Genomic DNA, 52,874 nt, shown 5'->3' on the forward strand with positions numbered 1-52,874 from the left:
TTCCATATGTTTAATTAAATGCTTGAGTCGAAAAGGGGGAGTAAAGAAATAAATCAAACTCTTTAGAAAAAAGAGGAAAATTCCCCCTGAATCTTCAAGAACTTTAAGGAAACTTTTTCCTAAGAACCTTAAGATGTTCATTCTAATATAGCCCCTCTTGAACTTGATTATACTAAACTATAATATTTTTTCAATACTCCTTCTACTTTTTTCTTCAAAGGTTTCCATCTCTTCTTACGTTCCTCAAGTTCCCTTTCTGAAACTTTGAGTTCAAGCTTTCTCTGGGGTATGTCTATTTCTATCAAATCTCCTTCTTTAACCAAAGCAATAGGGCCTCCCTCTGCAGCCTCAGGAGACACATGTCCTATACAAGCCCCTTGGGTGCCTCCACTAAATCTTCCGTCGGTAATAAGGGCTACAGAACCACCCAAACCCATTCCTACTATGGCTGAAGTAGGAGAAAGCATCTCTCTCATCCCAGGCCCACCCTTAGGGCCTTCATACCTTATGACTACAACGTCACCTTTCTTAATCTTTCCGGCTAAGATAGCCTGATAGGCCTCTTCTTCAGAGTCAAAAACCCTTGCAGGACCAACATGTTTTAACATCTCAGGCAAAACAGCACTGGTCTTAACCACCGCTCCCTCAGGGGCTAAATTTCCATAAAGAATAGCGATACCTCCCTCTTTATGGTAGGGATTTTCTACCGGTCTTATAACCTCCCTGTCTAACACCTCTACATCTTTTAAAAGTTGTTTTAATGTTTTTCCTGAAACTGTCTTTACATCCAGGTGAATAAGGTTCAACTTAGAAAGCTCCTTTAAAACCGCTGGTATTCCTCCAGCAAAATGCAAATCTACCACGCTATGATAACCGGCAGGAATAAGCTTAGCAAGTACTGGAGTTTTTTTAGAAATCTCATCAAACACCTTTAAATCTAAATCTACTTTGGCTTCTTTGGCTATAGCCATAAGATGTAAGACTGTGTTGGTAGAACACCCAAGTGCCATATCAACGGCTATAGCGTTTTCAAAAGACTTTCTGTTGATGATCTTTCTTGGGGCAAGTCCCTTTTCTACAAGTTCTACGATTTTTTTCCCTGTTTCTTTGGCTAAACGGATACGGTCAGCAAAAACAGCAGGAATAGTTCCATTTCCTGGGAGAGCTATTCCTATAGCCTCAGATAAACAATTCATCGAGTTAGCAGTAAACATCCCCGCACAGGAACCGCAGGTAGGACAAGCACAACTCTCAAGTTCTTTTAGCTCGTCTTCTGTCATGGCTTTTTTCTGAACCTTTCCTATGGCTTCAAACACAGAAATAAGGTTCACCCTCTGTTTTTTATAAACTCCTGTAAGCATGGGGCCACCTGCTATCAAGATAGAAGGAATGTTTACCCTAAAAGCTGCCATCATCATGCCAGGAGTGATTTTATCACAGCTTGTAACCAGTACCAGACCATCAAAGGCATGGGCATGGGCCATGATTTCTATAGAGTCTGCGATGATATCTCTACTCGGAAGAGAATAGCGCATTCCTTCATGGTTCATGGCAATCCCATCGCAAACCCCTATAACCCCAAACTCAACAGGCACCCCTCCTGCTTCTCTTACCCCAGCTTTAACCGCTTCTACGATTTGTCTTAAATGTATATGCCCTGGGATGATCTCGTTAAAAGAATTAGCGATTCCTATGAGAGGCTTGTTTAGTTCGTTGTCTGTAAACCCTAACGCTTTTAGTAAAGACCTATGGGGAGCCCTCTCTATACCTTTTTTAATCCGATCGCTTCTCATGTTGTCCTCCACTATTAGTGGTATCTTTGTTATTTTATTGAAATTAAACCTTGCTGTCAAGAAAAAATGTATTAAATTTAAAAAAAACTTTTTAGTAGGGGGATCTTTTATGATTAAAGATGCGGTGGAACAAGCCTTAGCTAAAGTAAGACCTATGTTGCAGGCTGATGGTGGAGACGTAGAGCTTGTAGAGGTTACTCCAGAAGGGGTGGTAAAGGTTAGGTTAAAAGGTGCTTGTGGTTCTTGCCCCATGTCTACCATGACCCTAAAAATGGGTATCGAAAGATACTTAAAAAAAGAGGTCCCTGAGGTAACAGAAGTAGTAGCCGTTTAATTGATTTTAAATTTTTAAAAAATAGTCTAAAAGGGGTATAAAGGTATGGCCAGGGTTACGATAGAAGATTGTCTAAAAAAAGTACCAGGCAGGTTTAGATTGGTACACTTAGCCATAGAAAGAGTTAAACAATTAAAAGAAGGGGCTGAACCTCTTGTACAGGCAGACAACAAAGAGATTGTGTTAGCTCTTAGAGAAATTGCCGCGGGATTAGTTACTTTTGAAAACATAAAACAGCTTGGTAAAAAAGAAAAAACCTCCTCTCCTTACGAACTAACCGAGATCTTAAAGCAAAAAAGTTCTTCTAAATAAAGGAAAGAATGTCTTACAAAGATTTTTATGAAATTTTAGGGGTTCCAAGAAACGCCTCTCAAGAAGAAATAAAAAGAGCTTATAGAAGACTTGCGCTCAAATATCATCCTGATAAAAACCCAGGTAATAAAGAGGCTGAGGAAAAATTTAAGGAAATTTCTGAAGCCTATCAAGTGCTTTCTGACCCTGAAAAAAGAGCTATCTATGATACTTACGGTTATTCAGGGCTTACTTCTTCTGGTCATAGAAGGTTTGAAGATATAGGAGATATTTTCAAAACCTTTTCTGACATTTTTGAAGAATTTTTTGGGTTTACCTTTGAAGAAAAAAGTCATACCAGACCACGAGATGGAGCTGACCTTTCATATGAAGTAGCAGTAGACTTAGAGGACCTTTTTACAGATAAAGAAATTACGCTTGACATAGAAAAATTGGACCTATGTGAAGATTGTGGGGGATTAGGCTATAATCCTGATAAAGGTTTAAAGATTTGTGAAACCTGTAATGGTAAAGGGAAAATTGTCTACACCGAAGGATTTTTTAGAATTGCTTATGCTTGTCCAGACTGCAGAGGTAGAGGTTCTACTTATGTAGAAATCTGTAAGACATGCAACGGCTCGGGCAGGGCTTGGAAGAAAAAACAGATAAAGCTAGTTATTCCTGCTGGGGTAGAAGATGGGACTATTTTACGGATCCCCGGAGAAGGAGAAGCCGGGCTTTATGGAGGTAGGCCAGGAGACCTATACATCAGAGTAAAAGTCAAACCACATTCCCTCTTTTACAGAGAAAAATCTAATCTTATAGGAAATTTAAAGATAAACTTTGTTTCTGCAATTTTAGGAGATGAAGTTAAAGTACCCTTTTTTAAAGAAACCCTATCTGTAAAAATACCCCCAGGGTCTCAACCAGGGGATGAACTTGTTATAGAAAATAAAGGACTTCCTGACCCTAAAACCAAGAAAAGAGGAGACCTTATCCTAAGATTACAGGTAGAGCTTCCCCATAACGTTAGCGAAGAAACAAAAAAACTTTTACAAAAGATAGCTGAAAAAGAAAAAATCGACGGTTCAACCAACAGATTAGAACCATATCAACAGGAGAAAAAAAAGAAAAAAGAAAGTTTTTGGAAAAAGTTTATTTTTGGAAGTAGGTAATGGCTGATTTTACCCATTTAGACTCCCAAGGCAATCTTTTTATGGTAGATGTAGGAGGAAAACCTGCGACTGAGAGAATAGCCATCGCTAAGGCTGAGGTAGTCTTTCCTGAAGAAATCTACCCTAAGATAATATCTCAAGATATCCCTAAGGGAGATTTCTTAGCCTGTGCTAAGGTTGCAGGAATTTTAGGGGCTAAAAAGACTTCTGAGCTTATTCCTCTTTGTCATCCTTTGCCCATCTCTAAGGTAGACCTTAATTTTAGGTTTATTCCTGAAAGGTATGTGCTTGAAATCGAGGGTATGGTAAAGACTGTAGGGCAAACCGGGGTAGAGATGGAGGCCTTAACTGCAGTAAGCATTGCTGCTCTTACCGTTTATGATATGTGTAAAGCCCTTGATAAGCGTATCAAAATCACCAACATCAGGTTGGTTTATAAAACTGGTGGAAAAAGTGGTGAAGTAGTATTAGAAGAACAACCTGGAAAGGAGGATTTCTGATGGATAAGGAAAAATTAGCCATGTTTAAAGAACTTTTGCTAAAACGTCGAGAAGAAATTCTAAAGGATGTTTTAGAAACCAAAAAAGAGTTGGTGGAAGAGTATGAACCTTTAGCAGACGCCATCGACCAGGCCACACGTGAAAGTAATCTGGCTTTTGAGTTAAGACTAAGAGACAGAGAACAAAAACTGTTAAAGAAGATTGACAAAGCCCTAAAAAAAATAGAAGACGGAACCTACGGAATATGTGAAGCCTGCGGAGATGAAATAGACGAAAAAAGGCTTCTTGCAAGACCTGAGGCCACCCTTTGTATCGAATGTAAAAAAGCCCAAGAAAGGATGGAAAAAATCAGAGGAGAATAAATAAACCAGCACTTTTGTGAGAAGACAAGACAGGTTTATCGAGCTTCTTGAGGTTAACCAAAATAACCTCAAAGGGTTTAGTTTAAAACTTCCTTTCTATAGTTTAACAGCAGTTACCGGTGTTTCTGGGGCTGGAAAATCGAGTTTAGTTTTTGACACCCTTTTTGCCGAAGGCCAGAGACGTTATATAGAAACCTTTTCTTCGTATGTAAGACAGTTTTTCGAAAAACTCCCCAGACCTAAGGTTAAAGCTATCTTAAACATCCCCCCAGCTTTAGCCTTTCCTCAAGGAAATAGCATCAAAACTTCACGTTCTACGGTAGCTACCCTTACTGAAATTAGTCACTTTACCAAGATGCTTTATTATTACAACGGGGTCCCTTTTTGTCCTAACTGTAAAAAATACCTTCTACCTCAAACCCCACAGTCTATAGCCAAAGAGATTATCGAAAAATTTTATCAGGTACCACTCTACCTCATAGTTCCTCAAAAACCGCAAGAAAGCTTTGAGCACCTCAAAGAAGGTCTACTTGCTGCAGGATTTTCAAGGGTCTTTTTAGATGGGAAGGTATGTGAAATAGACGAGATAGAAAAAGTCCCTGAAGAAATAGAATTAGTCATACATAGACTTAAGCCTACGGAAAAAGACCTCTTTGATCTTATATCCTCTTTAGAACTCGGTTTTAAACTTTCTCCCTGGATCAAAGTTAGAACTATTTATGGAGAAGAGGCATATTATACCCAAGAAAAAAACTGTCCTCAGTGTGGACTTAAAATACCCGAAAAAACCCCCAATTTATTCTCGTTTAACAGCTCGTTAGGGGCTTGCCCTGAGTGCAAAGGTTTTGGCAACCTGTTGGTGGTAGATTTTGAGGCCTTGGTAAAATATCCAGAAAAACCTGCAACCAAAGGGGCTATCCCTATCCTTGATTTTCCTTTTTTGTTTGAGGTAAAACTGGACCTGATAGAGTTTTTAAGGACTAAAAACATAAACTTAAACCTTCCCTTTAAAGACCTCCCTGAAGAAATTAAGCAAAAAATCTTTTGGGGCGAAGGGGATTGGTACGGACTTAAAGAGCTTATAGACTGGCTCGAAAGTAAACGTTATAAACCCCATATAAGGATCCTTCTTTCAAAGCTAAGAAGAGAAGTAAGCTGTCCTGTCTGTAAAGGAACCAGGTTTAACCCTCAAGCTTTGATGTTTTATGTCAACGGGTTAAACATCGGAGAATTTTACAGTTTAGAAATCAAAGAAGCGGTTAAGTTTATTCAAAACTTTTTAGAACAAAAACCTCAGCCTGCGGAAGAGAGGCTGGCTAAAGAAATATTAAAACGTCTTTCCTATCTTGAAGAAGTAGGTCTTTCTTACCTTACCCTTAGCCGAGCAAGTAAAACCCTTTCTGGGGGAGAAACCAGCAGATGTCTTCTGACAAGAGCACTTTCCTCTAACTTAGTAGAAACCCTTTACTTGATAGATGAGCCAACTACTGGACTTCATCCCAGAGATACCCAAAAAGTGTTAAAACTTCTTGAAAGATTGGTTTCTCAAAAAAACACTGTGGTGGTAGTAGAACACGATCCAGAGATCATTACTCAAGCGGACCTTTTGATAGACTTAGGTCCAGAGGGAGGGGAAAAAGGAGGTCATCTATTATTTTTTGGACCTCCAAAAAATATTTTTAACACAAATACTCCTACAGCTGAAGCTTTAACCGAGATAAGCCAAAAAAGAACCTATTCTTTAACCCACTTTCAACCCTCAGGTTTTATCAGATTTTATGGAGCTAAGAAAAACAACCTAAAAGGATTCTCTTTTTCTCTTCCGCTAAAAGCGATTACCTGCATAGTAGGGGTATCAGGGTCTGGTAAGTCTACCCTTTTAGAAGATATAATTTATCAAGGCCTGGTCGACGCAAAGAATAAACATCCTTTAAAAACCTGTGAAAAGATCGAGGGAGTCAACCGGATCGACCAGGTGTTATACCTTACTCAGGAACCACTGGCTCGGTCCCCTCGCTCGGTAGTAGCAACCTATTTAGACATCATGGTATATTTAAGGAAGCTTCTTGCAAGTACTAATACCGCAAAAAGTTTGGGATATACTGAAACTTGGTTTTCTTTTAACTCAGAACATGCCCAGTGTCCTGCATGCAAAGGTCTTGGTTTTGAGATAATAGAGATGCAATTTTTATCAGACCTAACCATCCCCTGTGAGGTTTGTAAGGGGACCCGATTTAGGGAAGAGATTTTAGAAGTCAGATGGAGAGGGAAAAACATCGCTGAAATGTTAGACCTTACCGTAGAACAGGCTTTAGAGTTCTTCTCAGGACATACACCTCTCAAAAAAACCCTCACCCTCTTAAAAAATCTTGGGATAGGATATCTCAAACTGGGGCAACCCCTTTCTACTCTTTCGGGAGGAGAAGCCCAAAGACTAAAAATAGCGGAATTACTCTCGAAAATAAAAGGAGAAAAATGTCTAATCCTTCTTGATGAACCCACGGTGGGCCTTCATCTAAAAGATATAGAAAAACTGATTTCTTCTTTAAACTACTTAAAAAGCTTAGGGCACACGGTGGTAATAGTAGAACATCATCCCGAAGTTATCTTAAACTCTGATTGGATACTGGAGCTTGGTCCTGGGGGCGGAGAAGAGGGAGGAGAACTTCTTTTCCAAGGGCCCTTTTCTGAGTTTATCAAAAATCCAGAAGTACAGACTCAAACCTCTGTTTATCTAACAGAATATCTCGATGGCCTAAACCTTAAAGATAAAGCCGAAGCCCCCAAAAACTATCGCTACGACGAAGATCTTATAAAACTCAGAGGGATTAGGCATCATAACTTAAAAAACATAGACTTAAACCTACCAAGGAAACAGTTGATAGTAATCACCGGGGTTTCTGGTTCTGGAAAATCTACCCTTGCGTTTGATGTGGTGTTTGCGGAAGGGCAAAGAAGATTTTTAGAAACTTTACCCACTTATTTGAAACAGTTTTTTAAGCTTTATGAAGAGATAGATTATGATCTCATTTCAGGGATACCGCCTACGGTAGCGTTAGAACAGCGGTCAGGAGAACTTTCTCCCAAATCTACGGTAGGGACTATTACCGAGATCCTTCCTTATCTTAGGCTTCTTTATTCTAAGGTTAGCAAGGCCTACTGTCCTAAATGTGAAAGGGAGCTAAAACCTCATGAACCAAAGGAGTTGTTTGACTTAGCTTTAGAGTTTTTAAAAAAAGAAAAAGCTTCAAACATTACCCTTCTTGCTCCTTTGGTAAAACACAGAAAAGGAATCTACAAAAATCTGTTTGATAAACTGCTTGCCAACCTATATCATAAGGTCAGAATAAACGGAGAATTCTACCACATTCCTCCTATCCCTGCTCTTTCAAGGTTTAAAGAATATACGATTGAGGTGGTGTTAGCTCAAGAAATAGATTGGCAAGAAGAGTGGTTTGAAAAGATTTTTTACAAAGGGCTTGAACTTGGAAAAGGAGAGGTTTTGATAAAAACCGATAAAAGGGAAGTACTTTTTAGTCAAAAAAGAACCTGCTCTTTATGTGGAATAAGTCTTCCTGAACCAGACCCGTTGCTTTTTGCCTTTAATTCAAAGGTAGGAGCTTGTCCTAATTGTGGAGGACTTGGTAGACTTGAAGAAAAACCATGCCCTGATTGTAACGGTTCAAGATATCGTAAAGAGGTTTTTTCTTATAAAATTAACGGAATTTCTTTGCCTGAATTGTCTAACTTAAGTCTCTACGAAGTAAAAAAATTTTTAGAGGGACTTAAGTTTGAAGGTATACAACAAAAAATAGCCGAAGAACTAATTTCTGAAACTCTCTCAAGACTTAATTATTTAATAGACTTAGGTGTAGGATATCTTACCTTAGGTAGGTCTGCAGACACCCTATCTTCAGGAGAAGCCAAAAGGGTAAGAATTTCAGCAGAAATAGGTAGCAATCTCACAGGGGTAGCCTATATCCTCGATGAACCTACCATCGGGCTTCATCCTAAGGATACACAAAAATTAATAGAGGTGTTAAAAAAACTCAGGGATAAAGGAAATACCTTGATAGTAGTTGAACATGACGAAGATACGATTTTGGCAAGCGACTTTATAGTAGACTTGGGACCAGGAGGAGGAAAAAGAGGAGGACAGGTACTTTTTAGCGGACCTTCTAAAGAATTTTTAAGATCTTCCTCACCTACAGCTGAAGTAATTAAAGATCCAAACAGAAAAACCCTGAAAAGTTTTAAGCGCAATCCTAAGGAATTCTTATTACTTAAAGAGGCTTCCCTAAGAAACCTTAAAAATATCAACGTTTCTTTTCCCTTAAACGCTCTTACGGTAGTAGTAGGAGTTTCAGGCTCAGGGAAGTCTACTTTATTAGAGGAATGCCTTTACGAAAATCTAAAAAGACTATTAGAAAAAGAAAAAAATGTTCTTTACGGGGTAAAAAGTATAGAAAACTGGGAAAAAATCAAAAGGGTATATTTAGTAGACCACCAACCTATAGGAAACACCCCAAAATCTACCCCTGCTACCTATGTAGGAGTTTTTACCGACATCAGAAAGGCCTTTGCCAACACTTTATTGGCTAAACAGAGAGGTTACAAAGAAGGCAGATTTTCCTTTAATACCAAAGAAGGACAGTGCCCTTATTGCAATGGACAGGGATATGAAAAGATAGAGATTAAATTTTTACCTGCAGTTTATCAAAAATGTGAATACTGTGGAGGTAAACGGTATAATCCAGAAACCTTGGAAGTTTTGTTAAAAAATAAAAACATCGCAGAGGTCCTTGAGATGGACTTTGCTGAAGCTGTAGAATTTTTCAGCAACTACCCCTCGATCCAACATAAGCTTAAAATCCTTTGCGATATTGGCCTTGACTATCTAACCTTAGGACAGCCAAGTCCAACCTTGTCTGGAGGAGAAGCTCAGAGGATAAAGCTTGCCAAAGAGTTTATCAAGTCTTCTCAACCTGGGAACCTTTATCTTCTTGATGAGCCTACCACAGGACTTCACATAAAAGACGTAGAAAAATTAGCAGAACTCTTACAAGGTTTAATCCAGAAAGGCCATACAGTAATCGTGATAGAACATAACCTTGAACTTATCAAATGGGCAGACTGGGTAGTAGAACTCGGACCTGAAGGAGGAGAAAAAGGAGGAGAAATCCTTTTTCAAGGTCCGATAGAAGATTTCTTAAAAGCTTCTACCCCTACCTCTAAAATCCTTAAAAAATATCTTAAGTTGACCTAAATCAAGGTTTTTTTATTTAGGTCAGTTTATATTTTAACTAAACTTATAAAAAATAAAAAGGAGGGCATATATCGATGAAAGCCTCTAAGATTATAGAAATAGACGAGGAACTCTGCAATGGATGTGGTCAGTGTGTAATTGCCTGCCACGAAGGGGCGATAGCTATCGTCAATGGCAAGGCTAAGCTTGTAGCAGAAGAGGTATGTGACGGGCTTGGGGCTTGCATAGGTGAATGTCCTACCGGTGCTATAAAACTTATAGAAAAACCTCAAACTTCCTCTTTCTTACCTTGTGGATGTCCCTCTCATCAAATTAAAGAGTTTATTCCTAAAAACCAACCTACTGGTGCAACCGAAATACCTTCTTCCCTTTCTCATTGGCCGGTTAAACTTAGATTAGTCCCGCCTTCTGCTAAATTTTTAAAGGGAGCTAATCTATTGATTTGTGCAGACTGTGTAGCTGTAGCTTATCCCCACCTTCATACCCATCTTCTTCCTGGCAAGAAAATCCTAACGGGATGTCCTAAGTTTGACCCACCTGAGTTATACTGGGAAAATTTATCTGAGATTTTACATCAAGCCCAACCGAATGGTTTAGAAATAGCCATCATGGAAGTGCCTTGTTGCAAAAATTTGGTTAAACTGCTCTTAGACGTAAGAAAAACTTTAAGCCAAAAACTTCCCTTTAAGGTCTACACCATTAGTATAGACGGAAGGCTTAAAGATATAGAGGAGGTTTAAAGGATGAAACAAGATATGGTTATGCCCTATGGAATTTCATCTGTAGCTTACGAGATTATTACCTGCTTTGGTCCAAAAGGATGTCCTAACGCTATAAACCGTCCTCTCGAGCTTATAAAAACCCTTGAAAATGTACTTAAAAACTCTCAACTGGATGATTTTATAAAAAACAAACTAAAAGGGCAACCTTTAAAACCCCATCACCGGTTTAAAGTCTCCATTTCAGACTGTCCGAACGGGTGTTCCCAGCTTTATATCGCTGACTTTGGAATCCATAGTTTTGTTAAAATAAAACACGATGATAGTTTGTGCACTCTATGTGACAATTGTGTAATTTCTTGTGAGGAAGGGGCGATTAAAAAAGTCGATCAAAAAATTGTAATAGACAATAAAAAATGTATAGGATGTGGTGGATGTATAAAAGCTTGTCCTGAAGGAGCTATAAAAGAAACCTATAGAGGTTATAAAATCTACGTCGGAGGGAAACTGGGGAGACATCCAAGACTGGCTTCCTTTTTAACCAAGGCTTCACCTGAAGAAGTTCCGGTTTACTTGAAAAACTTGATAGAGTTTTACCAAAACCACAACGAAAAAGGAGAAAGGGTGGGGGCTATGATAGAAAAGATGGGATGGCAAAAGGTAAAAAAACTTTTAAACCAAAAATCCTAAACCTAATTTTTTATAAACCAACTGCCTTTTTTAAAAGTTTAACTTCTTCTTCAGAAAGAGGAACTATTTCTGATGGTTTGAGTTCTCCTAATTCAACAGGACCTATCGCTATCCTTTTTAAACCTACAACCTTATAGCCTAAGCTTCCAAACATTCTTTTTATCAAATGATATCTCCCTTCCCTAACCTCTATCTTTATCCACCTTTTAGTCTCATCTAAAAAAGAAGCTGTACACGGTAAGGTCTTGCCGTCAGAAAGCTCAACCCCTTGTTCTATCTTTTTCAGGTCTAATTCAGTTATTTCTTTATCCAGCCAAACCTGATAGGTCTTAACAAGCTTCCATTTAGGATGCATCATCCTATGGGCAAGAACACCATCATCAGTAAAGATTAGCAGTCCTTCCGCATCCTTATCAAGTCTTCCCACAGGAAAAATCCTGTTTAATCCTGGCAGATCCTTAGGAAGAAAATCCATTACCGTAAGGTCCTTGTCTGACTTAGAGGTAACACACCCTCTGGGTTTATAGAATTTATAATAAAAACCTTCTACCTTACCCCTAACTTCTTTTCCGTCGATCTGAACCACATCCTTTTCAAGGTTAACCTTTACCCCTGGGTCTGTTACCTTTATACCGTTAATCGTAACCCTACCCCTTTTGATTAAAAGAGCTACCTCTTTTCTTGAACCAATCCCAAGTTTAGAAAGAAATTTATCTAAGCGCATCCTTTCACCTATTTACATTCAGCCCAAGACTTACCAAAGGCAAAATTAACCTTAATAGGTACTTTCAGAACATAATCAAGGCCTAAAAAACTGAAAGGAGCTTCCATCACCGAAGGAGCTATATCCTTTATCACCTCTACTTCTTCTTCTGGCACCTCAAGAAGAAGTTCGTCGTGAATTTGTAAAAGAAGACGGGACTTTAGCTTTTTCTGTTTAATTTGCCTATAAAGGGCTACCATAGCTACCTTGATAAGGTCTGCGGCAGAGCCTTGTATCGGGGTATTTACTGCCATGCGAAACCCTAAGTCTCTTACAGTTTTATCAGAACTAAATACTTCAGGAATATAACGTTTTCTCCCGGCTAAGGTCTTAACATACCCATGGTTTTTAACAAATTCTATCGTTTCTTCTATGTATTTTTTAACACCAGGATACCGCTGGAAATACCTTGTTATGATCTCTTCTGCCTCTTTTACCGAAATTCTAAGCTCTTTACTTAAGCCGTAAGGACTCATCCCATAGGCAATCCCAAAGTTTATAGCCTTGCTAACCCTTCTCATTTCAGGGGTTACTTTATCAGGAGTTACCCCAAATACCTCACAGGCTGTAAAGGTATGGATGTCCTGCCCTTCATTAAAGGCCTTTATAAGATTTTCGTCTTCAGAAAAATGAGCTAAAATCCTGAGTTCTATTTGTGAGTAGTCTAAACTACAAAGCCACCAGCCTTCTTCTGCTATAAATACTCTGCGAATTTCTAAACCTTCCTCTCCTTTTATGGGAATGTTTTGCAGGTTTGGGTTTTGCGAACTAATCCTACCTGTGGCTGTTCCTGTTTGGTTAAACTCTGTGTGGATACGAGAAGTAAGGGGTCTGACATACCTTAAAAAAGGCTCAAGGTAGGTGCTCAATATTTTCTGAGTAGTACGATATTGCAAAAGAAGCCTGGCAAAGGGATGTAAAGGAGCTAGTTCTTCAAGCACCTCTGCGTCGGTAGAAGGAGCCGAACTTTTAGGAGTCCTTTTTATAGAAGGGAGGTTCAGTTTATTAAAGAGGATTTCACCTACCTCTCTTGAAGAACGAGGATTAAATCTTTTCCCTGCCAGCTTAAAAAGTTCTTCTTCAATTTTTTTTATTTTGTCTCGATATTGTTGTACTAAAGTTTTTACATAAACCAAATCAATCTTTATCCCAACTTCTTCCATCTCGTTTAAAACCATACTTAAAGGTGCCTCTACCTTAAACAACCAAGAAGAAAGCCCCTCTTCTTCTAACCTTGCTAAAAGCTCTTTACCTAACCTTCTTAAACTGACTACCTTTATCCCTGATAATTCTTCAGAAACCCTGTTTATTCCGTTAAGATTTAGGTCTAAGTATTCCTGAAATAAAAAGTTTAAATCATAAACCTTTAATCCGGGATTTAAAAGATAAGCTGCTAACTTTACGTCTAAGGGATGAGAAAATGAAATCTTATAGTTTTTAAGCCAGTTTTTGTAGTCATAAACCACATAAATACCTTGTTCCTCAGCCAATCTTTTACACTCTTCTAAAGTCAACCTATAGACCTCTTCTTCAGAAAAAGAAACCAAAAAATCCGAAGGCTGCAAATTACCAAAAAGGCCTTTATTTAGATTTTCAGGCAAAACAGCTATTACCGAGTCTTTTTTTACCGTATTAAATAAATCTGGATGGGCTTTTCTTATCTTTGGTGGTTTTGGTAAAGTTTCTTGGGGTAAAGAAAGCTCTGAAAGAAGTTTTCTAAACTCAAGTTCTTTAAAAAGGGCTTTAAGTGTAGGATAGTCAGGGTCTTTTCTTCGATAGAATTCAAGGTCCTCTGAAGGGAGAGGGGCTTCCAGATTGAGCTTAATAAGATCAAGGTTTTTAAACACCTGTTCTTGATATTTTCTCAAATTTTCTCTTATTTTTTTAGAAGAAATTAGAGAAAGATTGTCATAAATCCCTGTCAAGGTCTTAAATTTTATGAGCAACTCTTTAGCGGTTTTTTCTCCTATCCCTGGGACTCCGGGTATGTTATCGCTTTTATCACCTACCAAAGCTCTAAATTCAGGGAAAAGCTCTGGGGAAAATCCATATTTTTGAATAAAACCTTCTTTATCTAAAAAGACTTCTCTTACCGGGTCATAAATCCTTACTCTATCAGAAACAAGAGTATATAAGTCTTTATCCCCAGCCACTATGATAGCCTTATGAGAAGTTTCTGTTGATGGAGACAAGATAAATCTTTTGACAAAACTTGCTATCAAGTCGTCCGCTTCATATCCAGGAGCTGAAACCAAAGGAATCCCTAAAGCAGAAATGATTTTTTTTATGTAAGGTATTTGGATCTTTAGATCGTCTGGCATTTGAGGCCTGGTAGCCTTATATCCTTCGTAAGCCTTATGTCTAAATGTAGGCTCTTTTTCATCCATAAACCAGACTATATACTCAGGGTCCCATTCTTTTAAAATTTTAAGTACCATCTGAGTGACACCGAAAACAGCTTTGGTAGGTAGCCCTTTAGAAGTAGCTAAATATCCAGGAATAGCAAAATAAGCTCTATAGATAAAAGAGGCCCCATCTATAAGAATTATTTCTTTTTTGTCTACCATGTAGCCTTCACCTCCTAGTTAGGTACCTTAAAATTTAATCTATTTTATCAAAAATAAAACTTAAAAAACAGAACGCACTTCTTTAGTTTGGCTATTTATTTTTTTATGGTATATTTAATTAAAAAATTTCATCCAAGGGAAAAAAATGAAAGTTAAAAACTGGATGATTACTGATGTGGTGGTTGCCTTTCCTGACGATACAGTAGAAAAGGCTATTCAGCTGATGAAAAAACACTCTATCAGGCACCTTCCTATAGTAGACAGAGACAGAGAAAAGTTGATAGGGTTGGTGACTGAAAGTGAGTTGAGAGCCTATCTTAATCCAGAAAAGCTAAAACTTTCTCTTAAAGAGGTTATGATCTTAAACCCAATTACCGTAGACCCCGATACTTACATAGACGAGGCAGCTAAGCTTATTTATAAGTATAAAATCGGTGGGCTGCCTGTGGTTAGCCAAGGTAAATTAGTAGGTATCATAACCGTTACTGACATTTTAGAATCTTTTATAGAACTTATGGGGATTTTAAGGGCCTCTTCTCGTTTAGACGTTATTCCTAAAAATGGTAACTTAGATGATGTGTTAGAGACCATCAGAAAAAACGGAGGCAAAGTTATTTCGATAGGAATGGATGTTAACTTTGAAGGAGAAAGGGTTTATTTTATAAGATTAGAAAAAATATCCTTAGATAAGATAGCTTCTGAGCTTGAAGTAGCAGGTCATAAAATAATATCCATTATCGATTAGGAGGTCTCCAATGGAAGGAGAATTCAAAGTTAAGAAAACCATAGAAGATATTAATAAAAGGATTGAAAAAGGAGAAGCTGTAGTTCTTACAGCTGAAGAGTTTGTAAGTTTAGTTAAAGAGGTAGGGCCTGTTACAGCGGCTAAAGAGGTAGATGTAGTCACCACCGGGACCTTTTCTCCGATGTGTTCTTCTGGAGCTTTTATAAACTTCGGCCATCCCTCTCCCACGATAAAAGCCTATAGGATTTGGTTAAACGATGTGCCAGCCTATGGGGGACTTGCGGCTGTAGACCTTTACATCGGGGCTACTGAACCTAGAGAAGACGACCCTCTTAACAAAGTTTTTCCGGGGCAGTTTTTATACGGTGGTGGACATGTTATCCACGACTTAGTTGCCGGAAAAAAAATTCATCTAAGGGCCTTAGGTTATGGGACCCATTGTTATCCTAGAAAATCTTTTGAAAAAGAGTTCACTATTCATGAGTTAGTAGATGCCATTCTTTGCAACCCAAGGAATGCTTATCAAAACTATAATTGTGCCATCAATCTTTCAGATAAAATACTTTATACCTACATGGGTGTGTTAAAACCTAACCTTGGTAATGCCAACTATGCAACTGCAGGATGTCTTTCTCCCTTGTTAAAAGATCCTTATCTAAAAACCATAGGGATAGGGACAAGGATTTTCTTAGGAGGAGCCAAAGGGTATGTGATTTGGGCTGGGACCCAGCATAAAACCGAAGTTAAAAGAACACCTAAAGGGGCACCTATACAACCTGCAGCTACCCTTATGGTTATCGGAAATCTCAAAGAAATGTCCCCAGAATGGTTGGTAGGAACAAGTCATATAGGCTATGGATGTTCTTTGGCAGTAGGATTAGGTATACCTATTCCTATCCTGAATGAACAGGTGGCTGAATGGGCAGGACTCTCTGACGAAGACCTTTTTACCCAGGTAATAGACTACTCCTATGACTATCCTAACGGAATAAAAAGAAACTACGGGATCGTAAGTTATGCAGAACTGAAAAGTGGAAAAATAACCGTCTTAGGAAAAGAGGTCCCTACCTTTCCTATTTCAAGCCTTCCTAAAGCCAGAAAAATAGCTGAAATCCTTAAAAACTGGATTAAACAGGGAGAGATGTTGTTAACAGAACCAGTTAGCCCCTTATCTGGGGCTAAACTTTTTCCGATGAGATAAAGTCTAAAAAGGAGGATTTTCGATGGAAACTATTTTAACGGTTTTACAGTTAATAGTAGCCATATTGATAATTTTGATTGTTTTGATAAACGTAACCAAAGGTTCAGAATACGGTGCGGTGTTTAGAGGGGCTGAGGCCATCTTTGGTGGTGCAGGCCCCACTAGCTTTTTAAACAAAGTAACGATGATTTTGGTGTTGGTATTTTTTTTAAACTCTATCTTACTCACCAAAATCCACACCAGCAAAAATAAAACAGAAATTCCTGTCGTCCCTACCCCTCAAACTCAAACACCCTCTCCTTCTTCTATTCCTACCCCAACTACCCCTCAAAATATTCCGGTGCCTCCTCAAATTCCTTCTTCTACCTCAGAAAAACCTAAAAACTAATTTTAAAAATGAAAAATTTAGTAATACTTGGTGTTACAGGTTCTATAGGAAATTCTACGCTTAAGGTGGTTCAAGCCTATCCTGAAAGGTTTAGAATTTTAGGAGCCTCTTGTCGTAGCAAAATTGAGGCCTTAACGAAAATTGCCAGCTCCTTTAAAATTCCTTATTTGGTGGTAGAAGATTTTTCTTCAGCTGAAAAGTTAAAAAAGTCTCTTGATTATAAAGCTGAGGTCTTGGTCGGAGAAGAAGGGCTTAAAACCTTAGTCCAATTAGATGAGGCTCACATAATAGTCATAGGAATTTCTGGGATAAAAGCCCTTTTACCCACCTATTATGCTTTAAAGGCAGGCAAACGAGTAGCCATAGCTAACAAAGAAAGTTTGATCGTAGCTGGGGAGATTTTAAAGGAAGTGGCTAAAGAAGCTAAAGCCGAGCTTTTGCCGGTTGACAGCGAACATTCTTCGATTTTTCAGCTTTTACAGAAAGAAAAAAAAGAACAGGTTAAGAGAATTATCCTTACAGCCTCAGGTGGGCCTTTTTATCGTCTACCTTTAGAGGAGTTTGTTAAAATTACCCCAGAGATGGCGGTGAAACACCCGAACTGGAAGATGGGAGCCAAAATATCGGTAGATTCTGCTACCCTTATGAATAAGGGTTTTGAAGTTCTTGAAGCTAAGGTCCTTTTTGACTTTCCCTTGGAAAAGATAGAGGTACTTATCCATCCTCAAAGTTTAGTTCATGGTTTGGTTGAGTTGATAGACGGAAGTATTTTAATGCACCTTAGCTTTCCTGACATGCAACTGCCTATTTCTTATGCCTTAAACTATCCTGAAAGGATTGAACTTCAGGTACCTAAGGTTCAACTGGAGAAAATTGGCAGTTTAGTTTTTGAGGCTCCTGACCTTGAGAAATTCCCCTGCCTTAAGCTTGCTTATGAAGCAGGACAAAAAGGAGGGGTTTATCCTCTTATCCTTGAGGCAGCTGATGAGGTGGTGGTAGAGGCTTTCTTGCAAAAAAGAATTACCTTTGATAAAATTCCTTATTTTCTTGCAAAAACCCTAGATGGGTTTAAAATACCAGAAAGGCCTTCAGGGGGGGAAGATTTATCTTTTCTTTTAACCTTACATAAAGAAGTTTGTCTTTATACAGAAAAGCTGATAAAAGGGAATAAAACATGCTAACAGTAATTATAGCTTTATTAGTAATCGGTGTACTTATTTTTGTTCATGAGTTAGGTCATTTTATAGCAGCTAAGCTTATGGGGGTCAAAGTAGAGATTTTTTCATTAGGCTTTGGGCCCAAAATTATCGGTTTTAAAGCAGGAGAGACTGAATACAGGGTGTCTGCCTTTCCTTTAGGTGGATACGTTAAACTTTATGGGGAACATCCTGAAACGTTGCCTTCGGTAGTCGAAAAAGACAAAGCTTTTGCCTTTAAAAAGCCTTGGCAAAAAGCGTTTATCGTGGTTGCAGGCCCTTTGGCTAATTTTATCCTCCCTGTCCTTCTATTTTGGTTTCTTTTTTGGGCCTCTGGTTCTTATCTTCTTTCTACCAAAATAGGAGAGGTTTTACCTGGTTCTCCAGCTGAAAAAGCGGGTCTTGCTCCTGGAGATGAAATCATAGAAGTAAACGGCAAAAAGGTCAAGTCTTTTGACCAGCTTATTCTTTATCTAAAAAGTCAAGAAAACGTAAAAGAAGTTTCTCTAAAGATAAAAAGAAACTCTCAAGAGTTAGAGGTAAAAATCATCCCTGAGATGAAAGAAGGATACAACATCTTTGGGAAAAAAACCCAGGTACCCTTTATCGGGGTCAAGTCAACCCAAGAGGTAGTTCATCAAAAGCACGGTTTTGGTGAATCCTTTGTTCTTGCTGTAGAAAAGGTGGTAGACATAACTGTCCTTACCTTTGTAGCTATCTTTAAGCTCTTTACAGGAGAATTGCCTTTTTCTACGTTAGGAGGTCCTATTACCATCGGGAAAATGGCAGGAGATACAGCTAAACTAGGGATTTATCCTCTTATTTCTTTTACTGGGCTTCTTTCGATCAACTTAGGGATTATAAACCTTCTCCCTTTACCTATGCTTGACGGAGGCCATTTAGTCATTTTTGGTATAGAGGCCATCAGAGGAAAACCTTTATCCCTAAAAACCCAAGAGCTTATCCTTAAAATAGGACTTTTTATCATCATTGCTCTAAGTATAGCTGTGTTTTACAACGACATCCTTAAACTTCTTAGCGGATGGAAACTCCCTTAGTTTTAGCTATAGAAACAGCAGGGAAGTCTGGAGGTATAGCCCTTATAAAAGATAAGTTGTTAGGGGCTGTTACCTTAAGATCCTCTCAGTCTTATTCTCAGATAATCTTTCAGTGTTTAACTTTTTTTGAAAAAAACTTAGGATTAGACCTAAAGTCCATAGACTACTATGCCATAGACCTTGGTCCAGGCAGTTTTACTGGACTAAGAGTTGGGCTTTCGGTGCTAAAGGGATTAAGTTTAGCCTTCCCTAAACCTGTGATACCTTTTGTTAGCCTTGAAGTGCTTGCGGTAGAAACCTTTCCAACAAACTTACCTGTGGTATCTCTGATAGATGCCTATAGCCAAGAAGTTTTTTTAGGTGTCTATAGATGGGAGGAAAATAACCTAAAAACAAAGATTTCTCCTGTTTGCGTCTCAGTCAGAAATATACCTGATTTGATAAAAGAACCTACCTGGTTTGTTGGTGAAACCTTAGAAAAATGGGAAACCTATCTGAAAGAGAGGTTAGGTCCTAATTTTTTAAAATGGCCTTTTACGATAGGTCTTACCTTGGAAAATGTGGCCAAACTGGTTTATTTAAAGCTAAAAAATAACGAATTTGAACTAAAATCTGCAGAAGATTTACTTCCTTTGTATTTAAAGGCATCTGAAGCAGAAAGAAAACGAGGCGATAAAAAATGATCCTTTTCTTGTTAAAAAGATTTCTGGTGTTCTTGATAACCCTTTTTGGGATTACTGTCATTAGTTTTTCAGTCATTCATTTAGCCCCAGGAGGCCCTTTAAGTCCTATCACTGATTTCAATCCTAAGATTACCCCAGAATATCGAGAAAGATTGGTCAAAATGTATGGTCTTGACAAACCACTTTATGTTCAATATTGGGAATGGCTAAAAAAAGCCGCCAAGTTTGATTTTGGGCGTTCTTTTTCCCCAGACCAAAGACCAGTATGGGATAAAATCAAAGAAAGACTTCCGGTTACTTTACTTTTAAATCTCCTTTCTTTAATTTTAATCTTTATGATTTCTGTACCGTTAGGGGTTTTGGGGGCTGTAAAAGCTGGAAGTTGGGTTGATCGAATATTAACCATAGTGGTATTTTTGGGTTATGCTATGCCCAGTTTTTGGCTGGCTATCATTCTTATGATGATTTTCGGGGTAAAACTTCAATGGCTTCCTATTTCTGGGCTACATTCCACCTTAGGTTATGAAGAGATGAACTTCTTTGAAAAATTATGGGACTGGACCAAACACCTGATTTGTCCCCTTTTTGTGGCTACCTTCGGAGGGATTGCAGGTATCTCAAGATATGTGAGAAATTCTATGGTAGAAGTACTAAAGGCTGACTATATTCTTTTTGCCAGGGCTAAAGGAATTTCAGAAAAAGAAGTAATCTATAAACATGCCCTAAGAAACGCCCTTTTACCCCTTATTACCATCTTAGGTCTTTCTTTACCTGGGCTGGTAGGAGGGAGTGTTATCTTTGAAACCATTTTTGGTATACCTGGAGTAGGGCAGCTAATGTGGCAAGCGGTGATGGCAAGGGATTACCCTGTTATCATGGCCAACCTTTTCCTGGTAGCTGTGCTTACTTTGATAGGGAACTTTTTAGCAGACATAGGATATGCTCTGGCAGACCCAAGAATAAGGCTTGGAGATAAACATTAATAATGTCTTTAATAAAAGAGTTGTTAAAACATCGTTTAGCAACGGCTTCTTTAATAATCATTTTATTTTTAGCTATTTTGGCTGTTTTTGCTCCTTATATAGCCCCTTATGACCCTTTGGAAATAAACGTAGACAACATACTTCAACCACCTTCCTTAGCCCATCCCTTAGGAACTGACCTTTTAGGAAGAGACGTGTTGAGTCGGATGATCTATGCCTCTCGGATCTCACTTGAGGTAAGCTTGGTGGCAGTAGGATTATCTCTGATGATAGGGGTGGTCTTAGGAGCGATAGCCGGCTACTTTGGAGGGTTGATTGACCTTATTATTTGTAGGTTTATTGACATCATGCTTTGTTTCCCCACCATATTTTTGGTTTTAGCTATGGTAGCTTATTTAGAACCATCTATCGTTACCATTATGGTGGTAATAGGTGCTACCAGCTGGATGGGATTAGCTCGTTTAGTAAGAGCTGAAATTTTATCCTTAAAAGAAAGAGACTTTGTGTTGATAGCTAAAACCTATGGGGCATCATCCTTAAGGATTTTATTTAAACATCTCATACCTAATGCCCTACCACCTATTTTGGTCTCTGCTTCCTTAGGACTTGGACAAGCCATTTTGATAGAATCTGCCCTTTCCTTTCTTGGAATAGGGGTACAGCCTCCCATCCCTTCCTGGGGGAATATGTTGATAGACGGTAAAGAGACCTTAGAAGTAGCCTGGTGGCTTTCCTTTTACCCAGGGATGGCTATTTTGATAACAGTTCTTGCGTTTACCATACTTGGAGAAACTCTACAGGAAATTTTAAATCCTAAAAGGAAAGAAAGATGAAAAGAAAAGAACATAGATGGTGCCGAGGGCGGGACTCGAACCCGCACGGACCGACGTCCACTAGCCCCTCAAGCCAGCGCGTCTACCAATTCCGCCACCTCGGCGTATTGAGTGATAATATATTATCCTTTTTTGGTTTGTCAAGACGGATTAAACCCTTTGTTTAAGTAATTTTTTATATGATTTAAGTTAACCCTTTAACTTTTTGAGACTTACACTTTCGAAAAAGTTTAGGAGGACCTTTTATGGAATTTTTAAAAGATTTTGTGCAATATTTTTTACTTTTTTTTGAAAAAAGTAGTTATTTAGGTGTATTTTTTTTGATGACCCTTGAGTCTACTTTAATTCCTATCCCAAGTGAAATAATCATCCCTCCTGCTGCTTACCTTGCCTATCAGGGTAAACTTTCCCTTTTGGGTGTTATCCTGGCAGGTACGTTAGGCAGTTGGGTTGGAGCTCTTATTAATTATTTTTTAGCCCTTAAGTTTGGCCGTCCGATGTTTTTAAGGTTTGTCAGACGATACGGAAAGTATATACTTCTAACCGAATATTCCTTTCAAAAAATGGAAAAATTCTGGGATCAACACGGGCATATCAGTACCTTTATAGGAAGACTTCTTCCAGGACTTAGACATGTCATTTCTATCCCTGCAGGGTTTGCCAGGATGGGGCTTTTTCTGTTTTCTTTCTATACCCTATTGGGTGCGCTATTATGGTGTAGCTTCCTTGGGTTTTGTGGATATTTTTTTGGAAAAAACGAGGTCCTTCTTAAAACTTACTTAGAACGTGGCTCTATAGGAATAGTAATCTTTTGTGGGGTGATTTTGGGGGTTTATGTCTGGTTTAAACTAAAAAGAAAATAGACTTTTTAATTACTTTGAGCTTGAATAACTTTTACGTCCTTAGAAGGTGAAAAATGGAAAAAGCTGTCTTTAATGGCTTTATTGTATTGTAGGTTGTTAAAAATTATCCTTAAAGTTTCTCCTGAAGCCATGTTTAAAATAACTTCTTTAACCTCTCCAGACTTAGGGTTTACCACCAAAGAAATCCTTCTTACCTTTTGGTCGTTGTTAGCGGGTAAAAAATTTAGCTTCCAAAAATCGTTATCTAAGGTCTGAAAACTTTCAACCTTAAGGTCTGTCTTCACATTTCCCCTTCCAGTCATAAAACCCAGAGCTAATTTAGAGCCAAAGGTTGTACCTGAAGGATACACCAAGGCTTGTTTTTCTTCTGGATAGTAAAAGTATATACTTTTTCCAGAAGATATGATAAAAAGTTTTTGGGGCTTGTAGTATTCCCAACGAAATTTGCCAGGTTTTTTAATCCAGAGTCTACCTGAAGACACCTCCTTATGGCCTTGAGAAATATAGGCTTCCTGGGTAAATTCTGCTTCAAGCGTCTGTATTTTTTGATAAAAATCTTGGATATGGTCTATAACCTCGTCTACAGTTTGGGCCTTAAGACTAAAGGGATTTACGAGGACCAATAACAGGGCGAGGACGAACACCATCGCTTGGGCCAACAATACCTTCCTCCTCCATCCGTTCTACCAACCTTGCAGCTCGGTTGTAACCTATCCTAAGCTTCCTTTGAAGCATCGATACAGAAATTTTACCATACTGATAGGCAATTTTCAAGGCAGCTTCATATAGTTTGTCATCTTCGTAATCGCTTTCCTCTTCAAGAGAAATAGGTTCTTCGTCTTCTATCTCCTCTAAGTTGGCTAAATACTCAGGTTCTCCGATAGATTTAAGGTAATCTACCAAAAGTTTCACCTCTTCTTCTGAAACATAAGGGCCATGGATCCTTTGTAGATAAGATGATCCAGGAGGCATAAAAAGCATATCTCCTGCCCCTAAAAGCCTTTCCGCTCCCTGGGTATCAAGTATAGTTCTTGAGTCTACTTTAGAGGTAACTTGAAAGGAGATCCTGGCAGGGAAGTTAACCTTGATTAACCCAGTAATCACATCAACCGAGGGTCTTTGGGTAGCTACCAAGAGATGTATCCCTGCTGCCCTTGCCATCTGAGCCAGTCTAGTAAGTAAGGTTTCTACCTCTTTAGAAGATACCACCATAAGGTCTGCCAACTCATCGATAATCATCACTAAATAAGGCAGTTTTTCGTCAAACTGTTCGTTATAAGACTCAAGGTTTCTTGCCCCTACCTCCTCAAAAAGGCTATACCGTCTTTCCATCTCTCCTACCAACCATCTTAAAGCCTTAGTAGCCATCTTAGGTTCTAATACCACAGGATGTAATAAATAGGGAATTCCATCGTAAACGGAAAGTTCGATCCTTTTAGGATCAATCATCAAAAATCTTACCTCTTCCGGGGTGGCTTTATAGATAAGGCTTAAAATTACGCTGTGTAAAAAGATGCTTTTTCCAGAACCGGTGCTTCCGGCTATCAAAAGATGAGGCATCTTTTTAAGGTCAGCTACCACAGGAGCTCCTGAAATGTCCTTACCTAAGGCGATGGTAAGAGGAGACTTAGAACGGATAAAAGCTTCGCTCTGTAAAATATCCTTAAGATATACCCACTCTCTTTTAGGGTTTGAAATTTCGATACCTATCACACTTTTACCTGGGATAGGGGCAACGATCCTTACACTTTTAGCAGAAAGCCCCAACGCTAAGTCATCTACCAAGCTCTGGATTTTACTGATTTTAATACCTGGAGCTGGTCTAAACTCAAATACAGTAATCACAGGGCCTGGAGAAATACCTACTACCTCACCTTCTATACCAAACTCTTTAAGTTTTGAGATCAAAACCAAAGCACGTTCTTTTAACTCCTCAGGCCTTATCCGGTAAGAAGAAAGGGGAGGATCTTTAAGTAAATCTACCGGAGGAGGTAATGTTTTTTCAAATTCCTTTATCTGTGGTTCTTCCTGAGCCCCCTTTTTAGAAATCTTCTCTTTAGTATTATTTTTTGAGTTTAAAGGTTTAATTTCAAAAGACAGAGGTTCCTCAACCGGTTGAGAAGATATCTTGGTTGAGGAAATCTTTTCAAATTTTCCTTCAAGTTTTTCTTCTGTTTTTTTTATGTCTTTTTTATAGCTAAATTTGGTTAAGATAGATTTGAAAGTTTTTGGATTAAAGCCTAATCCTACCAAAAAAGAAACAAAAAGAAAGACAAACATTATCATCAAAAAAACAAAATCTCCTACCAAAAGTCTAAAATAACCATTTAATTCCCCTATAAAACCTCCGTTTAAAGGAAAACGTCCAAAAAGTAAAAGATTTTTAGTTTCTAAAAGATTAAAAGTATAGCCTACTAACATGCAAAGAGATAAAATCAGAAAAGAAAAACTAAAACCTAACCTTTTGATAGACCCTCCCATTAGTTTTAAGAAAAAGCCTAAAATAAAAAAGACAGGAATTAAAAGACTTACTATACCAAAAACAAAATAAAAGAAAGAAGCCGTATAAGCCCCTAAAAGTCCACCCAAATTGTTAATTTCAGTTGCTCCAGAAACACCTATTCCTGGGTCATAAGGATTATAAGAATAGATGGAAACTAACAGAAAAATAGAAAAAATAAAAAATAAAAAATAACTGAAAAAGACTCGTTTATAGGCCAACTTTCTACAATTTGGGTAATTTTTAATTAAAAATTTAAACCCGTTTTTATTAAAGTGAAACTTGACAAATTTTTATTAAAAATTATAACATAACTTCTGATAAAAACACTATCACATTTAGTTTTAGAACGTTAAGTTTTAGAATGTTATGAAATATCGCCTTGCTGGATATATCGTTCACAATTTTTTATCTTCCAAATCCAAGTTCATATTATTTTTTATAGGATTATCTATATTTTTAGCCCTTTTAGTAGGTTGGATTTCAGCCCGTTGCACCTACCATCAGGTTTTAGAAGTAGCTACCTTGCATGTAAAGAAAGACCTAAATATGTTTGAAGTTTTATTAAACCTAAAATATCCTGGAGAATGGCAGATATTAAACGGTAGGTTGTATAAAGGGAAGGTTTTGATCAACGACAACTTTGAGATAGTAGACTTTTTTGAAAAAGCAACAGGAAACACCGCTACTGTGTTTTTAGGCGATACAAGGGTTACTACTACCATAAGAAATGAATTAGGCACCCGTATCATAGGAACTAAGGTAAGCCCTCCTGTTGCACAAAGGGTTTTACAACAGGGAAAAGAGTATTATGGTATCGCAGACATATTAGGAGAAAAATACATCACTGCCTACAAACCTATAAAAGATCCCTCTGGTAAAATTATCGGGATTCTCTATACCGGTATCTCACTTAAAAAGTTTACCCCTATTCAACAAAAATTCTATCAAAATATAATTATTCCTTATATAGGCTTGGTACTTCTGTTTATCTTGAATGGATTTTTAATCTTTTTCTGGGCTCGGGCTGTTAATCTTTCTATCATAGACCCTCTTACTAAAGTTTACAACAGAAGATATATAATTCACAAGATTAAACAAGAAGCTTTGAAAAAACAAACTCAAAAGGATTATGAATTTTCTGCACTCTTGATAGATGTTGATGATTTCAAAAAGGTAAATGACACCTACGGACACGCTGAAGGAGATAGGGTTTTAAAAGAAATAACTGAAATAATAAAGCAAAGAATAAGAAATCAGGATATCCTTGGGAGATGGGGAGGAGAAGAATTTATCCTTGTTTGTCCAGAGACGCCTTTAGAAAAAGCACAAATATTAGCTGATCATCTAAGAAAGTTAATCGAAAAACATAACTTTGGTGAAAAAAAACTTAAGATTACCGCTTCCTTTGGGGTTACTTCTTGGAAAGACGAAGACACCTTAGATAGCTTTTTAAACAGACTTGATAAAGCCTTATATCAGGGTAAAATCAAAGGTAAAAACTGTGTGGTGATCTTTTAGTTCTATAAAAGTTCCTTTTACAGCACCTGATTAGAGGGTTTTAAAATGCATGCATACAAAGTCTTGTGGATAGATGTAACTCAAAAAACTTGGAAAGTCAAAAATTATCCGATCCCACCTTACTTAGGTCCTGTAGATATAGGAATACGAATACACTTAGAAGAAGTAGAAAGCTTTAAGGAAGAGGTTTTTTCAGGAACTAACGTACTCTTTTTAGGAACCGGACCTTTTGCTGGAGGGAAAATTTTTGGTACACACAGGTTGGTAGCGGTATTTAGAAGTCCAGAAAGTCTTGGCTTACATGTATCAGAAATGGGTGGGGTAGGCTATAAGTTTGTAAGGTCTGGGGTTAATGGATTTGCCATTTTTGGTAAAAGTCCTGAACCAGTCGTTATTTTTGTAGAAGGAAGCTCTGAAGGGATAAACCTAAGGTTTGAAACGATAGGGAAAGAAAAACTCAAAGAAATTTACCACAACTACCACGGATATAAAGGAACTTATGCCCTCACCAAATATCTTTTAGATAATTACTCAGACTTTTTTATTAAAAACAAAGCAAGGGCTGTAGTGGTAGGGGAAGGAGCTTTTTCTACTAAGTTTGGGTCTTTGGTATCGATAGACATAAACCCTGAAAAAAAAGAGCTTATCCAAGGGAGTGAAGATTTTGCAGGAAGGGCAGGCCCAGGGTCAGTTTTAGCTCAAGCCCATGGGGTGGTTGGGCTGGTGGTAGGTGGAGAGGCCAGTCCCCAGGTTCCTGAGGTTTTCTCAGATGTTAAAAGATTTGCCAAGTTTTTTCAAGAAGTTACTTCCAGAGATTATACTTCAGCAGTAAATTCAGCTACCTTAAAATATAGATTTGACCCTAAAATAGGAGCAGGAGGCACCTTTGGGTCTAACTATCCTTATTACAAAGAATGGTTGCCTACTTTCTGCTTTAACAGCATCTATCTTAAAAGGGAGTTTCGAAAAAAATTAGCTGACCTTATCCTTTCTTATTATTGGAAACCCTTTAAAGAGCTTACCTTTGAACAAGCGAAAACCTGGAAAACCTGTGGAGAGCCCTGTCCGGTGGCGTGTAAAAAAGTTTGGAAGGGTAAAAAGGTAGACTACGAACCTTTTCAAGGGATTGGGCCTTTAATAGGGGTTTTTAACTTAGACTTAGCCTCAAAGATCGTAGACCTGATAGACCAGAAAGGGCTTGATGCTATAGGAACAGGCCATGTGGTAATGTTTTTACTTGAAGCTGTACAAAAAGAACTTTTAACCTGCGAAGAGTTAGGAATTTCAGAGCCTCCCTGTTTGGATCCCTTTAAACTAAATCCTAAGGCCTGGGAAGTTAATGGGAAATTAGCTATCGAGATTATAGAAGGATTAGTTAGTAAGAAAAACAAAATCTTATCGCTTATCGCAGAAAAAGGTCTAAGACAGGCGATTAACTACTTAGAAAATCTCTATGAAGACAGAATTACCTCTGTAGGTCTTTCTTTTAGGGATTTAGCTCTTTATCAACCTTACGGAGAAGGTGGTTATATGACCCCTAATTTTTATTGGACCAAAGGATTTCTTATTCCTATTTTTGTAACAGGGAAGTACTGGACAGATTACTGTTTAGCCTTCACTTCTCCAGAAGAGTTTGCTAAACAGGTCTATCAAAGAGCTATCAAAGAACTTAGTCTTTCCAACGCAGCTTTTTGCCGTTTCCACAGAGGTTGGGCCGAAAACCTCATTCCATCTCTTTACCAACAATTAGGAATATCTGAATATGAAGAAAAAATAAAAGAGGTTTACCGGAACATAGGAATTTATAACCTTAAGGCTAAAGCCTTACCACAACCATTAGAAAGTGAAAAAGCCATAGACATCTTCTGTACCTTAGCAGAAGAGTTAAGCCTTTCTAAATGGTACACTAAGTTTACTAAAAATAAAAAAAGAGCGTACTTAGAATGGTTTGAAAGGTTTTATCTTACCTATCTTTCTTTAGTAGGCATTTCATAAAAACGTCAAAAAAGCAAGAAATCAAAAGAATTTTATCAAAAAATTTTTGTCAAATTTAAATTATTTAATCTATTATAAAAAAAAATCTGAAAAACTAAAGTTGACTTTTTTCGCAAAAAACTATAATCTTTTTTAATTAAAGATAATACAAAGAGGAGGTATGCGTATGTTTAACCTCAAAGACCTTAGTAGAAGAGATTTTTTAAAGATATGTACCATAGTTACTGCTACGATGGGGCTTCCTGTTTCTATGGTAGAAAAAGTAGAAGCAGCCCTGAAAAAGGGTCCTAAACCTACGGTAGTATGGTTGCACTTTATGGAGTGTACCGGATGTACCGAATCGCTTCTCAGGTCTTCACATCCACCTTTAGGAAGGTTTTTGCTTGAAATGGTTAACCTTGAGTATCATGAGACCTTGATGCCAGCTGCTGGTAAACAGGCAGAAGAGGTGCTTCATGAAACCATCAAAACCTACAAAGGAGAATACATCTGTGTGGTAGAAGGAGCTGTTTCAACCAAAGACGGTGGTATTTACTGTAAGGTTGGTGGAAGACCTGCAATAGAAATTTTAAAAGAAGTGGCAAAGGATGCTAAGCTGGTTATCAACATGGGTACCTGTGCTGCCTTTGGAGGAGTACAAGCAGCTAAACCCAATCCTACAGGTGCAGTAGGTGTGCCTCAGGTTATCGGAAATGAAAAGGTGATCAACATCCCTGGTTGTCCTCCTAACCCCTACAATTTCTTTGCTACCATCAGTTATATCCTTACTTTTGGGAAACTTCCTGAATTAGACAAACTTAGAAGGCCAAAATTTGCTTATGGTAGGCTTATCCATGACCACTGCGAAAGAAGGCCCCACTTTGATGAAGGTCGTTTTGCTGAAGCCTTTGGTGACGAAGGACACAAACAGGGTTATTGTCTCTACAAAGTAGGATGCAGAGGGCCTATTACCTATGCTAACTGTGGTGTGATCAAATTCTGTGATGTGGGTGCCTGGCCAGTAGGAGCTGGTCATGGATGTATGGGATGTGTTGAACCAGACTTTTGGGATGAAATGTCTCCATTCTACAAACCTATTATGGAATAATAACAAAAATTATAAAAAAGATTACAAAGGAGGTTAACGTATGGCTAAAAGAATTACCATAGACCCCATAACCAGGATAGAGGGACATTTAAGGATAGATGTAGAGGTGGATGGAGGTAAGGTAGTAAATGCTTGGTCTTCTGGGCAGATGTGGAGAGGTATTGAAATCATCCTCAAAGGAAGAGACCCAAGGGACGCCTGGGCCTTTACTCAGAGGTTCTGTGGTGTGTGTACAACCGTTCATGCTATGGCCTCTGTTAGGTCAGTAGAAAACGCCTTAGGAATGGAAATTCCTTTAAATGCTCAGTATGTAAGAAACATCATCCTTTGTGCCCATGCTTTGCATGACCACATGGTCCATTTTTACCATCTATCAGCCCTTGACTGGGTAGATATAGTATCTGCTTTAAAAGCAGACCCCAAAAAAACTGCTGAGCTTGCTCAGAGCATTTCTTCTTGGGAAGGAAACTCTGTTACTTATTTTAAAAAGGTAAAAGAGACCCTTCAAAAATTTGTAGAAAAGGGACAAATTGGACCTTTTACCAACGGATACTGGGGACATCCACAGATGAAACTTTCTCCTGAGGTAAACTTACTTGCTGTAGCTCATTACTTAACTGCCTTAGACTATCAGTTTGACGCTAACAAAGTGGTTGCTATCTTTGGAGGTAAAACCCCTCATATCCAAACGTTGGTAGTAGGTGGAGTAGCTTTAGCCATCAATCCTGACAACTTAGCTACCCTTAACGCTGAAAGGCTAGATTACGCCCGTGAATTACTCATGAAAGTAAAACATTTTATCCAAGAGGTTTATCTTAACGACGTGATTGCTGTAGGATGTCTATACAAAGACTGGTTTAAGATCGGAAGAGGAGTAGATAACTACTTAGCGGTACCAGACCTTCCTCTTGACACCAAAGGAACGGTATTTGACCTTCCTGGTGGAACCATCTTTAACGGAGACTTGTCTACTTATACCCCGATCAAAAGCTTTAACGATCCTTATTTTAGAGACAACGTTACCGAAAGTGTAGCTCATTCCTGGTACAAAGATACTGGACCAAGACATCCCTGGCAGGGCGAAACCGTTCCTAATTATACTGACTTCAATCCTAACGGAAAATACAGTTGGTCTAAGGCTCCTCGTTTTAAGGGTGAACCTATGCAGGTTGGACCATTGGCTCAAGTATTGGTGGGTATCGCTACCAAACATGAATTAACGATGAAGTGGGTCAACTATGCGGTAGAAAAAGCTAAAGCTTTAGGTGTCAACTTGACGGTGGATGACCTTCACTCCACGATGGGAAGACATTTAGCCAGAGCCATCAGAGCAGCCATGCTTGCTGACCTTGCCCTCAAACATCTAAACCTTCTTGAGAAAAACATCGCTAAAGGTGACTATGCTATCTGGAATAAAGTTGAATTTCCTGCCAAAGAGATTAAGGGTGTTGGTTTTCATGAAGCCCCAAGAGGAACGCTTTCTCACTGGGTGGTTATAGAAAAAGGTAAAATCAAAAACTATCAAGCAGTTGTTCCATCTACCTGGAACATGAGCCCAAGATGTGAAAAAGGAAAACGTGGTCCTTATGAAGAGAGCTTGATCAATAACCCCGTGGTTGACCCTGAAAAACCACTTGAGGTGTTAAGAACCATCCATTCCTTTGACCCATGCATAGCCTGTGCTGTCCATCTATTAGATGCCAAAGGTAAGGAAATCAAAAGAGTAAAAGTACTCTAAGTTTTCAATTTTTAACCAATAAAAAAGGGAGCCTTTAAAGGCTCCCTTTTTTTATTTCTTGGATTACAAAAAGGAATTTTTACAATATTTTTGAGTTTTAACTAAACTGTTTTCTGTATTTAAAATAGGCTAAACAGGCCCCTTCAGAGGATACCATACAAGGACCTATAGGATTTTGAGGAGTACAGGCTTTACCAAAAAGTTTACAGTCAGTAGGCTTGTTAAGCCCTTTTATAACCCTTCCACACAAGCACTGAGGATGTTCTTTAGAAGAAGGAAGAGATAGATTAAAAAACTTTTCTCCGTCTAAGGATTCATACTTAGGTGCTATGGCATAAGCGCTGTTTGGTATCTCACCTAAACCTCTCCAAGGGAAAGAATCCCTTATCACAAAAACCTCTTTTAAAAGTTCTTGAGCCTTTAAGTTGCCCTGTTTATCCACCGTACGGGTATACTGGATTTCTACCTCACATCTTCCTTCCTTTTTCTGTTTTACTATAAGATAAACCGCCTGCAACAGGTCTAAAGGCTCAAAACCTGAGACTACGATCGGAGTTCCGTATCTTTGCACTATCGGTTCATAGACTTTTGTCCCTGTGATGGTGCTTACATGACCTGGGCCTATAAAAGCCTCTATAAAAGGTTTTTCCTCACTTTTTAAGAGATAATCAAGGACTTCTATGGCTAAAATATGGTTTGAGACCACCCAAAGGTTTGCGATACCTAATTGATGGGCTTGTTTGATAAGAACTGCGGTATGAGGTGCGGTGGTTTCAAACCCTATGGCAAAAAACACTACTTTTTTATTAGGAAACTCTTGAGCTATTTTTATGGCTTCCAGACATGAAGAAAGGGGACGCACTTCATAGCCTTCAGCCCTTAAGGTTAAAAGACTAATCTTGTTAGAACCAGGAACTCTCATCAAGTCTCCATAGGTACAGAGGATAACATCAGGTAATTTGGCAAGTTCAATGGCTAAATCTACCCTTTCTAAAGCAGTTACACATACCGGGCAACCTGGTCCATGTAAAAAATTGATATAACCTTTAAGGAGCTCATCTAAGCCGTTTTTCAAGATAACATGGGTATGCCCCCCGCAGAACTCCATAATGTTTACGGGGTTACCTAAACTCTCTACCTCTCTTTTAATGAGGTCCGCTAAAACTTTTACCCTTTGAGGGTCTTTAAAGCTATTCCACGTTTGGTTGAGTGAGCCTGAGTATTTCATCCCAGTACCTCAAACTTTCTTGAGCTTCTTCTTCACTAAGTTTTTTAATGGCAAAACCTACATGCACCAACACCCAATCCCCTTCTTTTACCTTTTCAGGAAGAAGATGAAGGGCTACCTCAGTTTTTACTCCTTGAACCTCAGCAACGGCTGTCCATTCGTCTTTTACTTCTACTATTTTATAAGGATAGGCCAAACACATCTTTTAACTCCTTTTTTGATTTTTGTATACATACAAAATCCTTTGTATGGCAGTTAAATGTGTAAAAACTGAAATTACCACCAAAAACACCGTAATTAGATCAAAAATAAGGGCTATAATCAAAAAGGTGATCCTTTCAAACCTGGTAAACATTCCGATTTTACATTCAAACCCTACCCCTTCTGCCCTTGCTCGGGCATAGCTTACCATCAAAGACCCTGTAATCCCTAAAAAACTTAGAAGAGCCTGATAAGGCTGATTATACGCAATAAAATAATAACAAAGGCTCAAAAATATAAATATTTCTCCATAACGATCTAAAGTTGAGTCTAAAAAAGCCCCAAAAGGTGAGACTTTGTTGGTAAACCTGGCTAAAGCACCATCTAAGGCATCAAGAGGAGCAAAAAGAAGTAGCAGAATACCAGCTACCACAAACTCTCCATAGGCTATAAAAAAGGAACTTAAAACAAACCCCAAAAAACAAAGGATGGTGATAGCATTGGGGTGGACGTTAAGACCAGAGAGTACTTTTACCAAAGGAAGCAATATTGGTTGAGCTAAATTTCTGGCAGTCTCGCTTAAGTTTATCTTTGACATGTTAAAACCTTGTTAACTTTTAGTTCTTATATTATTTCACATTCTCGTAAATCTTCAATAGCAAGAAAGTTGTACTACCATTACTTACATCTTATCCCAAAGTTTGTCTCTCCCTTATTCTATCAAGAAACTCTAAGGATAACTCTTTAAACGCAAGTGAAACCCTGTTTTGTCTATCATAATCAATAACAGGTTTTCCAAAACTCTGTGCTTCACTAACCTTTACACTTCTTGGGATGCGAGTCTTAAAAATAATCCATTTAAAATGTTTTTCTGCTTCCTCAGCTACTTCATGAGAAAGACGATTTCTTCCGTCATACATTGTTAAAACCAACCCAAAGAGCATCAATTCAGGGTTTAAACTTTTTTTAATTCCCTTTATGGTTCTTACCAATAAAGATAGCCCTTCTAAGGCATAATATTCGCACTGAAGAGGAATAACTACTCCCTGAGAAGCTGTTAGGATGTTAACGGTTATCAAACCAAGAGAAGGGGGTGAATCGATAAAAATAAAATCGAAAAACTCTTTTATCGGTTGTTGCAAATAAGTCCCTTTTTCAATAAGGTTTCTAAGCACATATTCTCTTTGAGGATAATCTACCAGCTCTATCTCAAGCCCTACAAGGTCTATCGAAGAAGGCAAAAGATAGAGACCTGAAAACGGCTGTTTGATAAAAGGCTCTACTTTTTCTTCTATGATTGCCTGATAGATGCTTTGTTGTTTTTTGACCCTAACTCCTAAACCACTTGAGGCGTTGGCCTGAGGGTCAAAATCTATCACTAAGACCTTAAAACCTTCCAAGGTTAGAGCCCGGGCAAGATTAACACATACCGTAGTTTTACCTACTCCACCTTTTTGGTTGATAAAAGCTAATACCTTCATCTATCCTTTTAACCCAAAAGTATAGTACAACTCGTTTAGTAAAACCACTAACAGAAAAACAAAACTGATAAAACCATTTACCGTAAAAAAAGCCTTGTTTATCTTGGAAAGATCCTTTTCGGTTATCAAGCGATGCTCATAGACTAAAAAAAGGGTGATCAAAAAGAGGCCCAGATAATAAATCCAGGTAGTCTTAGGATAAACTAACCCTACTAAAACTAACGAAAAGAAGGTAATACCATGAAGAAGTCTGGCTATTTTAAGAGCCTTGGCTATCCCAAATCTAACAGGAATAGACTTAAGCCCTACATTTTTATCAAACTCATAATCCTGCAGGCTATAAAGCACATCAAAACCAGAAACCCAGGACCCCATAGCCAAACCTAACAAAAAGGCAATCAAACTGACCCTTTCGTTTAAGGCTATATCTACGGCTATTGGAATAAGAAAGTAAACCACCCCAAGGACTAAATGAGGAAAATAGGTTATCCTTTTAGCATAAGGGTAAAACCATAAGAAAAAAATCACAACTGGGCTTAAGGCTAAAGCTAACAGGTTAATAGCATAACAACTTCCTATAAAAACCAAGCCGCTAATAAAAATAAGGAGTTTTATTTCCCAATCTTTTACCAAGCCGCTTGCATGAGGCCAGATCTTGGTTCTCGGATTTTTTTCATCAAAGGGTTTATCAACTAACCTGTTTAAAGCCATCCCTAAGGTTCTGGCTGAGATCATAGCTATCAAAATAGCGATGACTTTTTTCCAAGAAAGAACTTCTTGATAGAGTAAAAATATACTTGCCAGACCAAAGGGGAGGGCAAAAACCGTGTGTTCAAACTTTAAAAGCTCTGAATAAAGTTTAACCTTGGATATCAATTTTTCCCTCCTAAAAATTATTAAGCTATGTTTTGAACCTGTTCCCTTAATTTTTCTATCAAATCTTTTATCCTTACCGCCACCAAAGAAATGGCAGAAGACTGTGCTTTATTAGACAAAGTATTAATCTCTCTAAACATTTCCTGACATAAAAAGTCAAGCTTTTTCCCTGGGAAATCTTCTTCTAATGTCTCTTCAAAATGTTTAAGATGAACCTTTAGTCTGTTTAGTTCTTCGGTAAAATCTATCTTATCAAGAAGATATACCAGTTCCTGATAAAATCTGTTTTCGTCTAAATCTCTAACTCCTATCTCTTCTGCAAGTTTCTGAAGCCTAAGTCTTAATTTTTCGGTGTTCTCTTGGACTACCTGAGGTTTTAAGGTTTCGATTTCAGTTATCTGTTTCTTTAAGTCTTCTAAGTGTTTTTTTAATACCTCTTTTAAGTACATCCCCTCTTTTAGTCTTGAGGCTTTAAGTTGTTCTAAAGCCTCCTTTAAAGGTGGATAAACCTCTTCCCAAAGTTTATCAACCTCCTCTTCTTTATCTTCTAACATAAGATATTCTCTAAATCTCAAAAAATCGGAAAAAGTTAATACTTCTTCAAAATCTAAGGTTTCTTTTAATTTTTCCAAGGCCTGTTTAAGGTTTAAAGCTGTCTGAAGGTCTAAAAAGACTTCTCTTCCATCAGAAGGAATTCCTGTATGCTTTATCTGAACTTCTACTTTTCCACGAGAAACGTGCTCTATTATCAGCTTTCTTATCTTTTCTTCTAAAAAGGTATACCTTTTAGGTAATTTTAAAGAAAGGTCTAAATATTTCGAATTTACACTTTTTATGTACACCGTAACCTTAAAACTATCTATCTGAAAACTGGCCTTACCAAAACCTGTCATGCTTTCCATAATAACCTCTCTTTTACCCAGTTTAAGATTTTTTCTTTCTCTTCGGGCGAAAACCAAACTACATCCGGTTCTTTTTTAAACCAGGTAATCTGCCTTTTGGCATAACGTCTTGTATCTCTTTGAATAAGGGCTATTGCTTCATCTAAGCTAATCTCTCCCTCTAAATATTTTATCAAGTATCCATAACCTATCGCTCTAAACACCTTCAAGTAAGGACCAAAACCTCTTTCCAAAAGCCTTTTAACCTCCTCTATCCACCCTGCCTCAATCATCTTGAGAACTCGTTGATTTATCCGTTGATAAAGCTCTTTTCTGGGTAAAAGCAAACCTATTTTGAGAAAATTATACCGCTTTTTATGAAAAAAAGGATTTTCCTTATGAAAAGAGGAAAAAGGCTTTCCGGTGGCATAAAAGACCTCCATAGCCCTGGTAATCCTCACTTTATCTCTACGCGAAATTTTGTGGGCATATTCAGGGTCAACCTTCTTAAGCTCTTCGTATAATTCCTCTAAATTTTGTTCTGCCTTTTTTTGGACTTCTTTTCTGATGTCCTCAGGTATCTCTACCGAAAAAAGGCCATATTCTAACGCCCTAAGATAAAGTCCTGTGCCACCAACTAAGATAGGAAGTTTTCGCCTGGTCAGTATCTCGGCTATAACTTTATCAGCTAAGTCTACAAACCTTGCGGCGTTAAACTCTTCTTCTAAGTCTAAAACATCATAAAGATGATGAGGGACCTCTTTTTTTTCTTCCTCCGTGGGTTTAGCTGTACCTATATTTAATTCTTTGTAAAACTGTACAGAATCAAAGTTTATGATTTCTCCGTCTAAATGTTTGGCTAAAAATAATCCTACCTCAGACTTCCCTACTCCAGTGGGTCCTAAGACCACCAATCCCTGTATCTTCATAGCTTACGTTTTAATCTTTTTTCTATTTCAGAGACCTCGATCATCCAGTAAAGAGGACGCCCATGAGGACAGGTTTGAAGGTTATCTTCAAAAAACCTCTCTAATAACTGATAAACCTCAGCTTCGTGCAGAAAATCTCCTTTTTTCTTAGCAAGCTTGCAAGCATAACCTGCCAAAACCTCATCTAATAAAACCTTAGGATCTCTAAAATCATTTTCTAAAAGGTCTTCTAACACCTCTCTCACTTCCTCATCAAAACCTGCAGGGACTTTGGTTAAAAAAACTTTATCTTCAGACACCTCAAAACCAAACCCTATCTCTTCTAAAGCTTCCTTTTTATTCTTAAAATTAACTAATCCCTCTTGGGTCAACCTTAAAGATAAAGGAAACAGACATTCTTGACAAGCTCCTTTCTTATATCTCCTCTTTAATTCTTCAAACATCAAGCGTTCTGAAAGGGCATGCTGGTCTATCAAGTAAAGTTTGTCTCCCCTTTCTACCAAGAGATAGGTTTGCAAAAAACTTCCTAAGTATTTAAAATCCCTGGTTTTAAACGTTGGTAGTTGAAACTCAGAGATAGATAAAGCCTCTTTTCTTAAAGAAACCAAAGGTTGCCAATCATTTTTATAGTCCAAAATGTCTTCTTTAGTCTTTAAGCTTTCCTCCGAAAAAGGTTGTCGGTAATAAAATTTTTTCTCAGCAAAAATCTTTTCTATAGCTGAATTAAGTAAACGATGTAAAGCTTTTTCATCTCTAAACCTTACCTCCCATTTAGCAGGATGTACGTTTACATCTATCAGATGATAGGGAGCTTTAATAAATACAACTCCTGCCGGAAAACCAAGATTTCCATAAAACGGTTTTAACGCAGTAAGAAGGATCTTAACTATTTTTTCGTCTTTTATCCATCTTTGATTTACAAATATCCAGATATATTTCGTATGAGGAAGGGTATAGGAGGTATCGGTAAGGATTAAGTCTATGATATAAGGTGGATTTTCTAATCGAACCTCTTTAAAATATTTCTGATCGATTCCCGTTATTTTTTGTAAAAGCCTTGGTAAAGTCCCCCCTTCCCATGAAAAAAGTATTTTTTCTTTTTCGTCCTGGGTTTTAAGCTCAAACCTGATTTCAGGATGGGAAAGACTTAATCCCTTAACCACCTCGGTTATTTTTAAAGTTTCTGTTTTAGGAGACTTAAGGAAGGCTTTTCTTGCAGGTAGGTTAAAAAAGAGGTCTCTGACCACTACCACAGTCCCTTTTTTAAGATTAACAGGCTTTATGTTTAACTCTTGACCTCCTTCAACCTCTATCTGATAGGCTATATCCTGTCCCTCTCTTCGGCTTGCTATCGACATCCTTGAGACCTGAGCAATACTGGCAAGGGCTTCGCCTCTAAATCCATAGGTAACTATCTTAAAAACATCGGCAAGATTTTTTATTTTGCTGGTAGCAAAATGGTGATAACAAAGCTTTAGATCTTCTAAATCCATCCCTTCTCCGTCGTCATAAACAGAAATCTCTTTTAACCCTCCTTCCTTTATCACTACCCTGATATAAGAAGCTTGAGCATCAAAAGAGTTTTCTACCAATTCTTTTACCACGGAAGCAGGTCTTTCTACCACCTCTCCCGCGGCTATTTTTCCTCTTATCTCTTCTGGTAAAATCGAAATTTTAGGCATGTTTTTTTATCTGAGTAAAAATTATCCTTCCGCTTGAAGAATGTAAAAGGTTGGTTACCACCACCTCTACCTCTTTTCCTATAAGAGCCCTTCCATTTTCTACTACCACCATGCTTCCGTCTTCAAGATAACCTACTCCCTGTCCTTTTTCTTTACCTTCTTTTAGTATATAAATTTTAAGTACATCACCTGGATGTACCGGAAGTCTTAAGGCCAAGAATAGGTCGTTTATGTTAAGTACCTCTATCTTTTCTAACTGACAGATTTTATTTAAGTTATAATCTGTGGTAATTAGTTTAGCCCCTGTTTCTTTACAAAACTTGATAAGTTTTTCATCGGTAGACATTTTAGGATAGTTAGTTTCCACGATTGCTAAGTCTACTTTAGGAAGATTTTTTAATTCGTTTAGTAAATCTAAAGCCCTTTGTCCCCTTTCTCTTTTGATAGGATCGGTGCTGTCTGATAAAAATTGAATCTCCTCTAAGATAAACTTGGGTACTATAAGTTTACCCTCAACCCACCCTACTTTTGCTACATCTACAATTCTACCATCTATTATAGCACTGGTGTCAAGCACCTTTAAATTTTCTTTAAGCCAATCCCTTTGAGAATCCTTTTTAGCTAATTTTTTAGAAACGGTGGAAATTGGAGTAAGAGCTTTAGTAACTATCTTTTCTAAAATCTTTTCTATCATGTCAGAAACTTTTAATTCTTGAAATTTTTTACCTCCAAGAACAAGACCTAAATATCCTAATCCTAACATACTCATGATATAAAAAAAAATCTCCCAAACCGTGTTGCCTAAAACCTGATGGAATACAGAAGAAAAAAGTTTAGCAATCCCTAATCCTACCAGCAAACCAATGGAGCTCCCTAACAACTGTAGAAAAGGTAGATCTCTTATCCTTTTTTCTATAAAAATAACCAATACACCAAGAAAAAAACCTGCAGCCCCACCTAATAACGGAAAAACGTAGCCTTTTTCAGGATAAAAATAAAACAAAATGCCACCACCCAAAATAGTACAAACAGCTATAAAGATGATTTGGAAAAGATGCTTACCACCTAGCATTGCACCTCCTTTACTTAATAGACAAATACGAAAGCAGTTCTTTACAGTGTTCGGCACACCTTTTTAAAGCCTCTTGTTCTTCAGGCAAGAGTTTGAATTCTATCACCCTTTCTACCCCTTTTCTTCCTAAAACCACAGGTACTCCCAAAAAAACCCCTTCGATTCCATATTCCCCTTCTAAGTAAACAGAGCAGGTTAACACCCGTTTTTCATCTTTTAAAATACTTTCAACCATTTCTATCACAGAAAGGCCTGGTGTGGTGAAAGCACTACCTGTTTTAAGGTAAGAAACAATTTCTCCTCCACCAAACTTAGTCCTATAAACTATCTCTTCTATTTTTTCCTTAGGAAGAAGTTCGGTAACAGGAATCCCAGACACATTGGCCAATCTCACCAAAGGAAGCATCAGATCTCCATGAATTCCCATCACCAGGGCTTGAACGTCCTTAGGACTTACCCCTAAAGCCTCTGCTAAAAAATAACGATAACGAGCTGAATCAAGCACTCCTGCCATTCCGATAACCCTCTCCTTAGGGAACCCAGTTACTTTAAAAGCTACATAAACCATCGCATCAAGAGGATTAGAAACTACGATTACTATGCTTTGAGGAGCATATTTTTTAACATTTTCTGCGCAAGAACTTACTATTTTCTCGTTAATGCTTATCAGATCTTCCCTTGACATCCCTGGTTGTCTTGGCTTACCAGCAGTTATCACCACTACGTCTGCCCCTTCAAGGGCTGAAAAATCTTCTGTACCCCACATTTTTCCTGAAAATCCAAAAAGGGGGGAACTTTGTACCAAATCTAAAGCTTTACCTTTAGCAAGGTCTGGTATGATATCGATAAGAACGACCTCACGGGCAGTATTTTTAACCATCGCCCAATGGGCACAACTTGTCCCAACTGCACCTGCTCCAATAATAACCAACTTACTCATAAACTCTCCTCCTTGTTAAGAAATTCTTTATACCAAGTTTCAAAGATACGAACTTTCTCTTCTCCGTACTTCCTAAGTTCCTTTTTTATCTCCTCTACCGACTTCTCTTTATCTACCCTTTCAGGAACCTTAGAAAAAAATTTGTCTGCAAAGGCTATGATTTTTTCTTCTAAGGTCTGCGGTACCATATCTCTTGGAGGAAGAGGAAGTTTTTTTTCTATGATCTCTTGCTTGGTAATACCCACCCCTATGTGTCTTTCACAAACCAAAGCGAGGTCTAAATATCCCTCTTTCTCAAGAATATCCCTACCTATCACTCCATGCTTAATATAAGGCTCTGTAGCTTGTTCATTAAACTTAGGGAAATAAGTAAAAAAACATCCTATATCATGCAACATAGCTCCTTTATAAACAAAATCTAAGTTTACCTGGGGGAATTTTTTGGCTATTTCTAGAGCCTTTTTAGCAACTGCCTGAGAGTGGTTAACGATAAGATTTAAAAACTCTGGATTCCCCTTGCCGTACTTTTCAAGCAAACTTAAAGGATCCATAGGATCGACCTAATATTTAAAATTATAACCCCATCTATCACGTTGTAAACCAAAGTTATCATAAACCTAAAAACCTATTATTAGTTTAACTATAAAAAACAAGGCTATCAAAAAGGTAGGGATAGGAACTTCTCTTCTTTTACCAGATAAAAGCTTCAAAAAGACATAGCTTAATACTCCGATGATTATGCCGTTTACTATGCTAAAAGTTAAAGGCATGAACATGATGGTTAAAAAGGCAGGCAATCCTTCGGTGTAATCTTCAAAATCTATTTCCTTGATGGCGGTTAACATAAAAAGCCCTACCAACACCAAAGCAGGAGTTATAGCAGCAAGAGGAATTAATAAAAAAAGAGAAGAAAAAAACAAAGCTAAAGAGAAAAAGAAAGCAGTGAAAACAGAAGTAAGTCCTGTCCTTCCTCCCTCTGTAACTCCCGAAGCACTTTCTATATAAGCAGTAACTGTCGAAACCCCCAAAATAGCCCCTAAGGTTGTGCTTATAGCATCTACCAAAAGCCCTCGTTTAAAGCTTATACTTTCTTCGAATCTTTCTTCAAGTCTTGCTTTAGTAGAAACTCCTATAAGTGTGCCGATGGTATCAAAAAGATCTATAGAAAGAAAGGTGAGCATGATAATTAAAAAATCCCCTGACCAAATGTTACTAAAATCAAACTTAAAAAAAACTGAAGACGAAGAGAAAGGTAAAGACAGAAATTGAAAACCCTCTAATCGAGTTACTCCCAAAGGAATCCCCAAGACTGCGGTAATAAGGATACCTAAAAGCAAAGCCCCTTTTATCTTAAAGAAAAGTAAAGCCCCTGTAATAATTATTCCTAAAAGCCCTAAAAAGGCTTCAGGGTTGGTTAAGTCTCCAAGTTGAACGAGAACATTAGGATTTTTAACCACGATGTGAGCATTTTGAAGCCCTATAAAGGCTATAAAAAGGCCTATACCTACAGAAATTGCTCTTTTCAAATTCTCAGGGATAGCTTTAGCGATAGCAGTTCTAAGGTTGGTAACTGTAAGGAAGATAAAAATTATTCCTTCTAAAAACACAGCAGTAAGAGCTGTTTGCCAAGAGTATCCCATCCCTAAAACCACGGTATAAGTAAAAAAGGCACATAGTCCTACCCCAGGGGCTAAAGCAAAAGGTAAATTAGCATAAACTCCCATCAAAAAAGTAGAAAACATACACATCAAAACTACAGAGGTAAAAAGAGATTCCTTAGGCATTCCCGTTTTAGAAAGGATAGAAGGTACTACAGCAAGCACATAAGCCATCGTCATGAACGTGGTAAAACCTGCTATAAACTCTGTTTTTACATCGGTATTTCTTTGTTTTAACTTAAAGATCCGTTGGATAAAACTTTCTAAATTTTGTAGCATATCTCCTAAACCTTTAATTTTTTTGAAAATATAATGCAAATATATTAATAAAACTCCCTTTCGTCAACTTGAGGTTTTATTTTTTTAATACCACTTAAAAACTGTTTATGTTTTAAGGCTTTTTTGTTTTTTTCTGTTTTAGTAGATAAACCTGCTTAGTATGTTATAATACGTGATAATACTAAAAATTAACTGAGAGGTTTTTATGAAAAAACTTCTTTTTTACCTTGGGTTATGTTTGGTTTTACTTTGTGGAGGATGTGCAACCTCTCCTCCTCAAACTAAATCTACGATCACCTCTTTTAAAACCATTCTAATTCTTCCCTTCGAATATTACAATCCAGAGCAACGAGAAATTTTCATAGTACCTTTTAAAGGAATAATTTCAGGTCCCATCAAGATGTCAGCCTCAGAAACCCTTAGCCAAGTATTAAAAGAACGGTTACTAACTGCCAACCTTCCTTATCAGTTTAAATTTCTTGTTCCTCAAGAGGCTGAAACTCTGATTTTAGAAACACTTGCCGAAAGCCAAAGTTTTTCTGAATTTATTAAAAGGTTAGCCTCTAAAACCGGGGTAGATGCTATCCTTTACGGAAGGATTTATCGCTACCAGGAAAGACAAGGGAGTGGTTTTTCTGTAAACGAGCCAGCAAGTGTGGCCTTTGTCTTGGTACTTTATGATGGTTCTTCAGGAAAAATTGTCTGGGCAGAAATGTTTGACGAGACCCAGAAACCTTTAAGTGAAAACCTATTAAACCTTAAAATCTACAAAAAAATTAAATGGCTTACCGCTAAGGAACTGGCTGAAAATGGAATTGAACTTCTTTTACAAAAATTTCCTGGTGCCAAGAGGTAACAAATGTTGGTAATCCCGGCTATTGACCTAAGAAATCATAAGGTAGTAAGGCTTTTTCAGGGAGATTATGAGAAAACTAAAGTATATGGAGAAAACCCTGAAGAATATGCCCGATTTTTTAGACAACAAGGAGCTAAAAGACTTCATATAGTAGACCTTGATGGTGCCAAGGAGGGGAAACCAGTCCATAAAGACCTGGTAATAAAAATTGCCCAAGGTCTTGACATTCCTGTCCAGGTAGGAGGAGGGATAAGAACAGAAGAGCATGTAGAGACCTATCTAAAAAATGGGGTCTCTCAGGTCATCTTAGGAACTAAAGCTGTCTCTTCGGTTGATTGGTTAAGAACCTTATGTAATAGATATCCTCAGAAAATAATCGTAAGTGTAGACGTAAAAGGTGAAAAGGTAGCCATAGCAGGATGGTTGGAAACATCAGAGGTGAACTATTTGGATTTTATAAAAAATCTAAAAGGCCTTAAGCTTTTTGCGATTATTCTAACCATTATAGAACGAGATGGTACCCAAAAAGGGGTAGAAGTAGATAGATTAGAAAAAGCACTTCAGTTTTCAGAACATCCTATTATTTTAGCGGGAGGGGTTTCTACTTTAGAAGATATTCAAAAATTAAAACCTTATGAAAAGTTAGGATTGATGGGAGTTATAACTGGGAGAGCCCTTTATGAAGGTACGTTAAACCTTAAAGAAGCCTTATTACTTGCGGAGTGATGGACCTTAATTTTTTAAAAAATAAGATAGTAGATATCTTCTCTCGAGAAAAAATAACTACTGCTTATGTTAAAGACGTAAAAGGAAAACGCCTTCATATAGTTTTACCTTCTGGCAAAGAAGAGTCCATCAACTACCATGCTTTGGTATCCTTTGAAGAAAAACCAATTTCATCAAAAGACCTAACCCAGGTGGAGACCCTTTTAAGAGAAAAAAATCAAAAAAGAGAAAAACTAAAAGATATTTTTAACTTAGAAGAACTTTGGGAAGTGGTAGTTGACGAAGAACAACCCATTTTATTAGCTAAAGACCTGGTAGAACTTTTCCTGGGAAAAGTACCAGAAGAAGACGAAATCGCAGGGTTTTTACGAAAGGTCTGCGAGGCTAAACTTTATTTTAAATTAAAAGCACCTAACGAAGTAGAAATAATGCCTCGAGAGGAAGTAGAAAGGGAAATTCATAGGAGAGAAAAAGAACTCGAAAGATTAAAAAAATTAAACCAAGGTATAGAGTTTATAAAATCCTTAAAAGCAGGATCTATAGAAAAGTTTGACCAAGAAACTATAGACTTCTGGGGAACTGCTTTAAAAGAATATTTTTTATGGGAAGAGCAAAGTTCCTCGGGAAAGATGGTTAAAGACGTTTTAGAAAAGGCAGAAATTAAGGAACAAAATCAGATTTTTGACCTATTAGTTAAGCTAAACCTGTTTGACGAAGACGAAAACGTAGAGCTTTTGAAAACCAAATTTCCTTTAGACTTTAGTTTGGAAGAAATAAAACAGGCGGAAGAGATTTCTCGTTCCTCATTAGAGGATGAGCCTAGAGAAGACTTAACACATTTAGAGACTTTTACCATAGACGCTGAAGAGACAGAAGACTTTGATGATGCCTTAAGTTTTGAAGAGACAAAAGAGGGATATTTAATTTATGTTCATATCGCAGATGTGGCTGGATTTATAAAACCTGGGACCCCTCTTTGGAATGGTGCTTTAGAAAGAACTTTAACCCTTTATCTTCCTGAAAAAATCATTCCCATGCTACCTTTTTCCCTTTCTCACGAAAAATTTAGTCTAAAACAAGGAGAAATAAGGCCTGCCTTAACCTTTAAGATTTACCTGCAAAAAGACGGAGAGCTTAAAGAATTTAAAGCCACCTCCTCTCTTATTAAGGTAAAAAAGAGACTTACTTATAAAGAGGTAGACTCATATCTCAGTTCTGGAGAACCTTTCTGGCAAAAACTTTATCAACTTCTTATGCGGTTTAAACGAAGAAGGGAAGAAAATGGGGCTATCGCTATCTTTTTGCCTGAGGTTGAGGTTAAGGTGTCTGAGGATGGGACTATTTCAGTTTTCAAGGTAGAAATGACCCCTGCCAGAATGTTGGTGGCTGAAGCTATGGTTCTTACCAACTACTTAGGAGCCAAACTACTCCAACAAAATCAAATTCCTGGAATTTTTCGTTCCCAACCTAAACCCATAGAAGTAATAGAAAACTTTGAAGAAAACCTTTATCTTAAGCTCCTTCAACTGAGATATCTTGCGAAATCTGAAATTTCTCTTTTTCCAGAATATCATTCTGGATTAGGACTTGAAGCTTATGCTACCTTGTCTTCTCCGATAAGAAGGTTTGCAGACCTGGTAAACCAATATCAGCTAAAGGCTCTTATCGCTGGTACCCCTCCTCTTTCAGAAAAGGAACTCAACCAATTTTTACCAGAATTGCAAACTAACCTTCAAAGAGCAACCTTTCTTCAAAACAAAAGAGAAAAATATTTTCTACTTAAATACTTGCAAACCCAGGTTAAAGACCAACCTTTACAAGGACTGGTTTTGCAGGTACAAAACAAAAGGGCCAAAGTATACCTGGTTGATTTTAACCTTACAGGAGACCTGATAGGGTTCAAAGAAAACCTCAATCCTGGGCAAGAAATAATCGTTAAAATAGAAAAGGTCAACCCCAGATTAGAAATATTAAGACTGAAACTTGATTAAATTAAATTTTTATTAGCCTTTTTTTCAGAATACATCAAAGCATCTGCTGTTGCAAGCATATTTTCTATAGACTTTTCTAAATCCCCCTTATCTTCTAGCTGAGCAATACCAATAGAAATCTTAACATTAGGGATGTTATATATCTCCCAGTTTTTCTTAATCCTTTCAGCTACCTGAACAGCTTGCTCTTTGGTAGTATACGGTAATAAGATAACAAACTCGTCTCCTCCATATCTAAAAACCAGGTCTACCCCTGCTCTTACACTATTTAAAAGAGTTTCCCCTACCAGCTTTAGTAAAGCATCACCTTCTTGATGTCCAAGATTATCGTTATACCATTTAAAATTGTCAAGGTCTAGCATCATTAAACTAAGAGGATGTCTTTGCCTAAGGGCTTTATAGGCTTCTTCTCTTAGTTTTTCTTCAAAGAACCTCCTGTTATAAACCCCTGTCAAAGAGTCTTCTATCAAAAAACGCTTTATTTTTTTATCCAGGTAATATTCTTTAAAAAGTTTAGCCAACCTAGCTTTAAGTTCGTTTATAGTAAAAGGTTTAAAAACAACTTCATCTGCGCCTAAGTCAAAATAACGTGCTATATCTTCCTCTTTTAAAAAATTTAAAACTACACATACCTTAGATTCTTCGTAGAATTCTCTAACTTTGTTTAAAAGAAACGAAAGATCTTCTCCTCCTCTCCCCACCAATACCACCAACTGAAAAAGGTCTTCTTTAGAAAACTCTAGCCTTTCCACACTTATTATTTCTACCTTATAGGGCTCTAAAATTTCTTCCAAAAAAAAAGTTACTTCTTTTTCCTGATCATAAATTAAAATTTTTGGATCCTCTTTAAGCTCTGTCTTTATTAAATCTAACCACTTAGCTAACTTCACTAAAATTCCTCTCTTTCTTTTTTTAAAAAATCTCTAAGGATCTGTGCATGGTCAAAAACTAAAAAATCCCATGGAATTTCTTCTAACTTAAATACTCGAGCCTCTTTAGCGTCATCCATTCCTTTAAGCGTCCCTTTACCTTTAGCCACAAATACTGTAGAAATAGTATGAAACCTTGGGTCTCTGTCAGGATTTGAATAACAACCAAGAAGATATTCGAGCTCTATGTCTAAATTAGTCTCTTCCTTAGCCTCTCTTATCGCTGCCTGTTCCAGGGATTCTCCATAGTCTACAAAACCTCCAGGTAATGCCCACCCTTGAGGGTAATTTTTTCTATAGATTAACACGATTCCATCGCCAAACTTAATGATAATATCTACCGTAGGAAAAGGATTTTTATACGGTTTAAAGGTATCTGGATGGTATTTTGAGGTTATCTCTATCATAGCTTGATGAATATGACTGTTTGAAGCCACTATGGTGTTTAGGAAAGGATGGTAAGGGTTACCTAAATAATCTGTAACCTTACCCCCTGCCTCTTCCACAAGAAGGATTCCAGCTGCGGTATCCCAGGGTTTAAGATAGGGTTCCCAAAAACCCTCATACCTTCCACAGGCAACGTATGCCAAATCAAGAGCAGCAGAACCAAAGCGTCTAACTCCCTGACATTTTGTCATAAACTCTTTAAATAAAGGGATAAACAAATCAGGACTATCCATAATTTTAGATACAGGAAAACCAGTACATAAAAGCGAAGATAACAAGTTATCTACCGAAGAAACCCTAATAGGATTCCCGTTTAGGTAGGCCCCTTGACCTCGTACTGCATAAAAAAGTTCGTCTGTCATCGGATTATAAACCATCCCTAAAACCGGTGTTTTACCTTGCATCAAGGCCACTGAGATAGCAAACCAGGGAAGACGATGAGCAAAATTGGTAGTTCCGTCTAACGGGTCAACCAACCAAAAAACCTCGGGCAACTCTTTTTCAGGGTGATAGCTTTCTTCAGCTAAAATAGAAGCAGAAGGAAAAATCCGTTTCAAACCTTCTTTAAGCTTTTCCTCAGACTTAAGGTCAACAGAGGTTACCAGATCTATTTTTCCTTTATAAAAAACCTCAACCGAAGAAAAATAAGACTGTTTTTGAAAACTGCCAACTTCTAAAACCAGAGCTTTAAGAGGATCTACCAGCTTTCTCCAATCCATAAGTAATAGGATATTATAATCTTACAAAATTACAAGACACTTTGCTTATTTTTATTAATGATCGACAGGTTGACAAAAATAAGTTTTAACTTCAAAATGTTGTAGAAGCTTACTATCAGAAACTGGAGGGCAACATGGATAAAAAAGGCTTGTCAATGATAATTTTGATGGTAATAGCTTGGGGGACCTTTCTCTTAAACCAGGGATTAGTTTACGCAGAAACCAAAGGTGGTCATCCTAAGATCACGACTGTTTCAACCTCGATTAAAGAAAAAAAAGAGATCCTACCGAACGTGTTGAAGCTTACGGTTGAAGTATCTACTCAACCTTTACCTAAAGAAATAGAAGTTATAAACCTTTTAGGTACTATAGATAAAAAAGTAAAGGCCTTAGAAGTAGAATACCATGGAGGAAGGTATTATGTATACAAAGACTGTCAGTGGATAAAAAACAAACAAGTATGCCATGGGTATAAAGGTTTTCTTTCTTATGTTTTTGAGCTAAAAGATCCAACTAAACAAACCAAAATTTATTCTCTGTTTGAAGAGGCTAAAAAGATGTATGGCGATAGCCTCGATTTTTCTGTAACCAACATCTACTGGACGATAACAGAAAAAGACTTGAAAACCATTACAGAAGAGTTAAAGTTAACTTTAATAACTAAAGCTATAAAATTTTCTGAAAAAGTTTCTAAAACCCTTAATAAATCCTGTCACATCACTACCTTAAACCTTGACCAACGTGGTGATGGTATCATCATCCAAAAAGCCTCTTTATTAAAAAGTTTTTCTGAAGAAAAAGCAACGATAGAGCCTCCAAGCCCCAAACAAGAACAAACAGTAGAACTTTCTGCCTATGTAGTTTTATCCTGTTATTAGTCTTTGAATGATTAAAAAAAATTTTAATGTTAATCCTATCAAAGGCCTTGACAAAATATGATTTTAATTTATTTTTATGAATATCTCATGAAGTATTCCCCGGTAGCTCAATCGGCAGAGCGGTGGGCTGTTAACCCATAGGCTGCAGGTTCGAGTCCTGCCCGGGGAGCTTATTTTAATTTTTTTAAACCTGTGAGAATCTATCTTTGGATTAATCTAAAAATTTCCAACTATTAGGTTTCTTTAAATGTCTAAAATTTAAATCAAAGGAGTTTGCCGATGGAAGAGAGCCAAAAAGGAAAAAATATCGTTTCTTCGGAAGACAATGTAGACAAAGTTCTTGAAGAACTAGGTAGTCCAATCTATCTTTCAGAACTTAGGAGAAAAACCCTTACAGAGCTTTATTCTATAGGAGAGCAATTAAACATAGAAAACATCTATAACTATTATAAAAAATCTGATGTAATCTACAACATCATAAGCACTTTACTTAATAAAGGGGTAGAGATCATAGTAGAAGGCGTCTTAGAAGTTTTACCAGAAGGCTTTGGCTTTTTGCGGTTTAACGATTATAACTATCTTCCAAGCTCCGAAGATATTTATGTTTCTCCTCCGCAAATACGAAAATTTGGGCTTAAAACTGGAGACACCATATTTGGTTATATCAGACAACCTAAGGAAGGAGAAAAATATTTTGCCTTAGCCAAGGTGGAAAAAGTTAACTATCTTCCACCAGAAATAGTTAGAACCAGAACTCCTTTTGACCATCTTACCCCTATCCATCCTAACCAATGGCTTAGGTTAGAAACCACCCCAGATAATCTTTCAACCAGGATTATAGATTTATTTGTTCCCATAGGGAAAGGACAAAGAGGTCTTATCGTTGCACCTCCAAGAACAGGAAAAACGGTCTTGTTACAGAATATCGCCAATGGAATAGTAACTAATTACCCAGATGTATATTTAATCATTCTCTTGATAGATGAAAGACCTGAAGAAGTAACAGAAATGCAAAGAATCGTCCCCAAGGCTGAGATTGTAAGCTCTACCTTTGATGAACCACCTCAAAAGCACACCCAAGTTGCTGAAATTGTTATAGAAAAGGCCAAAAGATTGGTTGAGTGTAAATATGACGTGGTAATCTTACTTGACAGTCTTACCCGTTTAACCAGAGCTTATAACGTGGTAGTTCCTTCAAGCGGGAAACTTCTTTCAGGAGGAATTGATGCCAATGCCTTACACAAACCCAAAAGATTCTTCGGCGCTGCAAGAAACATAGAAGAAGGAGGAAGCCTTACTATTATTGCCACCTGTCTTATAGACACAGGAAGCCGTATGGATGAAGTGATCTTCGAAGAGTTTAAAGGAACAGGTAACATGGAGATAGTATTAGATAGGCGCTTGGCTGATAGAAGGATCTGGCCTGCCATAGACATCCATCTTAGTGGTACAAGAAAAGAAGAACTTTTATTACCTCCTGATATTCTCCATAAAGTCTGGTTATTAAGGAAGGTTCTCTCGCCTCTGTCTTCAGTAGAATGTATGGAGTTCCTTATCGAAAAAATGAAAGACACCTCAAGCAACCAAGACTTTTTAAGCAAAATGAATCAGTAAATCGACAGAAAGCCTTGGTCAGGACCACCTACCAAGGCTCTATCAAGGTTTCTTATTTTAAACCTTTCCTCGACTTTAGAAAAAGTGCAAGATAGGCATCAGATTTAATCCGTAGTGTTCTTTTAATTGTAAACAAAATAAAAAGTTGCCCTTTTAAACCTAACAGTCCTCTCAAAAAAAAAGAAAAGCATCTCTGCATCTTGTAGAGGGATATTTTTACCTTAACATGTAATATAAAATTAGACAATCTTTATAAGCTTGATATAATAATTCAATAATTCAAGGATAATTAAAGTTATTATGCAATAGAATAGAAACATGAAAACAAAGCTTATTAACGAGTGGTGTCTGTTATGTGAACCTCCTTGTTTTAAATTTCGATATCATGCTACTGATTTAGATCTTTTTATGATTCGAGAAAAAATTCATCAACATGGGCTTGATAGTGAAGAAAAAGTTAAAAAGGCAGATTTAAACCTTATTACAACTTTGCTTAGAAAGGGAAAAGGGTTGATAGAGTATTTTGATGAGCCGATGCAGTATCCTCAAGACCACTGGTGGTGGCATTTAGATAAAATTGTTGAAAAATCCTATCCCCAAGAACTCCTTCCTGAATATCTTAGAGTAGTTTACGAAAAAGCTTTAAAAGGTGAGATCAGGTTAATCTACGATTCTTATCAAAGTGAATTAATAAAAAGTTGGGTTTTATTCTGTGAATTTCCTGACGATCTTCGTTATTATGCTTCTGCACCTGCCCTTTTAGAAACAAGAGAGGAAATTCATCAACAAGGTCTTGATGATGAAGAGGATGTACAAATCGCTGATCTTATGTTAATAGAAGTTGTATTACAAAAAGGGGCAGATCCTTCTGACTTATTTGATGATCCTCAAAAGTATCCTTTTGACCACTGGTGGTGGCATTTAGAGAAAATTGGAGAGAAAACTTATCCTGTCCAACTTCTACCGGAATATTTGAGAAATATTTATTTAAAAAATAAATAAAAACATTAAGGGAGATAAGTTTTTCTTTAAGAAGCCTTCTTAAATATCTCCTTTTTTTCTTTTTTATAAGATAAGGAATCAAATAGGCTTCTACTAAAGTTTTTAAAAACACAACAACTAAAAAAACAACTAAAAATGCAATAAAAAATAAAACCATCAAAGGACCGATGAGAAGACCTATGATAGACTTTAAAGACAAACTCAATATAGCAGGCATACGAGTGTATTCCAAAGTTAAAAGAATACATTAACTAAAATATACTACTAATTTCTAAAGAAACAAAATATTTCTAACATTGCCAATTGATTTGGGAGTTCCCTTTATATCCCACATGATTCAGATGAAACTTATACTACTGCTACTCAAAAACCGAAGAGTGAAATTGCTTTATATCTCACATGGTTCAGATGAAACACGCATGAGGAAGTTTCCAAAAATTCTTCTTCTTTCTTTATATCCCACATGGTTCAGATGAAACCCAATTGTCAAAGAACATAAAAAAATTACATGCAAAAGCTTTATACATAAAAATTTTAAAACAATTTATAATTTTATCCACAACCTGAATTTTATTTTATCTGCATCAAACCTTCAATCGATTTTAAAAAAGCTAATAAAAAATATCTTCATTATGTAGCATTCATTAAGTTTATTCAAATTTTGGCAGAAAACCAGGTTCGATGCAAAATCATAAAATATTCCCTGTTATTTCCTTTTCAATTCCAAGGACTATTTTTCTGTAGTTCAACCTGTTCTCAAGACTGTAAAAATATATAGAATTATTTTCCATAGTGTTTATTTAATTGTGTCTGCCAATTTTGGGTAAGAAGTCTCCCTCCTAAAATTAGATATCGCTTCTTGAAATCCAGGTAAACTCCTACCCCTGTATCTCTCGTTCATCTCCAACAATACCAAATATACCACCTTACAAACTGAATCCACTCCCGAAAATACCTCTATCACCTTAGCCCTCATCAAGATATCCTTCATTAGCCTCTCTAATTGATTCGTAGTGTAAATAAACCTTCTAACCTCCTCCGGATATCCCATAAACGTCGTAAGCTCGTTAAAATTCTCCTCCCACTTCCTTACTACCTCCGGATATATTCTACCCCATCTCTCCTTAAACTTCATCGGGAGTAGAATATAAATTGTGTCTTTTAATAAAATATTTTAGAGGCATAATAAAAATTTTTAATATTTTTTAAATTAATGATAACATAAAACCTAAAA

47 protein-coding genes and 2 tRNA genes are annotated in these 52,874 nt (G+C 37.3%); 28 read left to right on the top strand and 21 right to left on the bottom strand.

The features are described 5' to 3' along the window. Positions 1-167: 167 nt before the first annotated feature. Positions 168-1,793 (bottom strand): dihydroxy-acid dehydratase, encoded by a 1,626-nt coding sequence (gene ilvD / locus PWP26_RS04080; protein ID WP_301399007.1) that lies wholly within the window; start codon positions 1,791-1,793, stop codon positions 168-170. 112 nt (positions 1,794-1,905) lie between these two features. On the opposite strand from ilvD, the gene PWP26_RS04085 reads away from it, so the two are divergent. The 8 genes from PWP26_RS04085 to PWP26_RS04120 all read left to right on the top strand — a co-directional run bounded on the left by PWP26_RS04085 (position 1,906) and on the right by PWP26_RS04120 (position 11,130). Beyond that, positions 1,906-2,127 (top strand): NifU family protein, encoded by a 222-nt coding sequence (locus tag PWP26_RS04085; RefSeq protein ID WP_028840834.1) that lies wholly within the window; start codon positions 1,906-1,908, stop codon positions 2,125-2,127. 45 nt (positions 2,128-2,172) lie between these two features. Continuing rightward, complete coding sequence (gene rpoZ, locus PWP26_RS04090; protein WP_038060669.1) at positions 2,173-2,439, top strand: DNA-directed RNA polymerase subunit omega; 267 nt, start codon at positions 2,173-2,175, stop codon at positions 2,437-2,439. A gap of 8 nt (positions 2,440-2,447) precedes the next feature. After that, positions 2,448-3,593 (top strand): molecular chaperone DnaJ, encoded by a 1,146-nt coding sequence (dnaJ, locus tag PWP26_RS04095; protein ID WP_301399008.1) that lies wholly within the window; start codon positions 2,448-2,450, stop codon positions 3,591-3,593. Beyond that, a complete protein-coding gene (gene moaC, locus PWP26_RS04100) occupies positions 3,593-4,093 on the top strand; it encodes a cyclic pyranopterin monophosphate synthase MoaC (protein ID WP_301399009.1) in 501 nt (166 codons plus the stop codon). The genes dnaJ and moaC overlap by 1 nt, the downstream gene beginning before the upstream one ends. After that, positions 4,093-4,455, top strand: coding sequence for an RNA polymerase-binding protein DksA (gene dksA / locus PWP26_RS04105; RefSeq protein WP_287568701.1), 363 nt, complete (start codon positions 4,093-4,095; stop codon positions 4,453-4,455). The genes moaC and dksA overlap by 1 nt, the downstream gene beginning before the upstream one ends. A 16-nt stretch (positions 4,456-4,471) precedes the next feature. Then, the gene (uvrA, locus tag PWP26_RS04110) at positions 4,472-9,721 is read left to right on the top strand and encodes an excinuclease ABC subunit UvrA (RefSeq protein ID WP_301399010.1); all 5,250 of its coding nucleotides are present in this window, start codon (positions 4,472-4,474) and stop codon (positions 9,719-9,721) included. 74 nt (positions 9,722-9,795) lie between these two features. After that, positions 9,796-10,461, top strand: a complete 666-nt coding sequence (locus tag PWP26_RS04115) for an ATP-binding protein (RefSeq protein ID WP_038060676.1) — start codon at positions 9,796-9,798, stop codon at positions 10,459-10,461. A 3-nt stretch (positions 10,462-10,464) separates the two neighbouring features. Then, positions 10,465-11,130, top strand: a complete 666-nt coding sequence (locus PWP26_RS04120) for a 4Fe-4S dicluster domain-containing protein (RefSeq protein ID WP_051754507.1) — start codon at positions 10,465-10,467, stop codon at positions 11,128-11,130. Between the two features lie 10 nt (positions 11,131-11,140). Here PWP26_RS04120 and PWP26_RS04125 read toward each other — a convergent pair whose 3' ends face one another. Both PWP26_RS04125 and polA read right to left on the bottom strand, forming a co-directional pair. After that, positions 11,141-11,854, bottom strand: a complete 714-nt coding sequence (locus PWP26_RS04125) for a pseudouridine synthase (protein WP_038060679.1) — start codon at positions 11,852-11,854, stop codon at positions 11,141-11,143. 8 nt (positions 11,855-11,862) lie between these two features. Continuing rightward, complete coding sequence (polA, locus tag PWP26_RS04130; protein ID WP_301399012.1) at positions 11,863-14,460, bottom strand: DNA polymerase I; 2,598 nt, start codon at positions 14,458-14,460, stop codon at positions 11,863-11,865. 145 nt (positions 14,461-14,605) lie between these two features. On the opposite strand from polA, the gene PWP26_RS04135 reads away from it, so the two are divergent. Genes PWP26_RS04135 through PWP26_RS04170 form a run of 8 tightly spaced genes read left to right on the top strand, consistent with a single transcriptional unit; the run spans position 14,606 to position 21,547 of the window. Next, positions 14,606-15,205 (top strand): CBS domain-containing protein, encoded by a 600-nt coding sequence (locus tag PWP26_RS04135; protein ID WP_038060694.1) that lies wholly within the window; start codon positions 14,606-14,608, stop codon positions 15,203-15,205. 10 nt (positions 15,206-15,215) lie between these two features. Continuing rightward, on the top strand, positions 15,216-16,406 hold the full coding sequence (locus tag PWP26_RS04140) for a homocysteine biosynthesis protein (RefSeq protein WP_273011713.1): 1,191 nt from the start codon (positions 15,216-15,218) through the stop codon (positions 16,404-16,406). A gap of 22 nt (positions 16,407-16,428) precedes the next feature. After that, on the top strand, positions 16,429-16,794 hold the full coding sequence (gene secG / locus PWP26_RS04145) for a preprotein translocase subunit SecG (protein WP_051754508.1): 366 nt from the start codon (positions 16,429-16,431) through the stop codon (positions 16,792-16,794). Between the two features lie 8 nt (positions 16,795-16,802). Next, on the top strand, positions 16,803-17,975 hold the full coding sequence (gene dxr, locus PWP26_RS04150) for a 1-deoxy-D-xylulose-5-phosphate reductoisomerase (protein ID WP_038060699.1): 1,173 nt from the start codon (positions 16,803-16,805) through the stop codon (positions 17,973-17,975). Further along, positions 17,969-19,048 (top strand): RIP metalloprotease RseP, encoded by a 1,080-nt coding sequence (gene rseP, locus PWP26_RS04155; protein ID WP_287568705.1) that lies wholly within the window; start codon positions 17,969-17,971, stop codon positions 19,046-19,048. The genes dxr and rseP overlap by 7 nt, the downstream gene beginning before the upstream one ends. Further along, complete coding sequence (gene tsaB / locus PWP26_RS04160) at positions 19,033-19,731, top strand: tRNA (adenosine(37)-N6)-threonylcarbamoyltransferase complex dimerization subunit type 1 TsaB (protein WP_038060705.1); 699 nt, start codon at positions 19,033-19,035, stop codon at positions 19,729-19,731. Before rseP ends, tsaB begins: the two co-directional genes overlap by 16 nt. Continuing rightward, the gene (locus tag PWP26_RS04165) at positions 19,728-20,714 is read left to right on the top strand and encodes an ABC transporter permease (protein ID WP_038060708.1); all 987 of its coding nucleotides are present in this window, start codon (positions 19,728-19,730) and stop codon (positions 20,712-20,714) included. Before tsaB ends, PWP26_RS04165 begins: the two co-directional genes overlap by 4 nt. A 2-nt stretch (positions 20,715-20,716) precedes the next feature. Next, positions 20,717-21,547, top strand: a complete 831-nt coding sequence (locus PWP26_RS04170; RefSeq protein ID WP_287568706.1) for an ABC transporter permease — start codon at positions 20,717-20,719, stop codon at positions 21,545-21,547. Between the two features lie 17 nt (positions 21,548-21,564). Here PWP26_RS04170 and PWP26_RS04175 read toward each other — a convergent pair. Continuing rightward, positions 21,565-21,651, bottom strand: a tRNA-Leu gene (locus PWP26_RS04175). Positions 21,652-21,792: 141 nt separating this feature from the next. Here PWP26_RS04175 and PWP26_RS04180 point away from each other — a divergent pair. Then, positions 21,793-22,410 (top strand): DedA family protein, encoded by a 618-nt coding sequence (locus tag PWP26_RS04180; RefSeq protein ID WP_301399013.1) that lies wholly within the window; start codon positions 21,793-21,795, stop codon positions 22,408-22,410. Positions 22,411-22,415: 5 nt separating this feature from the next. Here PWP26_RS04180 and lolA read toward each other — a convergent pair whose 3' ends face one another. Together lolA and PWP26_RS04190 are read right to left on the bottom strand one after the other, a co-directional pair. Beyond that, entirely contained in the window at positions 22,416-23,072 is a 657-nt protein-coding gene (lolA, locus tag PWP26_RS04185; protein ID WP_301399014.1) for an outer membrane lipoprotein chaperone LolA, read from the bottom strand. Beyond that, positions 23,011-25,131 (bottom strand): DNA translocase FtsK 4TM domain-containing protein, encoded by a 2,121-nt coding sequence (locus PWP26_RS04190; RefSeq protein WP_038060717.1) that lies wholly within the window; start codon positions 25,129-25,131, stop codon positions 23,011-23,013. Before PWP26_RS04190 ends, lolA begins: the two co-directional genes overlap by 62 nt. A 148-nt stretch (positions 25,132-25,279) precedes the next feature. On the opposite strand from PWP26_RS04190, the gene PWP26_RS04195 reads away from it, so the two are divergent. The 4 genes from PWP26_RS04195 (at position 25,280) to PWP26_RS04210 (ending at position 31,251) form a co-directional block, all read left to right on the top strand. Further along, positions 25,280-26,431, top strand: a complete 1,152-nt coding sequence (locus PWP26_RS04195) for a diguanylate cyclase (RefSeq protein ID WP_051754509.1) — start codon at positions 25,280-25,282, stop codon at positions 26,429-26,431. Between the two features lie 45 nt (positions 26,432-26,476). Further along, a complete protein-coding gene (locus PWP26_RS04200; protein WP_301399015.1) occupies positions 26,477-28,426 on the top strand; it encodes an aldehyde ferredoxin oxidoreductase N-terminal domain-containing protein in 1,950 nt (649 codons plus the stop codon). A 166-nt stretch (positions 28,427-28,592) separates the two neighbouring features. Beyond that, the gene (locus PWP26_RS04205) at positions 28,593-29,513 is read left to right on the top strand and encodes a hydrogenase small subunit (protein WP_273011559.1); all 921 of its coding nucleotides are present in this window, start codon (positions 28,593-28,595) and stop codon (positions 29,511-29,513) included. A 40-nt stretch (positions 29,514-29,553) separates the two neighbouring features. Next, positions 29,554-31,251: a nickel-dependent hydrogenase large subunit gene (locus tag PWP26_RS04210; RefSeq protein ID WP_301399016.1), complete on the top strand. Its 1,698-nt coding sequence runs from the start codon at positions 29,554-29,556 to the stop codon at positions 31,249-31,251. A 97-nt stretch (positions 31,252-31,348) separates the two neighbouring features. On the opposite strand, the gene hypD is transcribed toward PWP26_RS04210, so the two are convergent. The 12 genes from hypD to PWP26_RS04270 all read right to left on the bottom strand — a co-directional run bounded on the left by hypD (position 31,349) and on the right by PWP26_RS04270 (position 42,454). After that, the gene (hypD, locus tag PWP26_RS04215; RefSeq protein WP_273011564.1) at positions 31,349-32,479 is read right to left on the bottom strand and encodes a hydrogenase formation protein HypD; all 1,131 of its coding nucleotides are present in this window, start codon (positions 32,477-32,479) and stop codon (positions 31,349-31,351) included. Then, entirely contained in the window at positions 32,442-32,681 is a 240-nt protein-coding gene (locus tag PWP26_RS04220; RefSeq protein WP_038060732.1) for a HypC/HybG/HupF family hydrogenase formation chaperone, read from the bottom strand. Before PWP26_RS04220 ends, hypD begins: the two co-directional genes overlap by 38 nt. 3 nt (positions 32,682-32,684) lie before the next feature. Next, the gene (locus PWP26_RS04225; protein ID WP_038060736.1) at positions 32,685-33,278 is read right to left on the bottom strand and encodes a CDP-alcohol phosphatidyltransferase family protein; all 594 of its coding nucleotides are present in this window, start codon (positions 33,276-33,278) and stop codon (positions 32,685-32,687) included. Between the two features lie 91 nt (positions 33,279-33,369). Continuing rightward, positions 33,370-34,161, bottom strand: coding sequence for a ParA family protein (locus PWP26_RS04230; RefSeq protein WP_022855861.1), 792 nt, complete (start codon positions 34,159-34,161; stop codon positions 33,370-33,372). Beyond that, positions 34,162-35,034: a UbiA-like polyprenyltransferase gene (locus PWP26_RS04235; protein ID WP_038060805.1), complete on the bottom strand. Its 873-nt coding sequence runs from the start codon at positions 35,032-35,034 to the stop codon at positions 34,162-34,164. Positions 35,035-35,057: 23 nt separating this feature from the next. Beyond that, a complete protein-coding gene (locus tag PWP26_RS04240; protein ID WP_301399017.1) occupies positions 35,058-35,939 on the bottom strand; it encodes a YicC/YloC family endoribonuclease in 882 nt (293 codons plus the stop codon). Then, a complete protein-coding gene (miaA, locus tag PWP26_RS04245) occupies positions 35,927-36,847 on the bottom strand; it encodes a tRNA (adenosine(37)-N6)-dimethylallyltransferase MiaA (protein ID WP_273011574.1) in 921 nt (306 codons plus the stop codon). Before miaA ends, PWP26_RS04240 begins: the two co-directional genes overlap by 13 nt. Then, on the bottom strand, positions 36,844-38,529 hold the full coding sequence (gene mutL / locus PWP26_RS04250; protein WP_287568693.1) for a DNA mismatch repair endonuclease MutL: 1,686 nt from the start codon (positions 38,527-38,529) through the stop codon (positions 36,844-36,846). The genes miaA and mutL overlap by 4 nt, the downstream gene beginning before the upstream one ends. Next, positions 38,522-39,601 (bottom strand): PIN/TRAM domain-containing protein, encoded by a 1,080-nt coding sequence (locus tag PWP26_RS04255; protein ID WP_301399018.1) that lies wholly within the window; start codon positions 39,599-39,601, stop codon positions 38,522-38,524. The genes mutL and PWP26_RS04255 overlap by 8 nt, the downstream gene beginning before the upstream one ends. 10 nt (positions 39,602-39,611) lie before the next feature. Further along, positions 39,612-40,541: a malate dehydrogenase gene (mdh, locus tag PWP26_RS04260; RefSeq protein WP_287568690.1), complete on the bottom strand. Its 930-nt coding sequence runs from the start codon at positions 40,539-40,541 to the stop codon at positions 39,612-39,614. Beyond that, a complete protein-coding gene (locus tag PWP26_RS04265) occupies positions 40,538-41,092 on the bottom strand; it encodes an HD domain-containing protein (RefSeq protein WP_273011582.1) in 555 nt (184 codons plus the stop codon). Before PWP26_RS04265 ends, mdh begins: the two co-directional genes overlap by 4 nt. A gap of 66 nt (positions 41,093-41,158) precedes the next feature. Beyond that, entirely contained in the window at positions 41,159-42,454 is a 1,296-nt protein-coding gene (locus tag PWP26_RS04270; protein ID WP_367652117.1) for an NCS2 family permease, read from the bottom strand. Positions 42,455-42,683: 229 nt separating this feature from the next. Between PWP26_RS04270 and PWP26_RS04275 the strand changes: the two genes are divergently transcribed. From PWP26_RS04275 to PWP26_RS04285, 3 genes are read left to right on the top strand one after another with little or no spacing between them, the layout of a single operon-like run. Continuing rightward, positions 42,684-43,334, top strand: coding sequence for a hypothetical protein (locus tag PWP26_RS04275; protein ID WP_038060754.1), 651 nt, complete (start codon positions 42,684-42,686; stop codon positions 43,332-43,334). Between the two features lie 3 nt (positions 43,335-43,337). After that, positions 43,338-44,060 (top strand): 1-(5-phosphoribosyl)-5-[(5-phosphoribosylamino)methylideneamino]imidazole-4-carboxamide isomerase, encoded by a 723-nt coding sequence (gene hisA / locus PWP26_RS04280; RefSeq protein WP_038060757.1) that lies wholly within the window; start codon positions 43,338-43,340, stop codon positions 44,058-44,060. Further along, positions 44,060-46,051, top strand: coding sequence for a ribonuclease catalytic domain-containing protein (locus tag PWP26_RS04285; protein ID WP_273011591.1), 1,992 nt, complete (start codon positions 44,060-44,062; stop codon positions 46,049-46,051). The genes hisA and PWP26_RS04285 overlap by 1 nt, the downstream gene beginning before the upstream one ends. Here the strand turns inward: PWP26_RS04285 and PWP26_RS04290 are convergent. Both PWP26_RS04290 and PWP26_RS04295 read right to left on the bottom strand, forming a co-directional pair. Further along, positions 46,048-46,941: a diguanylate cyclase gene (locus tag PWP26_RS04290; RefSeq protein ID WP_301399020.1), complete on the bottom strand. Its 894-nt coding sequence runs from the start codon at positions 46,939-46,941 to the stop codon at positions 46,048-46,050. The two genes, PWP26_RS04285 and PWP26_RS04290, sit on opposite strands and share 4 nt — an antisense overlap. Further along, positions 46,941-48,146: an inositol monophosphatase family protein gene (locus tag PWP26_RS04295; RefSeq protein ID WP_273018896.1), complete on the bottom strand. Its 1,206-nt coding sequence runs from the start codon at positions 48,144-48,146 to the stop codon at positions 46,941-46,943. Before PWP26_RS04295 ends, PWP26_RS04290 begins: the two co-directional genes overlap by 1 nt. A 134-nt stretch (positions 48,147-48,280) precedes the next feature. Here PWP26_RS04295 and PWP26_RS04300 point away from each other — a divergent pair, with 134 nt between their 5' ends. From PWP26_RS04300 to PWP26_RS04315, 4 genes are all read left to right on the top strand, one after another. Then, positions 48,281-49,024, top strand: coding sequence for a hypothetical protein (locus tag PWP26_RS04300; protein ID WP_301399021.1), 744 nt, complete (start codon positions 48,281-48,283; stop codon positions 49,022-49,024). A 96-nt stretch (positions 49,025-49,120) separates the two neighbouring features. Next, positions 49,121-49,193 (top strand) — tRNA-Asn (locus PWP26_RS04305). A gap of 191 nt (positions 49,194-49,384) precedes the next feature. Further along, positions 49,385-50,638, top strand: a complete 1,254-nt coding sequence (rho, locus tag PWP26_RS04310) for a transcription termination factor Rho (protein WP_301399022.1) — start codon at positions 49,385-49,387, stop codon at positions 50,636-50,638. 318 nt (positions 50,639-50,956) lie between these two features. Beyond that, the gene (locus PWP26_RS04315) at positions 50,957-51,640 is read left to right on the top strand and encodes a hypothetical protein (protein ID WP_273018894.1); all 684 of its coding nucleotides are present in this window, start codon (positions 50,957-50,959) and stop codon (positions 51,638-51,640) included. A gap of 796 nt (positions 51,641-52,436) precedes the next feature. Here PWP26_RS04315 and PWP26_RS04320 read toward each other — a convergent pair. Beyond that, entirely contained in the window at positions 52,437-52,775 is a 339-nt protein-coding gene (locus PWP26_RS04320; RefSeq protein ID WP_081856481.1) for a transposase, read from the bottom strand. Positions 52,776-52,874 lie beyond the last annotated feature (99 nt).

Origin of the sequence: Thermodesulfobacterium sp. (genome assembly GCF_030445475.1) — a bacterium.
Taxonomy (GTDB): domain Bacteria; phylum Desulfobacterota; class Thermodesulfobacteria; order Thermodesulfobacteriales; family Thermodesulfobacteriaceae; genus Thermodesulfobacterium; species Thermodesulfobacterium commune.

What these genes read in the sequence shown, in the direction of transcription:
- PWP26_RS04205 (WP_273011559.1), top strand. Translation starts at nt 28,593, where the DNA reads ATGTTTAACCTCAAAGACCTTAGTAGAAGAGATTTTTTAAAGATATGT.
- PWP26_RS04295 (WP_273018896.1), bottom strand. Translation starts at nt 48,146, where the DNA reads ATGGATTGGAGAAAGCTGGTAGATCCTCTTAAAGCTCTGGTTTTAGAA.
- hisA (WP_038060757.1), top strand. Translation starts at nt 43,338, where the DNA reads ATGTTGGTAATCCCGGCTATTGACCTAAGAAATCATAAGGTAGTAAGG.
- PWP26_RS04320 (WP_081856481.1), bottom strand. Translation starts at nt 52,775, where the DNA reads ATGAAGTTTAAGGAGAGATGGGGTAGAATATATCCGGAGGTAGTAAGG.
- PWP26_RS04170 (WP_287568706.1), top strand. Translation starts at nt 20,717, where the DNA reads ATGTCTTTAATAAAAGAGTTGTTAAAACATCGTTTAGCAACGGCTTCT.
- miaA (WP_273011574.1), bottom strand. Translation starts at nt 36,847, where the DNA reads ATGAAGATACAGGGATTGGTGGTCTTAGGACCCACTGGAGTAGGGAAG.
- PWP26_RS04300 (WP_301399021.1), top strand. Translation starts at nt 48,281, where the DNA reads ATGGATAAAAAAGGCTTGTCAATGATAATTTTGATGGTAATAGCTTGG.
- hypD (WP_273011564.1), bottom strand. Translation starts at nt 32,479, where the DNA reads ATGAAATACTCAGGCTCACTCAACCAAACGTGGAATAGCTTTAAAGAC.
- PWP26_RS04120 (WP_051754507.1), top strand. Translation starts at nt 10,465, where the DNA reads ATGAAACAAGATATGGTTATGCCCTATGGAATTTCATCTGTAGCTTAC.
- PWP26_RS04135 (WP_038060694.1), top strand. Translation starts at nt 14,606, where the DNA reads ATGAAAGTTAAAAACTGGATGATTACTGATGTGGTGGTTGCCTTTCCT.
- mdh (WP_287568690.1), bottom strand. Translation starts at nt 40,541, where the DNA reads ATGAGTAAGTTGGTTATTATTGGAGCAGGTGCAGTTGGGACAAGTTGT.
- secG (WP_051754508.1), top strand. Translation starts at nt 16,429, where the DNA reads ATGGAAACTATTTTAACGGTTTTACAGTTAATAGTAGCCATATTGATA.
- PWP26_RS04195 (WP_051754509.1), top strand. Translation starts at nt 25,280, where the DNA reads ATGAAATATCGCCTTGCTGGATATATCGTTCACAATTTTTTATCTTCC.
- PWP26_RS04125 (WP_038060679.1), bottom strand. Translation starts at nt 11,854, where the DNA reads ATGCGCTTAGATAAATTTCTTTCTAAACTTGGGATTGGTTCAAGAAAA.
- PWP26_RS04240 (WP_301399017.1), bottom strand. Translation starts at nt 35,939, where the DNA reads ATGGAAAGCATGACAGGTTTTGGTAAGGCCAGTTTTCAGATAGATAGT.
- dnaJ (WP_301399008.1), top strand. Translation starts at nt 2,448, where the DNA reads ATGTCTTACAAAGATTTTTATGAAATTTTAGGGGTTCCAAGAAACGCC.
- PWP26_RS04255 (WP_301399018.1), bottom strand. Translation starts at nt 39,601, where the DNA reads ATGCTAGGTGGTAAGCATCTTTTCCAAATCATCTTTATAGCTGTTTGT.
- moaC (WP_301399009.1), top strand. Translation starts at nt 3,593, where the DNA reads ATGGCTGATTTTACCCATTTAGACTCCCAAGGCAATCTTTTTATGGTA.
- PWP26_RS04200 (WP_301399015.1), top strand. Translation starts at nt 26,477, where the DNA reads ATGCATGCATACAAAGTCTTGTGGATAGATGTAACTCAAAAAACTTGG.
- dksA (WP_287568701.1), top strand. Translation starts at nt 4,093, where the DNA reads ATGGATAAGGAAAAATTAGCCATGTTTAAAGAACTTTTGCTAAAACGT.
- polA (WP_301399012.1), bottom strand. Translation starts at nt 14,460, where the DNA reads ATGGTAGACAAAAAAGAAATAATTCTTATAGATGGGGCCTCTTTTATC.
- PWP26_RS04180 (WP_301399013.1), top strand. Translation starts at nt 21,793, where the DNA reads ATGGAATTTTTAAAAGATTTTGTGCAATATTTTTTACTTTTTTTTGAA.
- rpoZ (WP_038060669.1), top strand. Translation starts at nt 2,173, where the DNA reads ATGGCCAGGGTTACGATAGAAGATTGTCTAAAAAAAGTACCAGGCAGG.
- ilvD (WP_301399007.1), bottom strand. Translation starts at nt 1,793, where the DNA reads ATGAGAAGCGATCGGATTAAAAAAGGTATAGAGAGGGCTCCCCATAGG.
- PWP26_RS04225 (WP_038060736.1), bottom strand. Translation starts at nt 33,278, where the DNA reads ATGTCAAAGATAAACTTAAGCGAGACTGCCAGAAATTTAGCTCAACCA.
- PWP26_RS04265 (WP_273011582.1), bottom strand. Translation starts at nt 41,092, where the DNA reads ATGGATCCTTTAAGTTTGCTTGAAAAGTACGGCAAGGGGAATCCAGAG.
- PWP26_RS04315 (WP_273018894.1), top strand. Translation starts at nt 50,957, where the DNA reads ATGAAAACAAAGCTTATTAACGAGTGGTGTCTGTTATGTGAACCTCCT.
- PWP26_RS04140 (WP_273011713.1), top strand. Translation starts at nt 15,216, where the DNA reads ATGGAAGGAGAATTCAAAGTTAAGAAAACCATAGAAGATATTAATAAA.
- rseP (WP_287568705.1), top strand. Translation starts at nt 17,969, where the DNA reads ATGCTAACAGTAATTATAGCTTTATTAGTAATCGGTGTACTTATTTTT.
- PWP26_RS04230 (WP_022855861.1), bottom strand. Translation starts at nt 34,161, where the DNA reads ATGAAGGTATTAGCTTTTATCAACCAAAAAGGTGGAGTAGGTAAAACT.
- mutL (WP_287568693.1), bottom strand. Translation starts at nt 38,529, where the DNA reads ATGCCTAAAATTTCGATTTTACCAGAAGAGATAAGAGGAAAAATAGCC.
- PWP26_RS04115 (WP_038060676.1), top strand. Translation starts at nt 9,796, where the DNA reads ATGAAAGCCTCTAAGATTATAGAAATAGACGAGGAACTCTGCAATGGA.
- PWP26_RS04285 (WP_273011591.1), top strand. Translation starts at nt 44,060, where the DNA reads ATGGACCTTAATTTTTTAAAAAATAAGATAGTAGATATCTTCTCTCGA.
- PWP26_RS04220 (WP_038060732.1), bottom strand. Translation starts at nt 32,681, where the DNA reads ATGTGTTTGGCCTATCCTTATAAAATAGTAGAAGTAAAAGACGAATGG.
- tsaB (WP_038060705.1), top strand. Translation starts at nt 19,033, where the DNA reads ATGGAAACTCCCTTAGTTTTAGCTATAGAAACAGCAGGGAAGTCTGGA.
- PWP26_RS04210 (WP_301399016.1), top strand. Translation starts at nt 29,554, where the DNA reads ATGGCTAAAAGAATTACCATAGACCCCATAACCAGGATAGAGGGACAT.
- dxr (WP_038060699.1), top strand. Translation starts at nt 16,803, where the DNA reads ATGAAAAATTTAGTAATACTTGGTGTTACAGGTTCTATAGGAAATTCT.
- PWP26_RS04275 (WP_038060754.1), top strand. Translation starts at nt 42,684, where the DNA reads ATGAAAAAACTTCTTTTTTACCTTGGGTTATGTTTGGTTTTACTTTGT.
- PWP26_RS04165 (WP_038060708.1), top strand. Translation starts at nt 19,728, where the DNA reads ATGATCCTTTTCTTGTTAAAAAGATTTCTGGTGTTCTTGATAACCCTT.